This window comes from Enterobacter sp. D2 (genome assembly GCF_034427575.1).
Taxonomy (GTDB): Bacteria; Pseudomonadota; Gammaproteobacteria; order Enterobacterales; family Enterobacteriaceae; genus Enterobacter; species Enterobacter cloacae_M.
Genome location: NZ_JAXQPP010000002.1, coordinates 1 through 57,671, shown reverse-complemented (window position 1 = coordinate 57,671; position 57,671 = coordinate 1). Strand labels below are relative to the sequence as shown.

The window sequence follows — 57,671 nt, the reverse complement described above, 5'->3', positions numbered from 1 at the left end:
TGGCATCCCACCCTTTCTCGGTGCCTTCTTTGGTTTTATGCCAGGCTTTCTGGGAATCTTCGCTGACCTTGCTGCCCAGGCTCTCGCTTTTGCCTTCCGCAGCATGCTTCTGTTTCAGCTTCAGCTCTTCACCTTTGTTCTGCTCTTCGTGCAGTTTTTGCTTAGCCTCGTTGGCGTTTGCGTTCGCCGCCGCGACGGTATCGTCAGTTGCATGTGTGGTCGCAGCAAATACTGGGGAAGCCAGCAGAACGGCAGATAATGCGATAATTGTTTTTTTCATAATATCCTCATTTAACGTTATCGGTTATGAGCGTGATTCAGCATGGCACAGGCGAAACGGGATGGCTTTAGGAAAAAACTGTAATGAGATCAATGTGCCCTGATGAGGGATATTTCGCCTGAGGATTATCCAAAGGATAAAAAGCTTATTTCAGCAAGGGCGGCGAGGGTCAGGAGAATGAAGATAATAACGGTTATGGGTCTGTACATGGTGGGGTTCCTTCCGGGTTGGGCGGCTATTCCGTAGCGCTGGGTGGTGTGGGTAATTTTGCACAGGAGAAGGGGGAAGGGGGTTGATGTTTGTCAAAGGGATGGATGGAACTGTAGGAATGGGGCACAAAAAAGCCCGCAGGGCTTGCGCCGTGCGGGCTCTTAGGACTTCATCGGATGACTCTGGTAATCACCGATGGAGAATTTTGGTGGGCTGGCGGAGTCTGAATTGGTTTTATAACTATTTGTTTTATATGTGCTAATAATCAATTCAATTTTTATTTTGGTCCCATTGTTGGTCCTAAAAGAAAATGTCAGGTTTTTTGCAGGGGAGGGGAGGTTACAGCAGGAGTCTCTTCGTCTGTGAGATTAGCATTTTGCTTTCCTTTAGTCTGCTCTGTATTTAAGCGTTTATTTCACGTTAGTTTTTAGCAAGCCGGTAGAGCGCCTTGCTCGCAGAATATCCACTACGGAAATATACGGGGTTTGTTCTTGCCACGAAAATCCCTTCCGGTCGATACGGACAAGCCCGTATCTTTCTACCAGAAAGTTCACCGCATCGCTGAGCGATACTCCAGCATCAATATGTTCTCGTATGGTGGTTTCATTACTGAACGGTGTGTCATTCAGCGTCAGGCCATAGTGCTGCGACAACAGATGAGTTAGCAGGCACTGCCAGATTTCAATGGGTGACAGGCAGGGCTGAGCCGCCTGCGTCGGGTGTGATGATAAGGTTTGCATGATGTTTACTCTATGATGTTTAGGGAATAAGTGGTGAGTTAATGCGGCTCAGTCTGCTCAGGATAGATAGCAATGTAGACATAGCCACAGGAGCCGAGTGTGTCGGCTTCGCAGGTGAGTCCGTTGTGGTAAAGCGTGACGCAGTGCTGGTAGCGGGGATTGAGCTCGCTGCTAATCAGCATCAACTCCAGTTGTTTGAGCATCAACGGAAAGGCCTGGTCGAGGCGCAATGCATCGTTGTCACTGAAAGCACCGTTAAACCCGGCGCGGTCAGCGAGAAAATGCACCCGATTGCCTTCCTGTACCAGACGAGCCCCAAAACAGGGGGTAATAGCACGTTTAAGTCCCCACAGCTGGCAGGCGGGACTCTCCGGCTTAGTACCGGATTCGGAGTGATTGTTCATTATTGTTCCTGATAAAAGGGAAGGATTAATTGAGAGTGACGCTACGAAGAATCACATAGGGACCATTGCGGTCCTGACGACGTTCAGCAAACACGGCCAGAACGCCACGTATGTCCTGAACTTCCCGGCCAGCATAATGGCAGATACTGCCAGACCATTTATATTTGCCGGTACAGAAGCGAAACAGCCGGGAGCCTGGATGCTGTCGGTACAAGGCCATTGCCTGGCGTTTACTGATGATTTTCATATCCACCCTCGCTCCGCAAACGACACAATACCATCCTGGCCGACAATCAGATGATCGAGCGTTTTCACATCAACGAGCGCCAATACTTCTTTTAGCCTGCCCGTAATATTGCGGTCGCATTGGCTGGGCTCCGGATCACCGGATGGATGGTTATGCGCCAGCACGGCAGCTGCAGCATTTAAGCGAAGTGCTGACTTCACTACTTCGCGGGGATGGACCTGGACATGGTTAACTGAACCGGCAAACAGCGTTTCGCTCTCCAGTAAACGATGCTGATTATCAAGATAGAGCACCATAAACACTTCCCGTTCTTGTCCTGCCAGCTGTAACCGAAGCCAGTCACGGGCAGCAGCACTTGAGGTAAAAGATATACCGGGCTGACGCAGATATTTATCCAGCAGATTGATAGCCCGGCGAATGGTCTGTTGGGCATAGGGTGTCAATCCGGAAGTCGCGGGAAGTAGGCAACCATGTTGAGCCATAACCGACAGCGGAAAGAGTTCAGGCTGTGATGACAATGGGGATAACGCGGTACTCATGCTTGGCTCTCCTCAGTCGATGAGATGCATAATGGAGTTGCACTCTGGATGGTTCAGCGCGAAGTCGCGTAAGCGATAATAGTGCTCAGTCATCGCATCACACTCGGTGCGACAGGCGTGGTGACTGTATGTCATCAGACAGGCGACTATTCCTGCTGCTTCACTGGTGAGTTCTGCTCCATTGCCGTTCATGCTGTTAAACAATGCCCACTTTTCATCATCCTCCGACTCAGGAGACATAAAAACGCCACCGTTGCTGAGCGTCGAAAAGTTCCAGATACCGCCGTGATAGTCAGTGCACAGGCGGTCCATCCAGGCAAAGATTCGGGGTTCAAGGGTTATCCATTGCGGGATGGAGCCAAAATGTTTCGGCCAGAAGCCAATGCGTAACTCATCAGGGACCACTGAGGCGGTAATTGCTGTCAGCTCAGCGAACTGATGATTTTGTGTATCCATTAAATTATCTCCCTTATGCCGGAACTGTTGTTTAACGCCCGAAAAATTCGAGCATGTTTTCTGCCATAACCCACAGGGCGCGATTGAGCTTCACATCGCCATCAATACCGGTAACTGCACGTGTGCGGCTGCTTTTCCCCTGAGCGGTTCGCCCTGACAATCCACCTTTCATCAGGTTCTCCTGCACGCGCTGGTATACGGTCCACAGGTCATCGCTGTAGTCCTCCCGGCGACGTGGGGTCAGCAACTGCGATACCGTGACTGGCTGGTGGTCCTCACCGAATCGATACTTCAGTGCGGCATTCGCCAGTGCATGACGAGCCGGGGCTGGCAGCGCCAGCGACTGCATCGCTTCGCGTTTCTCCTCCACCCGGTCAAAGACCCCGAGCACTTCGTAAGCCCCTTCAATCACCTTCTCGACGACATTGCCTTTATGCGGTACCCGAACTTCGCCGAATGACTGACCACAGACCAGTCCGTTGGTACAGACTCCACGAAACAGCCCCGGCAGCATCTGGTAGCTTGATGAGCCGTCATGGCTGTTAAGCAAAATGATTTCCGGCACCTGATGGCCGGTCAGTTGTCCGGCGCGACGCAGGCGAAGCATATGCTTGGTGTGCTCCCGCTTGCTCTGGTCGCGAACTTTTGTCTGGCAGGCAAAGAACGGCTCAAAGCCGTCACGCTGCAGGCTTTCGAGGATGGTGATGGTCGGGATGTAGGTGTACCTGTCTGAACGAGATTCATGCTTGTCAGTCCCGAACACGCTGGGCACATGACTCATCAGTTCTTCGTGGGTCAGAGGCCGGTCACGGCGTATCTGGTTTATACGGCCAAAGCGGCTGGCTAAACGGGTCATAACTAGTTCCTTAAATAGACAGAAAAAGCCACTCCGGAGAGTGGCGTGGTCGAAAGATAAAATGTCCAGGGTGAAGCTGGTGGCTATGTCTCATTGTCTTGAGACGGGAGTAAAGTGGGGGACGTGTAATCCCAGATTTGACGTAAACGTACAAGGATAATAGGCAGATGCTGCCTCAAAAAACGGAGGTACTGTTCCTGGGGATACCTTCGTCGGATGAATGAGGGAAAATGCCGGTATGCTTTACTGCATACAGAAAAAGCAAATGCGTCATCCCTGAGCCTTGCCTCTGCCAGCACCGCCAGATCATGGATAACAATACGCCTGACTAATTGTTTGTATGTTTTGCCAGGGTTTTTTATCAGGGGAGGAGTGTCTTCTGGTCCCGTCTCAGGTGCACATTTGGCTTTGCCAGGTAGCGAACCCCTCAGACCAGAGTGGCGAGTTTTTTTATCAGCGTTACCAGGCACAGTGTAGTCAGGCTGGCCCCTATCGTCTGACACACGACAGACTTGCTTCGCAGAAGCGTTATTCCGGCGACGCAGAAGACTACAGGCCAGGTAAGACCGGGTGATGTGGTCAGGGGAGTTTTATCATCTTGAAGGTGATTAGCTTTCATGGGAATTCCATAATGACCGGTATAGAAGAATGTCTATACCGGGTCAGGTGAGTGATTAAGGGAGATCGGCAGTCGCTATTTCTTCAGAGGTATTGGTGGTACCGCTGTAAACGCTCACGTATTCATTGACCGGATAGATAACCACAGCGTTCTTTTTCGGATTAAATGTGCACCCGTTGACACCTGTGATCGCAGCAGTTTTCCCTGTGCTGATATTTTTAACGGTGAGTCTGCTGTCAGAACAGTTGTTGCTTCGGGAAAAGTGAACCGCATATCCATCCTGCTCAGCGACAATTTCGTCAGCGGGTACTTTATTCTGAGTTTTATTGGGCACCGTCTCAGAACGGTGAGCGCTGCTGTATGGCACATACTGTGCGGAGTCGTTGCGCAGGGTGGGTGGATCATTTTTCAGGCTCAGATAGACCGGGCAGTCAGATGCACCCACCCCACAGCTTTTGTCGAATATTGTGCGTGACGGCCAGCCTTGGGTGCCAATGTAAGCTGCACCGGTTTCATCCAGACAGTAGGTTTCCTCCCATGAATAATTCTTGTTGGTGCCCGGCATATTACGGGAAGTGATAAGGCAGGTCAGGGCCTTAACGGGTTTACTGTCGTAGCGGATAAAGTTTTCTTCAAGCGGCGATGCGGCATAAAGCAAAGGCGAAATATTCGCTGCAGCGGCCATTCTTTGCGCCTCAACAGCGAAGCCTGCTTTATTGTTGAGCTTGACGCTCACTGCAGCATCGTTCATATCGCGCAGCATTTCGCCGCCTTCCTCTGTCAGAAAGAACGTGTAACGTCCGTGGTGTATATTTCCGGGGATAACCACTGCAGAGCTTAAAGCGGGAAATAGCAGAGCTGAAATGACGGTGAGTCGTGAAATTAGTGCCTTCATTTTTACATCCTGAATCGTGAGTTGTGAAGTTTTCGCAATCATCGATAACCCAGTGAGTCTTTATGACCAGGGCCTCTCATGAGCCTTAATGGCTGATACAGTCCTGCCAGCTCAGGTCATTCAACGCTTCGCGCAACCCCGCGGTTTTAAAGGTTCCCGGAAGGGACTTATCTTTCATCGTGATCTCTATCTTCTGCTGATCATTGGTATTTTTGAGCGCAATAAAGGCCGTTTCGCCCGTAGCGTATGAGGTTGCGTTAATGCTTATACCGGTGGCTGAGGCCCGATAGTCCTTTGCAGGCACACTGTAGTAGAGGGTCATATGCTCGTCTGAGCAGGTCAGCGTCAGGCGCTCTCCGGTGGCATTGTCGGTGCTAATTTCAAACTCCATGGCATTGATGTAGCCATACCAGTCACCCCACTGTTGTTCGGGAGTGACGGCCTGTGCAGCAGTCGCTGTCAGCGATGAGCAGAGAAAAAGAACTGTGCGAATGTTCAATTAAATCTTTCCTTTAATGTGTGATTTATATGGTGAAAGGCCACTTCCCGGCATGCAGGAAGCAGCCTGATCGTATGCATTCGTGGTCTGTTGGGATAATCGTTAATACAGATCGGTTATCAGAAATTGATCGTTATTATCTATTGTAAAAAACGATCGATTCATCATCAATTGATAGTTGTTGGCTATCATTGTGTAAGCATCGATCGGCATGACAGATCAATAAGCCATAGAGAGGGAATCTGAGTCTTTTGCCATTCGCTTAAGTGATATAGGTACGAAAATATCTGCAATATAAATTTAAGTAAATTTGGATTCAAACATCCGTAATAATAAGAACTTTCACCTTCCCACATGCACCTAACTTCAGAGTGATTATTGACTATATTATGTAAGTTAATTGTCTGAAGTTAATGATTCTTTCTTCTATAGCAAAAATATCTATTAGTTAATGTTGCATGTCTGATTGGTATTAAAATAATAAAGATGGGCTAATACTGCCACAGCAATAGTATTGATTATTGTTCTGTATATGAACTTAAATGTATTAATTAACTCTCTATCCTAATTATATTGAGATGAATAACACAAGGATTAAAGTATGAGCAACGATATGGGTTATAATCAGCATCACATTAAACGCATTCATGAAACGCTGCAGAATTCCTTACGTGAATACCCAAGGACGTTTATCCTGAATATTATCCTGAGGTTTCCTGATGCCAATTACGAAAGTTATAAAACAGATCATCAATTGATAACCCGCTTTATTGAGTCGTTAAAATCACAGATTAAATTCACGCAGAAGAGAAAGATAAAACAGGGAAAGCGAGTTCATCTCAGTAGAGTTCGCTATGTATGGGCCAGAGAGTTTGGTGAAAAAAAGGGGAAGAAACATTATCATGTGGCATTGATACTGAATAACGATGCCTGGTACGCAGCTGGTACCTATTATCCGAAGCAGGGACAATACGTTCACTGCCTGGGATTGATGATTATGGATGCATGGATCAGAGCTTTAAAACTGCACGCGCAGCAGGATTATCAAAATAAATATTATCCCCTGATAGAGTTTGTACATGAAGGTGATTTTAATCTTAATTCCAATGGCGAACATTTCACCTGGCATTACGATACTATCATGAGAAGACTGTCTTATCTGGCTAAGCGCTTTAGCAAAGATAATTCAGACGAACACAGAAATTTTGGTTGCAGCCAGTACTGAATTATTAAGAGGCCCAATCAAAACCACAATCAGAAACGACTGTAGCAGCGTTGTAGCGACACAGGCGATAACACGAGGCAACATTTCTGAGCTGTAGTGCTACATCGCCAGGGTGTAGTGAAGTGAATCCGCCTGTTCCGAGTTGAACGATTTGTGAGCAAAAGAGCATGTTTCATTTGTGGGTGCTTTCCAGAATGCCGCTACAGTTCGCTACAGTAGCGGTTGTAGCAGAGGAGCAATGTATCACTGTGTATTTTTCAGATGGATAAGGCTCGCGATCTCCTCCGGACCACGAGCCTGTGTATTGTTGTGTTATCCAAAATAGTGCTCAGGTATGAGGTAGCTATTCTGGCTAAGCAGGGTTCTGAGGTGAAGGCGGCTGTTTATCATCATAAAATGGCATATAGCGACCATCGTTCATGAGCCAGGTAATATAAATAGCCGGATTCTCAGGAGATTTAACCATGTATGCGAAAGTACCTGTAGTCATGATGGCATTCAGCAACGGTTCCAGTTTTTCGCTGCGGCGAAATTTGTTCGGCCCATATTTAATGACATCGTTCTTTTTAAACGGAAAGCCGTTAGTGGACCTGAATTTATGATGGATCCACTGGGTTAGTATTTGCACGTCTTGCTGGAATTTATACTCATCCGTGAATTGATAAAACCAGACTGCGGTATGGTTGAGATACCAGTTCACTATCGCTGATGCTCGCGAAATAACATCAGTAGTAATAATATCATCCTCCTGGTTGGTTAAGTAATTCAGCAGCGCAGCGATACGCAACACATTCGTACTGGCTTTCAGTACCATGGGTTTGATATATGACCAGGCACCACCCGGGAATGTGTATCTCAGCCAGTTCTCACGCATCGTCTCCCAGTGGACTTCTGCTTCAGGTGAAAGCTTGAGAACCTTTTTCTTACCTTCACCAGAATAAATTTGTTTTAGCTGCTGCCCGAGTAATTTTCCAATCAGGTCGTGAAAGCAGGTTAAAGCATTTTCATCACGGTATGCGGTATCCGGACGATAATGGTGGCTCATCACACAGGAACTCAGCATGGTGTTCGGGGTGATATTTGAAAAGAGGAAGCGGGATAAAAAACCGCTCTCTAATGCTTTATCACCATCCTTTTTCATGTAATCGAAAAAAAGCGAAGGCTGTAACATTAAGGACACCGTCAGCGTCGGTTTAAAGCTCTGGGTGGCACGCTGATGACGATTATGCTCATACATATCGCCATCCCAGGCTTTGTTGAAGAACGCCAGATTATCTTTAAGACGAGCGTCAAAGAAGTTGCTGGCTTCATCAGAAATCAGACCTGCGCACGGATACTCATTCAGGCCAGCGATGAGCGCGGCAAGCGAGGTGTCATTGTAGACCAGCGTGGGTAGCACTGGTCTGACGGGTTCAACCGATGCGTGAGATTTCAGGGCTGCCTGGGCCTCGTCTGTACACTGGTCTTTTTTAACTGCATCGCGCAGCTTACTTTCCAGCGCCTTTAAACTGGTTTTCCATACGACATAATCTTCGCGCCAGACAGCCTGGTTAACCCGATGTGATTCGGCCAATTCAGCCCTGAAAGCATCAAAGGGCTTCATTACCTGTTTGCTGACGGACGATTTGCCCGTCCCTGAATCAGCGAGCGTCAGGATGTTGAGTGAACAATGCTCCTCTATGTCCGTGTAAGGATTGAGTACATTGATATGCGAATGGCAGGCTAATGATACTGCCGCTAAAACAGCGTTCACGACCAGTACAGTCGGTACTTTTCCACCATCCTGAAGGTAGTTGATGGTATTTTGCATTATCAATGGCAATGCATCAACGGGGAAGGGATTGGCAGAATTAACCAGTGGAAGTGCAGGGGGTAAATATGACATTTCAATTTCCTTTTTTCAATCCAAATAACGCAGGGATGACATCACCGATGCGACTAACCCTGCCGGGTAAGTGCATGCGGTGGCTTTATTAAGTGGTGTGTTATTTAAGTCGGTTATTCAGCCGTTAGCTGAGAAAAGACGGGATGCGTCAGGGCATAACGGGCCTGCGCTGCAAAACCCACTCGTCCAGTTCGGATTCTATCCAGCCAACCGACTGTTTACCGAGAGGATAGGGCTTCGGGAACGCCGGGTCATGACGTGGCGATTTGGCATTGAGCCAGTCATAGATGGTCGATCTGGCGATCCCGAGCTTGTTAACCACTGCAGCGATACGCAGCACTTTCACGTTTGAAGTGGACATCTTTGTTTGCTCCTTCTTAGCTTCTTTAAGACGACGTCAATCTAACTTTCGAAGCCTGACGTAAAAATGCTGCTACTGGATTTGGTCGTGCTATATGGAGTTGGTTTTGAATTTATATATTTAATTGATTGATATTATTATTATTTTTTTAATAAGCTATTTTTTGGTGAATTAGTGTTCATGCGTTAAAGTAATAGACAGTTATAACCCATTTTTAATGGCTTCTGGGCAGGGAAAATCATGAGTGGAAAACGGTACTCTGAAGAATTCAGGGCAGAGGTGGTCAGGCTGGTGACTGAGGATAAACAGGCTGTTCCGGCCATAGCGGCAAAGCTTGGCATTACGACCCACAGCCTGTATGCCTGGTTAAAAAAATCAGGACATCACACTTCTTCCCAGCCTGACGCAGAAATCCGCAGGCTTAAAAGAGCACTCAAACGTGTGACTGAAGAACGCGATGTTTTAAAAAAAGCCCAGGCGTACTTAACTGTCCGGTCAGAGTAAAGTACGCCTTTATTTGTGAGCATGCTGAAGTCTGGCCCGTTCGCCTTCTGGTCCGGCTACTGGATGTTCATCCCAGTGGCTATTATGCATGGCTGAAGCAACCTAAAACTCTTCACGACGCTGAAGAGCACCGGCTGCGCGATCTAGTCCGCGACCTGTGGCAGAAATCCGGAGGTGAATATGGTTATCGGCAAATTTTTGAGATTCTTCGCGACACCGGGGAGGTATGCAGTCTGGGCAGCGCCCGGGCTCTGTTGAAGTCTGTCAAAGCCGAAGCGCAATCCGGCATCATTGAACCTTTGTCTCCGGCAGGGTCCTCGGTTATCCCAATCACAAATAATATTCAACCTCCTTTGCCAAATCTGCGCTGGGTAGTTGGCGTCTCTGCTATCCCGACGGAGGAGGGCAGTGTCAATCTTGGAATTATCATTGATGCTTTCTCTGGCAAAATTATCCGGTGGGGTTTGCATGACAGTGATGTCAGGGAACTTCAATTAGTTTTGCTACAGGGATTATTAATCGGTCGTCAGGTTCAGCAGAAATTACTTATTCATTTCGACAGTGCCACCCGTTATACACACAAGGAATGGCGTCATGCATTGAGGCTCATTGACCCGGAAAGGAAGATAAGCAGGCGGGGACCCTGTAGTAGTCATCAGCATATCGCGTCTTTTTTTCATTGGCTGCAGACTGAGAAAATTGGTGAACCAACACCCGAAACGGCTAAAGAACTTCAGAATCAGCTGTTTAACTTCATTAATGAATTTAACAGCCTGCAAAGATCAGAAAGTACGCTTAATCCGCTACTGTATCGAATATCGGATCTAACTTATGGCGGCTTTGATGGCGTACTATGACGTAATGAGAGTGAGCGGATAACGTCACAATCAAAGGTGACATAGTAAGGCTAACTCATTGATAATTTGTGGAGAATAAGCCAAGTGGAAAAAGATGTCGGGATCAACTACGAAGAAGATTATCAGGCGTTATGCAAGAAGTATGAGCTTAAGTTCAACCAAATGAACGATAGGGATAATCTGTCGCAGGATGAAGTTGATTCCGTAAATGCATCCGGACGTCATTGGGCTTCAGATTTTCTTCGACGATACGGAGAGAATGACATTGCAAGCTATTATGAAGGGGCACTTGCTAATGAGTTTGAACAAATTTGTCGGCAGGCCGATCGCGATAAAACTATGTTCGGTGATATGGATATCGCAGTCGCTCTGTATACGCTTGGTCAAATCTTCAGGGCGCAGGGCAGAGTCAGAGAGGCCTGCCGGTACCTGACAATAGCGTGCGGTTATCTCGAATTGAACAGAGATTTATCTATGTTGTTTAACATGGCGATGAGTGATGAAGTAAACAGAGAGAAAGAGCAAAAGAAAAAAGAGGCAAGTAAAGCTGAGCCTGGAAGAAGACGAAATTTTGAACTGGTTCGTCAAAAGGTCATTCAGCTTTTGGAAACAACGGAACGACCCGAGCAAGGATGGCAAAGGAATACGTTAGCCTTCAAGGCCATCGACGAAGCCTTATGGCAGTTTATAGAAGAAGAAGGCATTGGCCTAGATTATGGTGAACTTCGTTCACGAGTTTTGCGTTGGTCACGAGAGAGGGACAATGTTCGTGAGGCATTTGCGAGAGTCGTTGCTCAGAAGAAAAAATGAAATTTTTCTTTCTCCTAGATCCCATTGGCAGACTCATACCCAATGGGGTAAGGGAGGATGCAGCCGTTTGCTAACATGCCTGATGTACTTTTATACGCAGTCATCCGTTAACCACATCTTGGGTATCTTACGGGTAAAATATTTAACTAACTGTTTTAAAAATTAAAACAGCTGGCAAGCTTTGGTTATGTTTGGGTTTTAGGACTCGCAATATAGTTGTATTATTTTCAGACTAATCCCCTTCACTGTTCCATTGCCATCCTTTGGTGTATGCGAAAAGTCATGTTTAAGGTTACTACCCATGGAGATATGGATATTTTTAGCGGTGATTTATGTTGTTTATCTATTGTTTTTCAAAAAGAAAAAACATAGATCTTCAGTAATTTATTCACCAAAACCAGCTAAAGCTCCCCCCAAAGAATGGCTTGCTGACATCAGAAAACAAGAGGCTATTGTGCAAGATGATGAACGTGAAGATGACAATCTGGCCACATTTAAACTCAGCAGTGGCCAGGGGATCGAGGTCCACATAACGCCTGTTGTAAATCCGCAAACTTCAAAAAAGAACGGAACCGCAGCGCGATGGGTACAGATGGGGGAGAAGATTGCTGTAGGAGGTGTAGATATTTTCGGTGGTCATTTCTACTTTGGTCAGCGGATGAAGCCCGCAGGTAATAATTTAAATGGCTATTATGACGATGGAAGTGAGGCATCATTAATTGATGACACATGTCAGATAAAACCTACTTCTTATCTTTACGAGGACAGTTCATTAGGATACTGGCCCAGTTTTTCCTCTCTTTCCCCAGAAGCACGCGGTGCGTATGTCAGTTGGCTTGCCAGCGATAGGTCTGATCCATCGTGTCCTATCGGCTATGTTTTTATCTACCTCTACGGCCTGGAAAGAAAAGCGCTCGTAGATTCCACTGACCCAAAATTCCCTGATGCTGAGTTCCGTAATCTGTTCAATGAAGTCGCTCGGTTAAGATCGGTATTCATTGAGAACCGCTCCTTCCGTGGATATTCGACCCAATTACTCGAAGCCATGTCTATTCTGCGCCCGAACATGGGCTTAGCCACTGAGCTCGATAGCAATTCAGGTTTCAGCAACAGCATGCAATTTAAGCTGGCTCTGGCAAAAACTGTACATGAAGGAGTTCCTGTATCAGCTGAACTGGCTTTGAACTGGGTAATAAACCACACCGAGTATTCGCTGCGTACCCCGGCTCGCCGCTGTGCTAAAGAGTTTGCTGCGCTTTTCAAACGGCGTTACACCCTCAAATATGGTGAAGGGATGGTCGTTAAGGCGAATAAAACGCGCCTAAGGTTAGATTACACACCAGCAAGTCCTAGTTTGCGAGGTGTTCGACTTCCTGTTCCCGACCTGCCTGATCCAAGTGCGTTGAAGAGCCCTGTCCAGAAAATTATGGCTCTTGCCGACATATGTACGGATGAACTTGATGCTTATAGTCGCTACCTTGGTAGGAAAGGTACGTCAGTTAATGATACGGCTGCAATTATGTTGCTCCCTTCAGAGATCGTTAATGAAAGCGCAGAAAAAATATTAAGCTCATTCAAACGCTGGGCTGATGAGGCGATCCTCGTCAAGGAGGGGTTAGTCTCAGTTGCTGACTTTTGGGCACATATGAATGCCAGTTGCCCCAATAAGATCAATAAAAAAGAGGCCGATTTGATGCAGGCCTTTGCTCTGAAGATGGGTTACGGTCTGGCACCTGACCCGTATTATCACCATGTGAAGGCGGATGTTGATGGGACACTTGTTCTATTCCCTGCCGCCGAAGGTGGACGCTTCTCACCTTCTCCTGAATTTATCTCAGCCGTAATGATGCTCAGATTAGGGGCGATGGTCGCCTTGATTGACGATTCTCTTGATCAAGCTGAACAGAAAGTGCTTGAGAATGCCATCAACAACAATCCTGGCGTCACCGATGATGAAAAACGCTCTCTACATGCGTATTTAACGTGGCAACTTCATACCCCAGCCAATATGACAGGAATGAAAAGCAGGATTGAGTTGATGGGGGCCGCGGAAAAAGCTGCTGTGGGTAAGGTTATCGTTAGTGTTGCCTGTTCGGATGGGAAAATAGCGCCTGCCGAAATCAAACAGCTTGAGAAGATTTATTCAAGTTTGGGGCTGGATCCCTCATCTGTCTCGAGCAATATCCATCAGCATTCCGCAACTGAACATGATCTCGTCTCGTCAGTACCAACTGATCAGCCAGCAGCAGGGTTCACACTGGATGCTAATGTACTTGCCCGCCACGAATCTGCCACGGATGATGTTCGTAAATTGCTGAACACAATTTTCACCGAAGAAGAACCGGAAGAGCTAGAAAGCGCTCCAGCCTCATTAACGGAAACGGGGGGGCTTGACTCCGCACATAGCCAGCTTTATCGCAGTTTGCTGGAGAAAGAACAGTGGTCCCGAAAAGAGGCGACAGAATTGTGCGGAAATTTGAATTTGATGCTCGGCGGTGCGCTTGAGGTGATCAATGACTGGTCCTATGCGGTGGTTGATGCTCCGGTGCTGGACGATGCCGATGATGATATCTGGGTTGACCTGGAAATTGCCAAAGAATTAGAGGGATAGTGAATGTCTGTAACACGTATAAGAGTGAAAGAACGTGACGCTATTATTCAGTCACTTAAGTCAGGTGTAACGCCAAGGATAGGCATTCAGCATATCCAGGTTGGCCGCGTGAATGAAATCACTGCTCTCCACCAGGATATTGAGAGGATTGCTGACGGTGGTGCAAGCTTCAGACTTATCATCGGTGAATATGGTTCTGGTAAAACGTTCTTTCTGAGTGTTGTGCGCTCTATTGCGCTAGAGAAGAAGCTGGTGTCAGTCAGTGCAGACCTTTCTCCTGACAGACGCATTCACTCATCGGGAGGTCAGGCTCGTAATCTCTACTCAGAGCTTATGAAAAACATGTCCACCAGAAACAAGCCTGATGGTAATGCGTTACTTAGCGTTGTTGAAAGGTTCGTTACGGAGGCAAGAAAGGAAGCTGACACGGACGGCTCCGAGGTTTCATCAGTTATTCATAAGCGCCTGGCTGCCCTGTCAGATATGGTGGGCGGATATGACTTTGCGAAGGTCATTGATGCATTCTGGCGGGGGCACGAACAGGATAATGAAACGCTAAAATCCAATGCCATTCGCTGGTTGCGGGGAGAGTACACCACCAAAACTGATGCCCGTAACGATCTAGACGTTCGGACTATTATCTCAGACGCTTCATTCTATGATTCTTTAAAGTTGATGAGCCTTTTTGTCCGCCAGGCAGGCTATGCCGGTCTTTTGGTCAGCCTCGACGAAATGGTGAACCTCTTTAAGCTGAATAATACGCAAGCAAGAACAGCGAACTACGAACAGATTTTGCGGATTCTGAATGACTGCCTGCAAGGCTCAGCCGAGAACATTGGTTTTATCCTCGGGGGGACGCCAGAGTTTCTTTTCGATCCGCGTAAAGGTCTTTACAGCTATGAGGCTCTCCAGTCGCGTCTGGCGGAAAACCGGTTCGCGCAAAAAGCAGGAGTGATTGACTACTCATCCCCCACTTTGCATCTTGCCAGCCTGACCCCTGAGGAACTGTATATTTTGCTGAGAAATCTTCGCCATGTTTATGCAGGCGGAGATCCAGAGAATTATCTGGTACCAGATGAGGCACTGACTGGATTTCTGCATCACTGTAGTAAAACCATTGGAGACGCTTACTTCCGTACCCCCCGTAATACCATAAAAGGTTTCCTGGACATGCTGGCCGTGCTGGAACAAAACAGAACGATGAACTGGCAAACTCTAATCGAGGGTGTGGCGATTGAAGAGGACAGGCCCAGCGATATGGATGACGCCACTACGGAGGAAAGCGATGACGACGACGGACTGGCGAACTTCAAACTATGAGCAGTGCCTACGATAGCCTCGATCCCCGCGTCCGTAAGTGGGTTTACAAGCAGGGGTGGTCTACATTAAGGCCCTTGCAGGAGAGTTCTATCCCGGCAATTTTAGCCCGTGATCGAGACGTGCTAATCAGTGCAGGTACAGCAGCGGGTAAAACAGAGGCTTTCTTTCTTCCTGCCTGTTCGGCAGTTGCAGATCTCACGAATGGATTTGGCATCGTCTATATCAGTCCGTTGAAGGCATTGATTAACGATCAGTACCGTCGTCTTGAGAGCCTTGGAGATGCATTGGAAATGCCAGTGACTCCCTGGCACGGGGATGTACCACAAAGCAAAAAGAAGAAGGCTCGGACTAACCCTGCGGGCATTTTACTGATTACACCTGAGTCACTTGAGTCTTTGCTCATAAATTCAATGGGCTGGCTCAAACAGGCGTTTTCTTCAGTCGCATACATCGTTATTGATGAGTTTCATGCTTTTATTGGCTCAGAGCGTGGTGTACAGCTGCTTTCTCTGCTCAATAGAATTGACCATGTGCTAGGTCGCCAGGTAAATCCAATTCCCCGCGTTGCGTTGAGTGCCACGCTGGGGGAACTGGAGAAAGTGCCCGAAATGTTGCGCCCGGACAAACGACTCCCCTGCGTAACTGTTACAGATAGTAATAGCACGGCCACTCTTCAGGTACAGGTCAAAGGATACCTGGAGAGAGTGATCCAAAAAGAGGAAGAACTTCAGAGTTCAGCTGAACATGACGTTTGCGCTGACATTTTTAGACTTTGCCGTGGCGACTCTCATTTGGTCTTTGCAAACAGCCGAAAGCGCACTGAAAGCATTGCGGCAACGCTGAGCGACATGTGTGAGGAACATATTGTTCCCAATGAATTCTTTCCCCACCATGGTTCCCTTGCCAAGGAATTGCGGGAGGCGCTTGAAACTCGTCTTCAGAAAGGAAATTTGCCCACAACAGCTGTTTGTACAATGACGCTTGAGTTGGGAATTGATATCGGTAAGGTTAAGTCGGTTATTCAAGTTACGCCTCCGCATTCTGTTTCCAGTCTGCGTCAGCGTATGGGACGTTCTGGGCGACGCGACTCCCCATCAGTTCTAAGAATGCTAATTACAGAAAATGAGCTTACTGTGACTAGCAGTATCATTGACCACCTACGGCTGCAGTTGGTCCAGTCGATGGCAATGATTAGATTGATGATCTCTAAACAATGGTTTGAGCCTGCCGATTCCCAGCAGATGCATTACTCCACGCTGCTACACCAGATTCTTGCAATTACCGCGCAATGGGGCGGAGTTCGTGCCGATCAACTCTGGTCACAGCTATGTCAAACAGGCCCGTTCCGTAATGTGGATATAGGCGATTTCAAAAGCATGCTTAAACATATGGGGGCATGTGGCCTGCTCACTCAACTCGCTAGTGGAGAAATGGTTGTTGGGGCAGAGGGGGAGAAACTGACTAACCATTACACGTTTTATGCCGTGTTCAACACCCCAGAAGAGTTCCGCATTGTCACCGGAAACAGAACCCTTGGAACAGTGCCTGTGGACTCCCCACTGCTACCAGATCAGCACATCATCTTCGGTGGGCGGCGCTGGAAAGTGACAGAGATCGAGACAGAGAAAAAAGTTATCTATGTAGAGGCGACCAAAGGCGGTCAGCCACCACAATTTAGTGGGGGGGGAATGTCTGTTCATGATGCTGTTCGTCAGGAAATGCTAGCTATCTATAGGGAAGGTGATTACCGCATAGCAATAGGAAGCAAGAGAGTAGATTATGCCGATTCTGCCGCCAGAAGCCTATTTGCGGAAGGCAGTCGTAACTTCCAGAGTTATAACCTGCAAAATGAGTATTTTCTTACGAGCGGCCAATACTGTTACATCCTCCCCTGGATGGGAGATAAGGTTGTCAATACGATTACAGCCTTGCTCATACGTTGTGGCTTTAAAGCTAATTCATTGGCTGGAGTTATAGAAATTGACGGCTCAAGTATCACTTCTGTTCAACAGGCCCTTAAAGGCCTGCTGCTATCAGGCTTGCCCTCAGCGTTTGATCTTGCTGTAAATGTTCCAGAAAAGTACTTAGATAAATATGATGAATATTTACCAGAGTTTCTGCTTGCGAAAGGATTTGGGGAAAAAGCGTATGACATTGAAGGCGCGTGTACCTGGCTGAAAGAACATCTTCAGTAAACTGGTTACGTAATAAGAGGGAGATGTACCCCCTAAGATTGAGGCCGATTGATAATATCAATTTTTGCTCTTGGCTCGGATCTGCCAGAAATCGAGATCATAAGGTCTGCTTTGAGCGAAGAACGGACGTTAAAGTCATATAGGTAGGCGAGAATTTCCATTGATTCCATTCTAGGGTACTGGCTGAATTCAAACAGCCCGTTACTGGGGCTGTTTTGGCTCGTTTACATTGCCTACATCGGTTACACCCGGTATCGGCGATGAGGGAATTAATGTGTCCACACCATTTTTAAGTGCATCACGGGCTGTATCGCGAATACCAGGTTTTACGAGAGAAATGATACCCACCAAAATAATGGTTGTAACCACCGTAGCCAATAGTCCGGAAACACCACCACTTATCCAACCTAAGAACCAGGAACCAAACCGCTTCGCAAAATGCGGCTTTGTTAAGTTGGCGCTATAGACAGCAGCGTTCTCACCCCATTCAACCCATTTTTTCTTTAATTCTTCATCATGAGCCGCTTTCATATCTGTTATTCGCTGTTCATAAGCACTTTCAACGCCCTGACTAACCGTCAAAATCAGTTGGTCTACGGCTCTCCGCGCTTTGGCGCGGTAATCATCCAACTGACGCTCGGAATAAGCGATACCATCATGAAAGCTTTCAAGCTCAGTATTAACCCGAACATCAGTCATTCTACGCAAGCGGCATTGGTTGGCGCGGTCATCTTTGTCGGCTTTATACATTGCATAGGCTATCAACTGTTCTGGATCGTCGGAATCTTTAACGAGTTCAGTGAACACCCATTTCTTTGGCTGCGTCGTCATTTCTCACCACAAAAATAAAACGCCCCAATATAGGGGCGTCAAAAGATATTTTTTTAGCCTTTGCGTGCTTTGTTAAAGGCCTCTTTGAAGAAGTTTCGCCCTTCTGACTGCGATAAGACTGAACCAGCGAGTGATTTTTGCACTCCAGAAGCACGCGTGTTTCGCCCTTCTGACTGCGATAAGGCTGAACCAGCGAGTGATTTTTGCACTCTAGAAGCACCTGGGCTCACCAGTCCGTTAGTTACCTTGTGATGAACCGCTTTTCTACCTTTAGCATGGCGGTTCTCTTGCGACTTAAGTGCGCCAGAAGTTTCTACTTTTGTCGTAGTAATCTTCTGACGAGCTACATCCGCAACGGCTTTTTCACCGATGCTGCGAATCTCTTCGGCAGTAAGCGCAGGCATGCGATATGTGGTCATAATTTATACCTCCGTATATGCAATGAGTCTATACCGACCGACAATTGTTTGCATTAAATTAGACAACTTAATTTACACCTATGCAAACGGCAAAGATCAAAGCCTATGCGCAGTAGGCGGTTGATTGCGTTTTAAAATATTCAGTCTTGGTTAACCCGGTTCGCTCTAAGCCGCCGCAGGAAGAGCTTAGGGCTGCTATGAGCGAAAAGCGGACAGTGATGACAGCATTCTTTTGAATCAACTGCGGGGCAGATGGTAATGACACAGGCTTTATGGTCTGATAATGGTCGCTCTGAAAGCGATCATTCCTGCAATCCCGCGTCTTCTTGTTCCGGAAAGCGGTTTTATAAACGTGTGTGTTTGTGTCAAGCATCTCAACGGAAATAGTTCATGGGACCGATGATTAAGTGATGCCCCACACAATGAACGCTTCGGTTCGCTGGCCAGCCTGAGTATCTGTCGACTGCGCGAACCGGCAGAGCGCGACTCCGCCGGGCCGCAAAAAAAGTGGTGTTTCAGGCCTGAAGACCATGATCTGATGGAAAACGAAGGGGACGGATATTAAAGCAGCACCTCTCGCAGTCTGATGGGGACGTCTCCCCTTGGGAATACACTGGCGCTCAGACTGTATGAGCCTGCCGGCTCCCCTCCAAGTATAATCATTACAGGCTCCAGGCACTGGTAGTCAGAGTTCGCTGCAATGCTTGTCATGGACCTGAAATCATCCCCACTTGGCTCGGGTGAGCCTCTTGGATGAAAATGCCACTCACCAACATAATACAATCCCGTTTTCCATCGGGCATGAAGTAAAGGCCTCAGCCCTCTGACGCCCCGTTGAAATGTCGTCCGGCCAGCGAGTGAATCCGCTGGCCGGGTCGTGGCTTCCACGATCATTGCCGTAGAACTGTCTTCGCTGTATGAGCCAATCAGAATGCCACCTGTTTCATTTACTCCAGCTTTAAGACATTCGGAAACCATCTGCTCAATGGTTGAGGAGCTAATGACGACCGTATAAAGAGCACCCTCACTCGAAAAAGTCACATCTTTAATACTCATGCGGCTCTCTCTCGACAGTGCCATCAGGCATCTGCTTAAAATATTCATAGATTCTCCCTGGCGCACTGACCACCCGGCAAATGAATTTTGTACCGACGGCCGCCCATAACTGTACGTCATCGGCACGGGCCGGAAATACAGGATGCCAGCACCCGATGCCTTCTATTCTCGCCTCATCCATGTCGATCTCAGGTGACGCCGAGGCGTCGAAGCGGCTGGAAGCATCCGTTACCGGAAAAGTTGTTTCACTGGCAGCAAATGCAAATAAACCTTCAGCCCGCCATGTCATAGCCAGGCTGATAAATATTTTTTCACTTTGCCAGTCAAATGCCGCCAATGACTTAAGAACACCATCATCACCGGTACAATCAATGATCACGTCATACTGACGCAGTGAGTTTTTTGCGACCTCACTCTCAGGGGGAAACGCGCAGCTGAATGAACGTGCACTTGCGTCAGGCAGAATTCGATTCAGATGTTCAACCAGCGCGGCCGCTTTGTTATGGCCAACTGACGTCATTGTCAGGGCGTGACGGCTCAGATTTCCTGTCTGTAGGAGGTCTGCGTCCAGAATGCCTTGGCTGACAACACCTATGCGCATCAGGTTTTCTGCAATCATGCTGCCCAGTGAGCCAGCACCGATTATCAACACCTTTTTGCTGCGAATGTCGTTGGCTGCTTCGCCACGTGTTCTGAGCTGGTCGGCAGCCCAGTTCTGCGTCCTCACCCACCTGATGGGCTCCTGTGAAAGTGGCTGTTCGCGATCCCAGGTTCTACGATTCCGTTCCGTTGGGCGGAATCCGGGGCGTTTTGTCATTGTATTACTGAGGCCGGCCAGACGCAGCGCCAGCCAGTGAATGCGCGCTGGCTCATCTCCGATTTTGTTTTCCAGCGGAAAACCCAGCAAGAGTAATCCGGGCGCGCGTTGCTTGCGCAGGGCTCTGACAGAACGGCCAATATCTGAAAAGAGGTCCGGCAGTGATAACCCGCATTGTGCGAAGCAATTGCTGAGCTCCAGCCAGGTCCTGGGTGCCTGCCAAGGAGCCAGAACGGGGAGGGTAGGCAAAACAGACCACACTGCGTTCGTAGTTCTCACGCCTTTGCGCATGAACGGGGACCATTTGGTTGTCCGGATTAGCTTTCCTTTGTTATCAAAAAACTCACGCAAAAAAAGGGTGCCGTGCGCGCCGGGCAATCCAGTGCTGCTTGCAAACCCCCATTCTCCTGTTTTCGATGCCCAGAAGGGGAGATCATCAATCTGTTCGCTAAAACCGATCACGGTAAAGGGTGACTGATCGGGGAAGGCGGGGAGTTCAACAGCATCCCCGATTGTGGCCAGTTTTTCCTGTGCAGCGGCGTCAATCCAGAGCAGCAGCCTGCTGAGTCGCCAGCTGATTCTGTCGAGTAATGCTTCGGGTTCCAGCCCCCATAAGTTACGACCAAATACGGTGGGCGTATTCTCAAGGCACGGATTTCCTGAGGTCCATTTACGGGTAGACGCATCTGAAAAGTTGTAGTTTTGGTGCTGAAACGTGGCTGAAATACCTTCCGATTTATCGGGATAAACCTCTATGCGTATCAGGGTTTCTTCCTGCCAGAGGACCAGATGCCAGACGCTGTTGTCTGGCATGAAGCTAGAACAGGGTACGGAAAGCTCTGCGGTGAATTTTAGCGACCATCTTTTGTCAGCAGAGAGCGCCCAGGCATTGTTCGTCCGCATCCTGGGATCATTATTGATCAGGGTGAGCGCTGCCCGCAGCTCTGCTGGCACTTGCTGAACGACTGTACTCAAGCGAAGCGTCCGGTTTTCTGTGGTTCTGCTGGTTTACTTGGCGTTGTAAATCCACCGTTGCGATCGCCGCCCTGAGGGCCGGGTAAAGGAAACTTGGATCCGAACAGTTGGCGCCAGAGTTGTGCGCTTTCCTGAGGCTCCTCAGACGCCAGCGCGTTACGGGCAATTTCCGCCGCACCCGCAATACCCTCATAAAATGAACAGAAATCTTCGGCTGTTAAGCGCGCCATCACGTCATGCTCTGCAACCCCGTGATCTGACAACCACGGCTTACTTTTCTGATTGTAAATGGCTGCCCAGCGCGATAAAAAAGTGTCCATCAGTTGAACAAGCCCCTGGGCCATTGATGTGGTGCCATTATCCAGCGCATTTCCAATCAGATGTTCCAGCGGATAGCCTTTAGGATATTTCGGCAGGTCTTCGCTGTTCTGCTGTCGCCACCATTTCACCGCCCTGACAAGGTTGATGTAGTGACCGTTGCAAAGACGGTTTTTCTCGGCGGTCCATCTGATCTGCGCGAGTGGATGTGTCCGGCCCCACTCATTCTTTTCTCTGTCAGGAAGCACTAACGGGTGCGCTTTCCATTCTGAAGCGGGGGCGTCCTCTACCTGCGCACTGTTGCTCTCAGACAACCATCCCGTATTGGGGGTCCAGCTTTTATTCAGGCGCCAATCAGTTTGCTCTTCCAGAGAATTAACAGTCAGAACTGACTCTGACTTATAGAGCTGCTCAAGATGGCTTTTTTCTGCCCCTGACTCTGGGATGGCGGTGATCACCAGGTCCAGTTCGACATAGGAGAGGGTAATACCAAAAGAGCGCCCCTGAGTTTCCCATTTACCTGGGTAATACTTTTCGAGGAATGGGATGAACAGGTCCATTGCATCAGTGGGAGACATCCGGGTATGATCAAGATTGGTCACCACGACAATATCAACATCAGGGCGCTTATCGCCGAGCGGACGGATTGCCGTTGAACGACGAATGCTGCCCTGCAGGAACGTTGATACGACAATTTCCTTGAGTGGTTCGAAATTCTTCAGGCGCTCGCGCAATGTCCTAGCACCACTTTTCCAGTCCTCCTTCTGTGTATCAGTCGGCCTGATATTTGCTAAAAATTCGTTGAACTGAGGTTGAAGTTCCATGGTGATTAAACCTTAAATGAAGGAAGGTAGGAGCCATCTCGTTGGCGTTGAAAGTCAAACTCGTAAAAGACGCATGTCCCCAGAAAATCCGTGTGCTGGCCAAGATAAAAATTAACGGCATTTGGCGCAGCGCTGAAAATATGCAGGCTTGCCTCAACCGGTAAATCTGCATCCATGACTACATCGGATACCTGTTCGGCAAGCGCTACGGCATGTGAACCGTTTTTCACAGATCGTTGCCCGTGCCCGTTTGCGGGGGTAACGTGAATGATACGTCCTATTTCAGGCTGATTTTCGAGTATGTATGCGCGTGCTTTTGGCAGCGCATTTCTCGCGATGCTGAGCACTACAGCGACATCGCTTCCGGTTCCGACAGTCTCGGTTTCGATAACCGCATCAGGTTCATCCTGCGATTCGTTCTCAGACCAGATGGAGTCGCCCATTCTCCCTTTCTGGACCAGTTCGATTTCTACGCCCGACTTGTGACCAAGACATTTGCCGGCAAGCATTGCAATGGAGCTGTGGGTATTTAGATACAGCCGAACTTTACGCTCCGTCTGCCTTATACCTGTGAGGAAGGTTTCTACTTGGGGCTTAATAACATCATTCCACTCAATGCCCGGGGAGGGAAATCGACCTTCGAAGAGAGAAAGCAGGGAGAGTGTGTGTTCCGGAAGCGCATCCATGATGTCCAGTGGCCCATCGCTGAAAGAGCGTAGCGCAACATTTCTGAAGCTTTCAGGTGCTTCCGATCTGATCCAGTTCTCTTCCTCGCAAAGGGCTGTGAATTGCTCTCGGGTAAAGCGATAACGTTCCTGACTGCGTAAGGCACGCGCAGCGCCATCGAAACGGAAGTCCGAACTTGTTTCGCAGGTTATCAAGCCAATGATCTGGAAGCAGGTATTAACTTTTTCACGCATCGCTTCAAGCGTGGGCTGTGACTGCTGAATATGAAAACCAGAAAGCACCTGCTCCAGCTCCTGGTCTGTGGAAAGCTTAAGATGTTGGCGCCAAAGCTTGCGAACCTTTCCCTTACGGCTCCTGTCGGTCGTGCCATCAAACAACTTATCGAGTCGTATTGAGCCATCCACATTGCTGATTATTTCACCAAGCAGGTCCTCATCGATAATTCGATCTGTCGTGACAAGGTGAAAAGCGGAGTTGGCAGGCTCAGTTGCTTTTGCCTGTTTTAGTCTTTCAAGGATCGAGAAGGTTTCAGCACCAATGAATGCAGGGTCAATTAGGTCCTCGAATCCGAAGCTAGCGGCTTGTGTAACGTGAAACTTAATTTGATAGTAATCGGCCTGAATCCGATCGGGTCCGGTGCTGCGGCGGGGGGGGTTATAACGCGTAATCACGTCATCAAAGGCTTTAGGGCCATCGGCTTCATAGGAAACTTCTATGACGAAATCTTGTTGGGGATTTTTAAGCCGGGATGCCTCAATCCAGAAATACCGAGCCTGATAATCATGACCGTGCCAGTTAGCCAATACAGAAGTCGCCATGAGATTCCTCCCAAATAACAGTAATGTTTTGAAGCTATCACGTCAGAGGATACTGTTCAAGAAGACAGTGTTTATTGCAGATTATGGAATTCATTAACGACTTATTCTATTTAACTAATTGATATTAATATTAAATAAAAGATTGTAAAATAATATCAATCAGACTTCAGTTAAACTGAAGAACCAAATTTTTTTAATTCCCAGACGATCTCTGAAAAAGAGCATTTAACTGCAGGCTTCTGAAGGGTGATCAACTATTGAACAAAATGACATTGATTAAAGGTGTGATTATTGACTATGTATTCAAGACATAAGAGTCATCACAGTCATCATACCTAGTGCCCCCTTCAGCTCCCCGGCGTTGCCGGGGTGTCAGCCCGACTGCAGTAACCGACAGGCCGGTAAGCTTCGCCGACTCACCAGACGCGGCATTTCTGGTGGCTGATGTAAAAAATTAAACACTAAGGATCAAGGATGGTTCGCTCTGAGCGAGGAATGGATGACATGCTTCCGGCAAACTAACATAGCACGATGTAAGCAAGTTCCGCTTCTGGCACTAAACGGGCTAAAGCAGACAGATTAGATGAGATAAGGGTATAGATTAATTATCCATACCCTTGAAGAATTACTTCCCAGTTGATTTGCTTGGTTTCAGTCCTGGGGTATTGCCGGGTGTATCCTTATTATCACGCCTGCGTTGATCGGGTTTTCCTGTTGATTTTGCAATTGGTTTTGGACCAGGTTTAAGCCCCATAATCGTGCTCCTTAGCATTGTCAGAGGTTATTCCTCAGTGTGGATATAAGGGGAGCTGTAAGAATTATCAAGCTAGGATGGGCGGTGGATAATGACTGCTAGACTATTATGTGAGCAATGTCAGTTTTTGACATATAGTAACCGGTTTGATACTGAAGTAGGTTGCAGATTGTTCGCGATGCGCCCTCATCAATGAGGGCCACCTCTGAGATTGTCAGCCTGATTACGCCAATTGCCGATGTAGGACCTGCAGACTAGTTCCCGCCCCTGCCCATGCAGCAACCGAGCCGACCACATACAGGTTTTGCTTGGCGCGTGAGACGGCTACATTGATTATGTTTGGCGGGCTTGCCGCCCACTGACGCGCCCTTTGCTGACTCGCTTTTGGCGCACCCAGCAACAGGATGACCGTGTCCGCCTCTCGGCCCTGGAACGTGTGGATCGTGCCTACACGATCACGGCACCACTCATCCAACTTTACGCCGAACGTTCGCAGCAGGTCGGTTTCTCTGTCGAGACGCCGACGCATGTTCTGCTCTACGATTTTGAATGGTGTAATGATAAATACGTCTGGATTTGTAATGCCTGATGCTGCCAGCTCTTTTAGCATTCGTACAACCGCTTCGCCCTCATCGGGACACCACTTCGTCTCAGCATCGCCATTGATATCCACCCAGCGAGATATCCCCAATGCCGAGCCGATAGATCCAGGTCTTTTAGGCCCGACAGCATGGACCATCTGCCCGGCATAGGCGATGGAGTTAGAAACATCGAACATTGGGTTCTGACAACGCCTGTGAACGAGGAGTGGCAGCCCGACTTCTCGATCACCTACGTCCATGACGAAGGTGGATTTGAAGCGTGATGCCTGATCAGCAAGGGTCTGCGTAGATGCTGCGGGGGCAGACCATTCGACTTGGTCAATGTCAAAGAACTTGCAGATTTCGGCGTTCAGCTTTTCAGGAAGTGAAACTACAGGTGGGATTTGCAACGGGTCACCTACCACGATGGAGCGCTTTGCCCGCATGATAGCTCCAACTGCTGCCTGAGGAACGGCCTGGCCCGCTTCATCTACAAGAAGCCAGCCAATGCTCTCTGGTGGCAGATCCCCGAACATCGTCCGAACAGAGGCGAATGTCGTGGACACGGTAGGCACAACCATGAAAAGGCTCGACCAAAGGTCGGGGAGAAGTTCACGGTGAGCGGAAGACTGGAAGGCACCAGCCACCATGCCTGACATCAATAGCCCAAGATTGTGTTGCAAGCGGCTGGCCGAAGCATCAATGAACGTTTTATGCACAGTCAGGGCAGCGGCGAAAAGATCCTCTCGCAGGTGATGAACCTCATCGGGAAGCCATGGCGCAGTCAGGTGGATAGCCTCGTGCTCGCGCTCGAAGAATCTCTCATCAACGACCCTGTCTCCCATGCGGTTGCGTGCCTCTGCCTCGGTTGCCTTCAATTTCGAGACAGCCTGACATTTGCTGGAAATTTCCTGGTCGAGTTGCTGTAACTGGGACTTAATATTGCTCCACTTAGTCCTTGCAAGCTCCAGGGCACCGTCTGTCTCCTGCGCCCGTAAGACTGATTGCTGCAAGGTCGCCGAGAGCTTCTGCAGTGTCGATTTCCACGACTTCCAGGCCGCAGTTGCGAACAAACGGGAGAAGAAACCTGGACGGCAAGCAAGATGGCTGTTGAGCATGATCTTGTCCTGCTCGATCTGCGATTTTGCCTTCTCATGCTCCCATTGGTAGGATTCAGCAGTCTGATGTGCCTCTTCGACAGCTTCAATCAGACTCGGACGACGCTGTTCCACCCTTTGTAGTTCAGTAGTCGCTCCCTTGAGTGCCTGGATATCCCGTCGCATCTCTTCGATGCTGGCGATTTCGGCGTCTACCGTCTCCTTGAGTTTAAGGAAAACGGTTCGTGCTTTCCGCCAGGCCGCTAAAGCGTCCGCTTCGTTGGTGCTGGGCCGCTCATTGACGACCACGCTGGGCATCACGCGATCGATGATTTCGCCAGTTTGTTCATCTTTGATCTCACGCAAGACGTTTAAGCCGCGAGCTGCTTTCAGGTAGGTAAGGAAACCACCGTCTTCATTCCACCAGAAACCTTGCTGGAACGCGCCTCGGTTGCTGCTTTTGCCGAGAGCCGCGGCGATCAATCCCCAGGTTTCGACAGGGTCGGAGGGGATGTCGGCCTCGGCTTCGGCTTCGAAATAGCCGGCGCGTTTGGGGTTCGCTATCAGGTCGCTGATGGACCGAAAATAGGCGATCTGTTCATGGCGACCATTGGCTTCCTTGAGAGGAAGTTCTTTACTGACGTTCTCGACCGCTTTGTTATTGGAGGAAGCTACGACGATCTCATGGCCCTTTAAGGATGCATGTAACTTGTAGAAGTGTAGGAAGGCATTGGAGCCGAATGCCAGCTTCTCGCCTGTGGTGGAAAAGGCATCCTGCGGTTTGTTGAAGCCGGACATCGCCGTGGCCCGATCGAGAATGCACCCAACGACGATATCCCGGAGAAGAGTGGTCTTTCCGGTTCCAGGAGGCCCATTGACGCCGATGATACCTGGTGCATCATTCAGCTCAGCACGCGCCGCATTCACGGCAGCCTGTTGAAGCAGTACCAATGGATGGCCGCCTTTCGAAGGCCAACGAGCCTGCGGCATGAGCGACGGTGCGACGAATGGCTCAACTGCGGAAATGGGCGATAGCACGTCGATTTTCCGTTCAGGCCTGCCAATTCCCATGTAGCGGCGCAAACCGGTTCCGGCTTTGCCCGTCTCGAGCAATTTTGTTGCTTCACCGAGATCTTCAAGATAGAAGGAATTCAGTAACGAAGGTTCAGGCGGCGCCTTGGCCTTGAAATGCTGAAACACCTTAATCGCGAATGTGGGTGGCTCAACCAAATGCTCGGGTACATCGAACTGAGACACAAGCCATTTATAAGTGTTAAGAACGACATCCAAATCGATCGGTATGGGTTCTCCATCCTCGTTGTGGCGGCGAACCATGCGATCCAGATGCTCGATAATGCGCGGCTCAACATTCGGCCAATTCCCTAAGCTCCCAAGCTTCAGATCGAGAGCCGGTTTGAGTGCCCAGGCAAAACTGGAAACGGCGACGCCTTTGTCCTCAAGCACATAACCTTCCTTGTCGATCAGGATCGAGCCGATGGCTGCTTTCTTACCGTCCGGGCGTGAACTCTCCTCATCCTCGCCAAAAACCTTGACCAGCTCGTCCGTCGCCTTGTCGAGAGCGATGGAGCCGAGGACGACCTCGAAATAAAGCTTATAACTGGGCTTGCTGCGGGCATTTGGTCCCCATGGAACACCTCGCTCCAATAGAGCAACCCTGGAGCGGTTGCCCGTTGCCATATCCTCTGGGCGTTTATAACCTTGAGGCGACAGTGCTTCGAGGGCTGTCCATGCTGCCAGTATTGCTCGCGCATCATTCGTCTTATTTGGTGGAGAAAAAGACGGGAGCGGGCCTAGATCGATTTGGTCTTTGTCGAATTGCTCTCGCATGGCAGAGTCTGGGATGCTCTTCGGTTGCAGTTGCTCTTTCGCTACAGGCGAATTGTGGGGCACAACTCGTGAAGATTGTATGGACACCGAATCGGGATGGCGTATTGATGTGCTGGAAGCCGAGATGGCGACTACACTGTGGCCGCTAAGTGCCAATAGCGATTGCTCGATTTTAGCCGTCAGCGTCCGCGCCCTGGCAGTGTTGCGAAAGGTCAGCTCGCTCAACAACACTTCAAGTTCACTAACATTGTTGCTGGACTGCTCGAAGATTGCTTCCAGATCGAAGATTGATTTTTGCGCATACTGCCGTGTGTTCATTTATTTCTGCAGTTCCATATCCCTTCAATTAAGAGATATTATGCTAATTAGCTTGATTTCTAAAACTATTAACTTCCGCTTGAAATATAAAGTCTCATTCGGCCCACTACTAAAGTGGGAACCGTCATTAATTATCCGTTAACCCGCTAAACGCATTCCTCTCATACCTCCCTCAATCATACTTCGGCGATCAGCAGCCATAACAAAATCAGCCCACCATTGCATCATCGGTCGCCGTTGCTCAAGGTAATCACTGCGGTTATAAGCGCGACGTACCTCATTTTTGTCTACATGAGCCAGTGCTGCTTCAATGACATCAGAAGGAAATCCTTCCTCATTGAGTGCCGTACTAGCGATAGAACGTAAACCGTGTGATACCAGAACGCCTCCTAAGCCAGCACGCTTAAGGGCTGCATTCACTGTCTGGCTGTTCATCGGCTGGGTAGGCTTAATGCGACTGGGAAAAATAAATTCTCGGCCACCACTGAGTGACTTCATCATTTCCAGAATAGAGAGAGCCTCCTCGGATAGTGGAACTGTATGGTCCCGGTTCATCTTCATTCGAGCTGCAGGAATTTTCCATTCGCTAGCATTGAAATCGATCTCATCCCATCGAGCCTCAGCAGCTTCGGCAGGGCGGGTTATGGTGAGAAGCTGCCACATGAACAAGCACCGCGTTGACACACTGATACTTGCTGTACGCATTGTTTGCATTAACTGTGGAAGCTGATCCGGACGGATACTCAGCATGTTTTTCTTTTGCGGTTTCTCGAACGCTTTTCCGATATTTACACTGGGAACTGCATCAATCAGGCCTGTGTTCTGCGCATAAATCATGACTTCGTTAATACGCTGACAAAGGCGTCGGACTGTCTCTAATGCGCCTCTGGCCTGAACCGGCTGCACTGCTTTAACCAAAGTATGAGCCTTAATCTCAGTGACACTGATATCACCGATTGCTGGAAAAATATCTCTCTCAAGTGAGCGCCAGATATCGTCGGCATAGTCTTCTGTTACGCTGGCTTTCTTCACATTCCACCAACGCTGGGCAACTAGCAAGAAAGTGTTGGTTTTAGCCTCTTGAGAATTTCTTACCTGTTCTTTCTGATGTTCCTGAGGATCAATGTCTTTCGCCAACAAAACTCGAGATTCAGCTCTGAGTTTACGCGCATCAGAAAGGGATATAGCAGGGTAGGCACCGAAGCTCTGTTTGGTTCGCTGTTTTGTCAGCGGTCGATAGTAACGGAACTGCCAGAGCTTACTACCACTGGGCTTGATTAATAGAGTAAGCCCGTCACCATCATACAGCTGGTAATCGGCATCTTTAGGTTTGGCGGCTTTGATTTCCGTATCGGTTAACGGTTTGGTTTTTCTTGCCATGGTGAGTCTCCATGCGTTTAGGCCCAACGAAAACAATAGAGCTTTTCGTTGGGCCTATCAATGGGCCTAAAAGGTTCGGATTTAATTAGTTGGCATCAGACTTCGCGGGACAAATTGCAGGCACAAAAAAGCCCGCAGGGCTTGCGCCATGCGGGCTCTTAGGACTTCATCGGATGACTCTGGTAATCACCGATGGAGAATTTTGGTGGAGCTGGCGGGAGTTGAACCCGCGTCCGAAATTTCTACATCCTCGGTACTACATGCTTAGTTTGTCTTTACATTCGCACGCCAGCTGCGGACAGACACGCCACTAACGAACTAGCCTGATTAGTTTTAACGCTTCAACCCCAGGCAGGGCTTCCACGCGATCTCTTTTGGGTTTGACCTCTCTTTGATCCCCGTCTTAAGAGCGGAAGCTAGGGAGAGAGGGCTCAGAGCAGGTTATTAAGCTGCTAAAGCGTAGTTTTCGTCGTTTGCGACTATTTTTTTGCGGCTTTTAACGAGGCAAACCGCCCCTCGGCATGCACCTTGGGTTTCGCAAATCCCGTCGAATCCAGAATCAGCCCCAATAGTGTTGAACTAAGTATACCAGATTTCACTTCCTGGATACCAGCCCGGAACGCTAACTTATTGAATAGTACAATAAGTGTGCAGAATCAACGTCCTGCGTTTTTCATAATGCGCGCTTTATCAAGCTGCCACTCGCGCTCTTTCAGGTCAGTACGTTTGTCGTGCTGTTTTTTACCTTTCGCGACGCCAACTTTCACTTTGCACCATGCGTTTTTCCAGTACAGCGACAGGGCTACCACGGTGAAACCTTCACGGTTGATGCGTCCGTAGAGGGATTCCAGCTCACGCTTGTTCAGCAGCAGCTTGCGGGTGCGCGTTGGGTCACACACGTAGTGTGAGGAGGCGACGGTAAGCGGCGTAAAGTTCGCGCCGAACAGGAAGGCTTCGCCATCTTTCAGGATCACGTAGCTATCGCCGATGTTGGCTTTCCCGGCGCGCAGCGATTTTACTTCCCAGCCCTGCAACGCAAGGCCAGCTTCGAATTCTTCTTCAATGAAATACTCGTGGCGAGCACGCTTGTTGAGCGCAATGGTCGCCGAGCCTGGTTTATGTGCTTTTTTCTTCGTCATAAGTGTCGTAAAGCCGTCGGTAATCTGATTTCAAAAAGTCACCTCATTGCGTCCTGTGAGGTCTAACGCGCTATCTTAGCACGAGATGAGGCTTAGCGTTTTTTTAACAGGTGATAAATGTTATTATTTGTCCGTTGTGTGACCATGGGAAATGCTATGCCTCAGATTAGCCGTACTGCGCTCGTGCCTTACAGCGCGGAACAAATGTATCAGTTAGTGAACGATGTTCAGTCTTATCCAGAATTTATTCCGGGATGCACCGGGAGCCGCATTCTGGAGTCCGGCCCGACGCAGATGACCGCGGCGGTGGATGTCTCCAAAGCGGGGATCAGCAAGACGTTCACCACCCGCAATACGCTGACCAGCAATCAGAGTATTTTGATGCATCTGGTGGATGGTCCGTTTAAAACCCTGATGGGGGGCTGGAAGTTTACGCCGCTGAGTGCTGACGCCTGTCGCATCGAGTTCCAGCTGGACTTTGAATTTACCAATAAGCTGATTGAGCTGGCGTTTGGCCGCATCTTTAAAGAGCTGGCTTCGAATATGGTTCAGGCGTTCACCACCCGCGCCAAAGAGGTTTACAGTGTCGCATAAGATTGCTGTAGAAGTGGTCTACGCGCTGCCGGAGAAGCAGTATCTGCAGCGCGTGACGCTGGAAGAGGGGGCAACCGTTGAGGCGGCTATCCGCGCGTCCGGCATCCTCGAACTTCGCAGCGATATTGACCTGGCGAAAAATAAGGTCGGGATTTATAGCCGTCCGGTGAAGCTGGGTGATGTGCTGAAAGAGGGCGACCGAGTGGAGATTTATCGTCCGCTGATTGCCGACCCGAAAGAGCTGCGTCGTCAGCGTGCGGAGAAAGCGGGTAAGTAGCGTGTTTTCCCCTCACCCTGACCCTCTCCCCACAGGGGCGAGGGGATAAAAGAAAAACAAAAAGGTGCTCAATGAGCACCTTTTTGCATTTCTGATTACTTGGTCAGGGCAGGCTTGTTGTCGATGTTGGTCAACACACCGGCGCTGCTGAAGGTCAGCGTCAGGGTCTGCTGGGTCGCATCTTCGTGGCCCGGCTTCTGACGGAATACATAGAACCAGGTGTTAGTGCCGAACGGATCGGACATCATCGGGGTTCCCAGTGCATAAGCGACCTGCTGTTGTGTCATCCCCACACGGATTTTGGACACATCGTTAGGGGTAAGGTAGTTCCCCTGATTGATGTCAGGACGGTAAACCACTTTCTCCAGAGTGGAACAGCCTGCGGTCAACATCAGAAGAACCGCTGCGGCAGCGGTCAGCATTTTACAACGCATAGTGATTTGATTCCTTTTCGGGCCCGAGCAGAACGCGGCTCATATGTAATATGCCGATGATAATAGACCTTGCCCCACTTTGAAACCGGTCTGGCGGCGTTTTTGTTGTTCTGTATGACCCTGAGATCCCGAAAAAGTTTATGCCGCCAGCAGTTCTTTCGCGTTCGCGAGCGTATTACGGGTGACTTCGCTGCCGCCGAGCAGGCGAGCCAGCTCCTGCAGACGCGCACGTTTATCCAGCGGCTTCATATGCGTTTCGGTCATTTCACCGTCGGTTTCTTTGCTGACGATAAAGTGATGATGACCACAGCCCGCGACCTGCGGCAGGTGAGTCACACACATCACCTGCGTTGATTCGCCTAGCTGGCGCAGCAGTTTACCCACCACCGCCGCCGTTGGGCCGCTGATACCGACATCCACTTCATCGAAAATCAGCGCCGGGGTTTCCATTTTACGCGCGGTAATCACCTGAATCGCCAGTGCAATACGCGACAGTTCACCGCCGGATGCCACTTTGGAGATAGCCTGCAACGGCTGCCCCGGGTTGGTAGTGACGCGGAACTCGATGCGGTCCGCACCTTCTGCCGTCAGGTGGTTCTCTTCAAAGCGAACATCGATGGTGAAGATACCGTGCGGCATCGCCAGCGTGTGCATGCTGTCGGTGATGTGCTGGCTTAGCTCCTGAGCGTAATGCTGACGGATTTCATGCAGCTTTTGCGCTGTCGCCAGCGCCTGTTCATGGTGCAGGTTCACCGCGAGAGAGAGGGTCTCCTGCGAGTCAGCCTGATCGTCAAGCTGCTGCTGTTCTTCCAGCAGAGACTGATAGAATTCTGGCAGCTCTTCCGGCGTGACGTGGTGCTTGCGCGCCAGTGAAATTTGACGGGAAATGCGCTGCTCCAGCTCAAACAGACGGTTCGGATCGAGATCCAGACGTTCACAGTAGTGGCGCAGTTCGTCACTGGCTTCGGAGATCTGAATCGCCGCTTCTTCCAGCATATCCAGGACGCCTGAAAGCTTGCTGTCCATGCCGACCAGTTCGGTAATGAGCTGGCGGACGTTATACAGCTGCCCTTGTAGGTTCACGTCTTCACCATCCGCCAGCAGGTTGAGCGCATTCTGGCTGGTTGAGAGCAGGTGACCGCTGTTCGCCAGGCGCTTGTACTCTTCGTCGATTTGCTCAAACTCACCCGGCTGCGGGTTGAATTCGTTCAGCTCTTTAAGCTGGTACGCAAGCAGCTCCGCACGTGCGGCGCGCTCCTGGCTTTGCTGCTGGTGCTGGGCAAGTTCACGGCAGCTCTGATGCCACTGGCGATAGTGTTCCGCCATAAGCTGAGTAAGCGCGTACTCACCCGCGTAGCCATCGAGCAGCGCTTTCTGCTGTTCAGGTTTGACGAGTTGCTGATGCGCGTGCTGACCGTGGATCTGGATAAGCAGCTGGCCGAGTTCGCGAAGCTGGGAGAGCGGGACCGCCGTGCCGTTGATAAAGCCACGTGAACGACCGTCGCTGCTGATCACGCGGCGAAGTAAACACTCACGTCCATCTTCAAGCTGGTTTTGCTCCAGCCAGCGCTGGGCTGCAGGGGTGTCTTTCAGGGAGAAGCGGGCGCACAGATCGGCACGGTTTGCGCCCATGCGCACCATGTCGCCCTCTGCGCGGCCGCCAAGGCACAAGCCGAGGGCATCAATGGCAATGGATTTACCTGCACCGGTTTCCCCGGTGATCGCCGTCATGCCGCTGTGGAAATCGATCTCAAGCTCACGAACAATGGCAAAGTTGCTGATGGTCAGTTGTGCCAGCATAATTGTTTTCCTGTATGAAAAACCATAACTGTGTTTTCATACAGTATAAACTGGTTTTTTATACAGTAAAGTACTGGATGCAAAATCAGAACAATTTTTTTGACCAGCCAAGCTTCGAGCTTAATGTGTTGAAATAGCTGTAATCTTTCGGGTGAATCAGATTAAGGTGGTAATCACACCGACGAATGAGAACATCTTCACCTTCCTGGATCGGTAGCGCTATCTGGCTGTCGCAGCTGATCTCCAGGTCGTTACGGCGGTGCGAGAAGCGCAGACGTATCGTGCTGTCGCCGTTGATGACCAGCGGACGGGCGGAGAGCGTGTGCGGGAACATCGGCACCAGGGTAATGGCATCCAGCGAGGGCGTCAGGATCGGGCCACCGGCAGAAAGCGAGTAGGCGGTTGAGCCTGTCGGAGTGGAGATAATCAGCCCGTCGGAACGCTGGGAGAAAGCAAAGATTTCGTCGATATAAACTTCGAACTCGATCATGTGCGCCACTTTTCCGGGGTGAAGAACCACCTCGTTAATCGCGGTGCTGATGCGCTTCTGGCAGTCCTGCTGGCACACCTGCGCTTCCAGTAAAAAGCGTTTTTCGCTGATATAGTGCCCTTCCAGCACGTCAGCCAGCTGCTGCTGCGCATTGTCCGGGTCGAGATCGGTTAAAAAGCCGAGATTGCCACGGTTGATGCCGATGACCTTAATGTCATAACGCGCCAGCGTGCGGGCCGCGCCGAGCATGTTGCCGTCGCCGCCCACCACCACGGCGAGATCGGCCTGTTGGCCAATTTCCGCCAGCGTGCCGGTTTTGACGCTCTTCAGCTGCAGCTCCTGCGCAATCTGCTGCTCGACCATCACTTCATAGCCTTTGCTACACAACCAGCGATACAACATTTCATGTGTCGTTAGTGCGGTAGGGTGACGCGGATGCCCGACGATCCCAATACACCTGAAATGATTATTCATTTTCTGGAGGTCCTTGTGCCTGATGAATGATGACAATCTGTCTTGTTCCCTTGAATCCCGGAAACTGATCCCCATAATAAGCGAAGTTAGCGAGATGAATGCAGAAAAACGCGGAGAAATTCATGAGTAGTAAAGAACAGAAAACGCCTGAGGGGCAAGCCCCTGAAGAAATTATCACGGAACAGCATGATGAAGTTGAGGCTGTAGAGCCAGACGCATCTGCTGAGCAGGTGGACCCGCGCGATGAAAAAATTGCGAATCTGGAAGCCCAACTGGTAGAAGCGCAGAATCGCGAACGCGATGGTGTTCTGCGCATCAAGGCGGAAATGGAAAACCTGCGTCGCCGTACCGAGCAGGACGTTGAGAAGGCGCATAAATTTGCGCTGGAGAAATTCGTCAACGAACTGCTGCCGGTAATTGATAGCCTCGATCGCGCGCTGGAAGTGGCTGACAAAGCGAATCCGGACAACGCGGCGATGATCGAAGGTATCGAGCTGACGCTGAAATCCATGCTCGACGTGGTGCGTAAGTTTGGCGTGGAAGTGATTGCCGACACCGACGTACCGCTGGATCCAAACGTTCACCAGGCGATTGCGATGGTGGAGTCCGAAGAGGTGGAAGCCGGTAAGGTGCTGGGCGTGATGCAGAAAGGTTACACCCTGAACGGGCGTACCATTCGCGCGGCGATGGTGACCGTGGCGAAAGCGAAAGCATAATTCGCTATCCGTAGTGCCGGGTGGCGGCGTTCGCCTCACCCGGCCTACAGCCTTACTCCGCGATGCTTTCGCGCAGGGGTTTAACGGGCAGGACTTTCACCTGCTTAATCATATTGTCCTGCACGTCCAGGATATCAATATCGTACTGCTCAATGCGCACCCGCGTGCCCGCCGCCGGGATCTCTTCCAGCGCTTCCAGAATCATCCCGTTAATCGTGCGAGCCTCATCTTCCGGCAAATGCCAGTTAAAGGCTTTGTTGAGTTCACGAATGTTCGCGCTACCGTCAATCAGCACCGAGCCGTCGTTTTGCGGGGTGACCTCTTCCGCGAGGGAAGGCGACATTGACGTGGTAAAGTCTCCGACAATCTCTTCCAGAATATCTTCGACCGTCACCAGCCCCTGAATGTCGCCGTACTCATTGACTACCAGGCCGACCTTCTTCTTGTTGCGCTGGAATTTCACCAGCTGCGTGCTGAGCGGGGTTCCTTCCGGCACGTAGTAAATCTCGTCGGCGGCGCGCAGCATCACTTCTTTGGTGAACTCTTTTTTCTCGGTCATCAGACGGTAGGCTTCGCGCACGCGCAGCATGCTGATGGCGTCATCCAGCGAGTCGCGGTAAAGCACAATACGCCCGTGCGGGGAGTGCGTCAGCTGGCGGACGATGGCTTTCCAGTCGTCATTGATGTCGATACCGACGATTTCATTACGCGGCACCATGATGTCGTTCACGCTCACCTTTTCCAGATCCAGCACCGACAGGAGCATGTCCTGATTGCGCCGGGAGATCTGCGAGCGGGATTCATTCACGATGGTGCGCAGCTCCTCTTTGCTGAGCGCGCTGCTGATGGTGACATCGGCTTTGATTCCCACCATCCGCATCAGTACGCGCGTCACCATGTTCAGCAGCCAGACCAGGGGCATCATCAGGATCTGCAGCGGTGCCAGCAGGAAGCTGCTCGGGTAAGCGACTTTCTCCGGGTAAAGCGCGGCGATGGTTTTCGGCAGCACTTCGGCAAACACCAGCACCACGAACGTCAGCACGCCGGTGGCAATCGCCACCCCGGCGTTGCCGTACAGGCGCATCCCGACGATAGTGCCGAGGGCTGAGGCAAGAATGTTGACAAGGTTGTTGCCGATGAGCACCAGGCTTATCAGGCGATCCGGCTTGCGGAGCAGTTTTTCAACGCGGCGCGCGGCACGATTACCCTGTTTAGCACGATGACGTAACCGGTAGCGGTTTAGGGTCATCATGCCGGTTTCCGAGCCGGAGAAATAGGCGGAGATGACCACCATGACGATCAGGATAACGATCAGCGTGGTGGTAGAGATGTGTTCCAGGGGGAACTCCTTTTGTTACTTAGCCAGCAAATTGCTGTATGAAGCGGCTGCCAAAATAGGCAAGGGTGAGAATGCCCGCACCCGCGACGTTGAACCAGACCACGCGACGACCGCGCCAGCCTTCATGATAATGGCCCCATAACAGGACAATATAGACAAACCACGCGATGATAGAGAGCACCGCTTTATCGATATTCTCCACGCTGAACAGGTTCTTCATGTAAAACAGGCCCGTGCAGAGCGTGAGCGTCAGCAGCACCACACCCACCTGGGTGATGTGAAACATCTTTCGCTCAATGACCATCAGCGGCGGCATTTCATGGTTAAACGCCAGCTTTTTGTTTTTCAGCTGGTAGTCAATCCAGGCGAGCTGCATGGCGTAAAGCGCGGCGATAATCAGCGTCGCGTAGGCAAAGAGCGACAGGCCGATATGCACCAGCATCCCCGGCGTCGCCTCCAGATGCGTAATGAACTCATTAGGCATAAAGGTGGCGAGGGCCAGATTGATCAGCGCGAAGGTATAGACAATCGGCAGCAGCAGCCAGCCGCGATTTTTAGACGCGACGATGGTCATTACCGTACAGATCATCAGGCTGACCAGCGAGCCGACGTTGAGGACGCTCAGGTTTTGCACGCTGCCGTCGCCGGGGATAATGCGTGATTCCAGCGCAAAGGCGTGGCTAATCAGTGCGATCACCGCCGAAAGAATAGCCATGCGCCGCCAGCCGCTGTTTTTTTGCAGCAGTCCGGGAATAATCAGCGCGAGGCTGACAGAGTAGGCAACAAGGGCGATCAGTGCGAAAACAGGCATATAGGCATCGACAGTTGTCTTAATAAGAAAGAGAAGCAGTATAACGTTACGTGACGCCTGCTCCAACCGTTGCATAACAACAAAGGCGCCTTCATGTTATACTCCGGCAAAATTCTGTGTATGTGTCGCTCAATGCGGCCCAACGTTTCTACTCAGGCGAGAGACAATGTTTGATAATTTAACCGATCGTTTGTCGCGCACGCTGCGCAACATCAGCGGCCGCGGACGCCTTACTGAAGAGAACATCAAGGAAACGCTGCGTGAAGTGCGCATGGCGCTGCTGGAAGCAGACGTGGCGTTGCCGGTTGTTCGTGATTTTATCAACCGCGTAAAAGAGAAGGCGGTTGGTCATGAAGTTAACAAGAGCCTGACCCCGGGTCAGGAGTTCGTCAAAATCGTTCGTAATGAACTGGTTTCGGCGATGGGCGAAGAGAACCAGGTGCTTAACCTGGCGGCTCAGCCGCCGGCCGTGGTGCTGATGGCGGGCCTGCAGGGTGCAGGTAAAACGACCAGCGTCGGTAAGCTGGGTAAATTCCTGCGTGAAAAGCACAAGAAGAAAGTGCTGGTGGTCTCTGCGGACGTCTATCGCCCGGCGGCGATCAAACAGCTGGAAACCCTGGCTGAGCAGGTCGGCGTAGATTTCTTCCCGTCCGACGTGGCGCAGAAGCCTGTCGACATCGTTAACGCGGCGCTGAAAGAAGCGAAGCTGAAATTCTACGACGTGCTGCTGGTGGATACCGCCGGTCGTCTGCACGTTGACGAAGCGATGATGGACGAGATCAAGCAGGTGCATGCCTCTATCAACCCGGTAGAGACCCTGTTCGTTGTCGATGCCATGACCGGTCAGGATGCGGCGAATACCGCAAAAGCGTTTAACGAAGCGCTGCCGTTAACCGGCGTGGTGCTGACCAAAGTGGACGGTGACGCCCGCGGCGGTGCGGCGCTCTCCATTCGTCACATCACCGGTAAGCCGATTAAATTCCTCGGGGTGGGCGAGAAAACTGAAGCGCTCGAGCCGTTCCACCCGGATCGTATTGCCTCCCGTATCCTCGGCATGGGCGACGTGCTGTCGCTGATCGAAGATATCGAGAGCAAGGTTGACCGCGCGCAGGCCGAGAAGCTGGCCAGCAAGCTGAAAAAAGGTGACGGTTTCGATCTCACCGATTTCCTTGAGCAGCTGCGTCAGATGAAAAATATGGGCGGCATGGCCAGCCTGATGGGCAAACTGCCGGGCATGGGCCAGATCCCTGACAACGTGAAAGCGCAGATGGATGACAAGGTGCTGGTGCGTATGGAGGCGATCATCAACTCGATGACCCTCAAGGAGCGCGCTAACCCGGATATCATCAAAGGTTCCCGTAAACGCCGTATCGCAGCCGGTTGCGGCATGCAGGTGCAGGACGTTAACCGCCTTCTGAAACAGTTCGACGACATGCAGCGCATGATGAAGAAAATGAAGAAAGGCGGCATGGCGAAGATGATGCGCGGCATGAAAGGCATGATGCCCCCCGGTTTTCCAGGGCGTTAATCGCTTTTGAGATTGCTTTTTGCCCGAAAATGAGTAAAATTTTCGGGCTTTTAATATGACACCCGGGCTCCGTTCCTCGATGGGGCCCGGTTGTTTTATTCACACAAGAGGATGTTATGGTAACTATTCGTTTAGCTCGTCACGGCGCTAAAAAGCGTCCGTTCTACCAGGTTGTTGTGACTGACAGCCGTAATGCACGCAACGGTCGCTTCATCGAGCGCGTTGGTTTCTTCAACCCACTGGCCGCTGGCGCAGAAGAAGAAACTCGTCTGGATCTGGATCGTATCGCTCACTGGGTTGGCCAGGGCGCTACTGTTTCCGATCGCGTTGCTACGCTGATCAAAGCAGCAAACAAAGCAGCTTAATCTGTCACGGTGGTCATGATGAGCAATAAAGCACCTGTTGAACCGATCGTATTGGGAAAAATGGGTTCTTGCTACGGTATCCGTGGTTGGCTCAGAGTGTTTTCCTCCACTGAAGACGCTGATAGCATTTTTGATTACCAGCCCTGGTTTATCCAGAAAGGCGGTAAGTGGGAAGAGGTCGAGCTGGAAAGCTGGCGTCACCACAATCAGGACATCATCATCAAGCTGAAAGGCGTTGACGATCGTGATGCTGCGAATGCGCTGACTAATTGTGAAATTGTCGTGGATTCGTCGCAGTTGCCACAGCTGGAAGAGGGCGACTACTACTGGAAAGACCTTATGGGTTGCCAGGTAGTCACTACCGAAGGCTACAGCCTGGGGAAAGTCATCGATATGATGGAAACCGGGTCAAATGACGTTCTCGTCATTAAGGCAAACCTGAAAGATGCATTTGGCATCAAGGAGCGGTTGGTTCCGTTCCTCGATGGACAGGTTATCAAGAAAGTCGATCTCACTACTCAAACCATTGAAGTAGATTGGGATCCTGGTTTTTAAATTCTCCGGATAAACGGTAAAAGACGGCGCTATGTGGATTGGCATAATTAGCCTGTTTCCTGAAATGTTCCGCGCGATTACCGATTACGGGGTAACTGGCCGGGCAGTAAAGAATGGCCTGCTGAGCATCCAGAGCTGGAGTCCTCGTGACTTTACTCATGACCGGCACCGTACCGTGGACGATCGTCCTTACGGCGGCGGACCGGGGATGCTAATGATGGTGCAACCCTTACGGGACGCCATTCACACAGCAAAAGCCGCGGCAGGTGAAGGCGCAAAGGTGATTTATCTTTCACCTCAGGGACGCAAGCTTGATCAAGCGGGCGTGAGCGAACTGGCGACGAATCAAAAGCTGATTCTGGTCTGTGGGCGCTACGAAGGGATAGATGAGCGCGTAATTCAAACCGAGATTGACGAAGAATGGTCTATCGGGGATTACGTTCTCAGCGGTGGTGAGTTACCCGCAATGACGCTGATTGACTCCGTCGCCCGGTTCATTCCGGGGGTTCTGGGCCATGAAGCTTCGGCAACGGAAGATTCCTTTGCCGATGGGTTGCTGGACTGTCCACACTATACTCGTCCTGAAGTGTTAGAAGGGATGGAAGTACCGGCAGTGTTACTGTCTGGAAACCATGCCGAGATACGTCGCTGGCGTTTGAAGCAGTCGCTGGGCCGAACCTGGCTTAGAAGACCTGAACTTCTGGAAAACCTGGCTCTGACTGAAGAGCAAGCAAAGTTGCTGGCCGAGTTCAAAACAGAACACGCGCACCAGCAGCATGAACATGATGGGAATGCGTAATACGCTCCCGAATATCAGTTTACCCAGGATAAGAGATTAAATTATGAGCAACATTATTAAGCAACTTGAACAAGAGCAGATGAAGCAGGACGTACCTTCCTTCCGTCCAGGTGACACCGTGGAAGTGAAAGTATGGGTTGTTGAAGGTTCCAAAAAACGTCTGCAGGCATTCGAGGGCGTGGTTATCGCTATTCGTAACCGCGGTCTGCACTCTGCATTCACTGTTCGTAAAATTTCCAACGGCGAAGGCGTTGAGCGTGTCTTCCAGACTCACTCTCCGGTAGTTGACAGCATTGCTGTTAAACGTCGTGGTGCTGTACGTAAAGCTAAACTGTACTACCTGCGTGAGCGTACTGGTAAGTCTGCTCGTATTAAAGAGCGTCTGAACTAAGATTCGCTTAAGCGACATCCTGTTAGAAAGGGCTGGCCGAAAGGCTGGCCCTTTTTTTATCCCTGCGCATTTCTTACGTTAACCCTTTTGTCATAAATCATTTACAATGCTTGCCTCTTGAATGGAGGGGAAGTGGATAACGTACTGCATCAGACTAACCGGAAACGCGCAGCGGCCTTGACCGCGCTGTTTGCGATCCTGCTGATCGTGGTAGCGCCGCTTATCTCCGTCTCCTTGCAGAAAGATCCCATGAGCGCCATGCCGGGCATGCATCATGACATGAGCATGATGTCGATGGACGAGCATCACGGCGATATGCCGCACACGATGCCTGTCGACCATGCTGAAGCGTGCGGCTACTGCGTACTGTTAGCGCATGTTCCTGGCGTGATGCTGGCGCTGATCGTCCTGCTCAGCGCGGTGCTGCAGAGGCTTCGCGTTAAGCCGCCGCGCCAGGCGGTCAGTCACTGGCACTTTTTCCCCTGGCTTTACCCTGATACCCGCGCGCCGCCGCGGCAGCCTGCTTTTTCCCTTTAAAAAATAAATCAATAACTTACTGCCTTAAAAAGGAAAAGTATGACAACCTGCACTCCGCGCGCGGCATGGGGAAACCTGCTGCGTCGCCTCCATTTCTACGTCGGGCTTTTTGTTGGTCCGTTTATCTTCTTTGCCGCGCTGACCGGTACGCTATATGTGGCGACTCCACAGCTGGAGAATGCGCTCTACCGGCACGCGCTCCACATGGATTCCGTAGGCGAGCTGCAGCCGCTGGCGGAGCAAATCGCCGTGGCGGAAAAAACCGTTGGCTCAGATTTGCAATTGCACGCCGTGCGTCCGGGGCTGGCTGAAGGCGAAACTACCCGCGTAATGTTTGCTGACCCGACGCTTGGGCCATCGGAGAACCGGGCTATTTTTATTGATCCGGTAAGCCTGGCGGTGCTGGGAGATATGACGGTATACGGCACCAGCGGGATTTTACCGCTGCGTCAGACCATTGATTATCTGCATACCTCTCTGATGCTGGGCGACGTGGGCCGGCTCTACAGCGAGCTTGCCGCCTCCTGGATGTGGGTTGCCGCGCTGGGCGGTATTGCCCTGTGGTTTTACACCCGACCCAAACGGCGGATCAACAATCGCTTCCAGAATCGTCGTCGCCTGCACGTGACGCTGGGCTGGAGTCTGCTGGGTGGAATGTTGCTGTTCTCTGCAACCGGCCTGACATGGTCTCAATGGGCAGGCGGGAACGTCGATAAGCTGCGGGCAGAGATGAACTGGCTCACCCCGCAGGTGAACACGACGCTTTCCGGCCAACAGGAGATCGTGGATGAGCATGCCGAACACCGGGGCCATCACGGCGGAATGATGATGCCGGAAATGGCGATGGATCTGACGCAGTTTGACGGAGTATTAAGCGCGGCCCGTAACGCAGGAATTGATGCCAAGAGGCTGGAGATCCGCCCGGCAAAAACGGCGGATAGCGCCTGGACCGTGACGGAAATCGATCGCAGCTGGCCGACTCAGGTGGACGCCGTTGCGGTTGATCCTTCGACGATGCAGGTCCTGGACAGAACCCGTTTCGAGGGTTTCCCGTTAATGGCAAAACTGACCCGCTGGGGCGTGGATTTCCATATGGGGATCTTATTCGGGCTGGTGAATCAGCTGCTGCTGGTGGCGTTCGGCCTCGCCCTGTGCGTGCTCATTATTTGGGGTTACCGGATGTGGTGGATGCGTCGTCCGGCACGGTCGGCAGTGAGTCCGGTACAGACGCTTTGTCAGAGCTGGCTGGCGCTGTCAGGATGGGGAAGAGGGGTTACGGTGGTAATCAGCATACTGCTGGGGCTGGCCTTGCCGGTCATGGGCATGAGTCTGGCGCTGTTTGTTCTGGTGGACTGGCTGCGCTGGCGAGCGGCAACCAGGGTGACGCTCGCCGAATCCTCCGCTAAATAACCCTATGGCGTGCTGATCACCACTGCGACGCGGCGGTTTTCAGCGCGCCCTTGCGGGGTACTGTTGCTCGCAACCGGGTATTTTTGACCTAACCCCCGCGTGGTGAGATTGCTGCGCGGGATATTTGCGCCCTTCGCCCAGGCATCGGCCACGGCATTGGCGCGTTTTAACGACAGCGCTTCGTTGTAGCTTTCTTCCCCGTAATTATCCGTGTGACCGTCCATTCGCGCGTGGTTCAGGCCGGTTTCCGCCAGGCGAGAGGCCATGGACTGGATCTGCGTTTCACTTTCCGGGCGCAGTCTGGCGTCATTTTTATCAAACAGGATGGTGTCCGACATGCCAAGCGACCAGTCACCGTTCAGTTCGTTAAAACCGTAAGACTTCATCGCCGAAATTTGCTCAGGAGTAAATTTACCTTCCGGCGGCGACTGACAGCCTGCCAGAACCAGTGAGGCCAGAACTATCGGCGCGAAGTAACGTTTTAACATAGTGTATCCCTTCTAACTTGTTGTTTTCGTACGCTGGTTTTTCACCTGGTACATGTTGCGGTCAGCCCTCTCCAGTAATGCTTCCACGGAAGCATTTTCCCACGCCAGAGCAAAGCCAATGCTGAGTGACATCGATGCTTTTTGTCCGTTATGAAGATCAAACGGACGGATAAACTGCTGCGATAGCGCAGCACAAATATGTTGAACCTCAAGTTCAGAGTGCACGCCGTACAGCACCATGGCAAATTCGTCCCCGCCAAGACGGTAAGACTGATGACGTTTGTCGCCAAACTCCATCATCCTACTGGCGACTTCGATCAGCACGCAGTCTCCTGCCGCGTGGCCCCAGGTGTCGTTAATAAACTTAAAGTTATCACCGTCGAGGAAGAGCAGGGCCGAGTTTGTTCTGGCTGAAGGGTCGTTCATTAAGGCCGCAATGCTGTTACGAAACGCCGCGCGGTTGGCAAGACCGGTGAGCGGGTCGTGCATGGCGGTACGCAGCAGCTGGGCGTTTTTCGCCTGGAGCTTGAGTTGCCACTCCTCCATCTCATCCAGAAGGCTGTTGAAGTCCTCACCAAACTGGTGAAACTCTTCGATACGCCCATCTTTCACCCGGCGGGAGAAGTTGCGGTTTGTGCGTACATCATGCACGACGTCGGTAATGTTCTGCAGGGCCATAACCATCCCACGATGCAAAGACTGGGTAATGATAAGCGCGACGACGGCGGCAAAGAGAATGCAGCCGGTCAGAACGGCAAACGACATCCAGATGAAATGGCCGATCAGACTGTCACGCGCGGTAAGGCGAATTTCGCCGATCGTTGCGCCGTTATGCATGATGGGCTGCGCAACCGGTACGGGGAAAAGCCAGCGGCTGACCAGTGCGCCCAGCGTATCGTTGTTGTCCTCCGGGTTCCACGACCAGTAGGCAAACCGCTTTTTATGCGCGTTAATAACCTCGGCCACGGCAAACTGGCCCTGTTTGCCCAGGGCGGCCAGCGTTTCGTTGGCCGCCAGCGAGTCGTTGAACACCAGCGACGCTTCCAGGCTGTGGCTCATTGTTGCGCCGGTTAATTCGAGATTCTTTTGCGCGTATTGTTTTAACGTCACGACGGAAGCAAAACAGAGCAGCAGCCATATTAACGTCATCGTGATGATGACGCTTATCATGCTGTTTCGCCTCAACGTTCTTTTAAACGTCGGACGTGGCGTTGAAGTGAAATCTTTATCCATGCTGCTTATTCCGTGCAAGCATTAATACATCCGGATTGACTCTTACGCCACTGCGCGTCAATGCATCCAGGTTGACGGCGAACCGTACCTGGCCGCGATCGATTATCAGGCAAAAGGCACTGCCAATTACACATTCCGGATTTTGCTCTGAGATTAATAGCAACGCTCTGCCCTGATATTGACTTATTAATTCAAGTTGTTTTGCCGGTGATTCAGACCCGAAATAGATCGCATCGCACGTCGCGGCCAGGGCTTCCTGATCGTTACGTACAATAACGGGAGTATAAGGTAACTCGCTATGCCCCTCATCGCCGCTGAGGGCGTGCGTATAGTGAGAAGTGGCGTAGACGCAGAGTTTAGGCTGCCCGGAAAGTGACGGCCATCGCGTATAGCTCACAATGCCTGAGACAATCGAGCGTACCGATTTATCCGTTTCCGTAAGCGTGCCTGCCGCCACAGGGCCCACCATAAGGAACAGCGTTAGCACCAGAGTGAGTCGGAAAAAAGAGATCAAGAATAAATTTCTCACCAGAATCCGCCACATCGCTCTGGAAATAGATGTCCTTAAGAGTTGCGGGCAGAATACCATTGTTTATCAGGGCCGTCATTATGTCAGAAATAGCATGAGGCCGACCTAAGCTAAATCCTACTGTTGTTTATTTTCCGGTGGATGAAATTAGATTAATTCAGTCTGCTGGAGCGCATACTTTCATCCATCCCTTGCTGCCATGACGCACGCAGTTTGGCCGCGTTTTCGGCTGTATCGCAACTGGCAGGGAAAGATTTGCCGGCTAATCCCCAGGCGTGAATAAACCCTTCTTCGCAGACTTTCTTCTGACCGTCAGCATAGCCGCGAAGATATTCGCTACGATCAACCTGTGTGTCGTTAAAACTATCGGCCAGGGCCTGGTTATCTTTAACCGGCAGGCCATTCATGGCGTCTTCTTTACCTGCATCAAACCAGGATGGGCTGGTCCAGTCGGGCTGGAAGGTGTAAGGATTGATCTGACAGCCGGTTAAAAACAGCGACAACAGCGCGAGAGCAATTGAACGCATAGCCATTCTCCTTTTTTCTTCAGCATAGCCTGGCTAAAGAAAACCTGTCTGTAATTTAAAGTTTACGTTTTTATCGGCTTATTTTTGCAATAAATTGGTGTGTGTAAAGTAAAGTGTACGTATTTTGGATTGAAATGTTTACTTTTTATGGTATCGTGGTTTCACCTCATTGAGGAAAACAACTATCGCAAACGAGCTTTACAGGATCGCCATCATGCAAAAAGACGCGCTGAACAACGTACATATCACTGACGAACAGGTGTTAATCACTCCGGATCAACTGAAAGCGGAATTTCCGCTGAGCGTTGCGCAGGAGGCTCAGATCGAGCACTCTCGCCAGACCATTTCTGACATTATCGCCGGCCGCGATCCGCGCCTGCTGGTGGTATGCGGTCCTTGCTCCATTCACGATCCTGAAACCGCCATAGAATATGCTCGTCGATTTAAAGCGTTAGCGGAGGAGGTCAGCGATAGCCTCTATCTGGTGATGCGCGTCTATTTTGAGAAGCCACGTACGACCGTCGGCTGGAAAGGGTTGATTAACGATCCGCACATGGATGGCTCGTTTGATGTGGAAGCAGGCCTGAAGATTGCGCGTCGCCTTCTGGTGGAGCTGGTCAGCATGGGGCTGCCGCTGGCAACCGAAGCGCTGGACCCGAACAGCCCGCAGTACCTGGGCGATCTGTTCAGCTGGTCGGCGATTGGTGCGCGTACCACAGAATCGCAAACCCACCGCGAGATGGCGTCTGGCCTGTCGATGCCGGTTGGCTTTAAAAACGGTACCGATGGCAGCCTGGCGACGGCAATCAACGCCATGCGCGCTGCTGCGATGCCGCACCGTTTTGTCGGTATCAACCAGGCGGGCCAGGTATGCCTCCTGCAAACGCAGGGCAACCCGGACGGTCATGTGATCCTGCGCGGCGGGAAAGCACCTAACTACAGCCCGGCGGACGTGGCGCAGTGTGAAAAAGAGATGGAGCAGGCGGGACTGCGCCCGGCACTGATGGTAGATTGCAGCCATGGTAATTCAAATAAAGATTACCGTCGCCAGCCTGCGGTTGCGGAATCCGTGATCGCACAGATCAAAGATGGCAACCGTTCGATTATTGGTCTGATGATTGAGAGCAACATTCATGAAGGCAATCAGTCATCGGAACAACCGCGTAGCGCAATGAAGCACGGCGTCTCCGTGACGGATGCCTGCATCAGCTGGGAAACCACCGATGCGCTGCTGCGTGAGATCCACAAAGATTTGAGCGGCCAGCTGGCGACGCGTCTGGCTTAAGAGGTTAGTTATGGTTGCTGAATTGACCGCACTGCGCGATCAAATTGATGAAGTGGATAAGGCGCTGCTGGACCTGCTGGCGCGCCGCATGGCGCTGGTTGCCGAAGTCGGTGAGGTGAAAAGCAAATACGGCCTGCCGATTTACGTCCCGGAGCGCGAAGCCTCAATGCTGGCCTCCCGTCGTAAAGAGGCGCAGGCGCTGGGCGTTTCTCCGGACTTGATTGAAGATGTTCTGCGTCGCGTGATGCGGGAATCCTATTCCAGCGAAAACGACAAAGGCTTTAAAACCCTCTGCCCGTCCCTGCGGCCGGTGGTGATTGTCGGCGGTGCGGGACAGATGGGGCGTCTGTTCGAAAAAATGCTGACGCTTTCTGGGTATCAGGTGCGCATTCTGGAAAAAGAGGACTGGGCGCAGGCACCGGAACTCATGAAGGATGCCGGGATGGTTATCGTCAGCGTGCCGATCCACGTGACGGAGCAGATCGTCGGAAAGCTTCCTCCTTTACCGAAAGACTGTATCCTGGTGGATCTGGCCTCCGTCAAAAATGGTCCTCTGCAGGCGATGCTGGCTGCGCATACGGGCCCGGTGCTGGGTCTGCACCCAATGTTTGGCCCTGACAGCGGCAGCCTGGCTAAGCAGGTGGTGGTTTACTGCGACGGCCGTCAGCCGGAAGCCTATCAGTGGTTCCTGGAACAGATTCAGGTATGGGGTGCGCGACTGCACCGCATCAGCGCGGTCGAGCACGATCAGAACATGGCGTTCATTCAGGCGCTGCGCCACTTTGCGACATTTGCCTACGGTCTGCATCTGGCGGAAGAGAACGTGCAGCTTGAACAGCTGCTGGCGCTCTCTTCACCTATCTATCGTCTTGAGCTGGCGATGGTTGGGCGCCTGTTTGCTCAGGACCCGCAGCTTTACGCGGACATTATTATGTCCTCCGAGAACAACCTGGCGCTCATCAAGCGCTACTATCAGCGCTTTGGTGAAGCCATTACGCTGCTGGAGCACGGAGACAAGCAGGCGTTTATCGACAGTTTCCGCAAGGTCGAGCACTGGTTTGGCGATTACGCGCAGCGTTTCCAGAGTGAAAGCCGGACGTTGTTGCGCCAGGCAAATGACAGTCGCCAGTAATGCGATGATGTATATACTGAAAGCCAGCATTGCTGGCTTTTTTTATTTTGGGGGATTGTCATGGCCGAACCGCAGCTGCTGTTGAATTACACCGGGCATCTGCCTGAATGCCCGACGTGGAGCGCAGAAGAGCACGCGCTCTACTGGGCTGATATTCTGGAAGGGGAGATCCACCGTTACCATCTGCCAACGGCGGAACACACCGTGCTTTCTTTTCACGAGGAGGTGGGCTGTTTCGCGCTGCGAGAGCAGGGTGGTTTTATCGTTGCGATGCGAACGGGTATCTGGCTGACCGATAAACACGGCCTGCTGCGCCGCAAGGTGTGCGATAACCCCTCTAACCCGCAGCTCGCACGTTTTAACGACGGCGGCACCGATTCTCTGGGGCGATTCTATGCGGGCACGTTTTGGGGGCCGGGAGATTACAACGGTGCCCTGCTGATGCGCATCGACAACGACCTGACGCCGAAAGTGATCCAGTGCGATATTCACGGCCACAACGGCTTAGCGTTTAGCCCGGATAATCAATGGATGTTTACTTCTGATACGCCAAATGGCGTTATTTACCGAACGCCGCTTGATGAGCAGGGCGAACCCGGCAGGCGCGAGGTGTTTCGTCAGTTTAAAGAGGGCGAAGGGATACCGGACGGCGCGGCCATGGATGTGGAAGGCTGCTACTGGAGCGCGCTGTTTGACGGCTGGCGTATTGCGCGTTTTTCTCCGCAAGGGGAGCAGCTGGAAGAATACCGCATGCCGGTGCGTTGCCCGACGATGGTCTGCTTTGGCGGCGATGACATGAAAACGCTGTTTATTACCACCACGCGGGAAAATATGGATGCGGACGAGGTGGCGAAGTATCCGCTCTCCGGAGCCATCTTCACCCTGCCGGTGAGCGTGGCAGGGAAGAAGAAAAGCCGGTTTATCGAACGTTAAGCCGGGTCAACCGGGACCACGTTCTCGCTCGGATAGCAGCCCAGCACTTTCATGGAGCGCGTGATCTCGCCCAGTTCGCGCAGGGCCTTCTGCATGGAAGCAGATTCCAGGTTGGCCTGGATATCAAGATAAAACATCTCTTCCCACGGGTTACCGTGGATTGGGCGTGATTCCAGCCTGGTCATGATCAGGTTGTGATTACGCAGCACCAGCAGGGCTTCAACCAGCGCACCGGCCTGTTGGCCGGTCGCCATCAGCAGCGTGGTTTTGGCCGGCACCTGGTCAGACACATTGATTGCCTTGCGTGCCAGCACCACGAAACGGGTGATATTTTGCGTCTGGTTCGCCAGGTTGCGTTCCAGCACCTGTAAACCATACAGCGCCCCGCCTGCTTCGCTGCCGAGCGCGGCGACGGTTGGGGAGTTAGCCTGCGCCACTTTTTCCATCGCCGCCGAGGTGCTTTCGGTGTACTCAATTTTCCAGTTCGGATAGCGGTTCAGGAACTGGCTGCACTGCTGGAACGGCTGTGGATGACTGTAGACCGTTTCGATCTTGCTCAGGTCGGTTGATCCGGCGACCAGCACGCAGTGATCGATAGGGATCGTCAGCTCGCCAACCAGCGACAGGCTGGTGTGCTGCAGCAAATCGTAAACGTCGTTGATAGCGCCGGAGCTGGTGTTTTCAATCGGTACGACGGCGTAATCCGCCTGGCCGGTCTCAACCTGATTAAATATGTCGGCAAACTTCGCGCAGCCGCTCTCAATAAATTCTTCGAAATGGCGTGCGGCATACTGACGGGCGGCCAGGTGAGAATAAGAGCCTTTCGGACCGAGGAAGGCGATACGCGCAGAGTGCGGATTGGTTTTGTTCAGATGCTGCTGGAGTAACGCTTGCTGAGTGAGAACGGAGTCTTCGATGATGAGCTGGAACAACCGGGTGATGTAGTGGGCATCGAGGTGATGCGCTTTGCCGAGCTGAATAAGACGTTCCAGCAGATCGCGCTCGCGGTCGATATCTCGTACCGGGCGATGGGAGTCCAGCTTGGCTTTGCCCACTTCAACGGCAAGCGCGCGGCGTTCGGCCAGCAGCGCCAGCAGTTTCTCATCCAGCGCGCTGATTTTTACTCGCAGATCCAGTAACGGGTTTTCCGGTGTCATAGTGTTGCCTGTCTCATTTTATCGTTATCAATAAAAAAGGCCCCCCTGGTGTGGGAGGCCTTGTTGTTCGTCTTCGCATTCTTTATCACACGACGAAACGCCTCCCGTTCAGGGGAAGGTAAAAAAGAATGCGAAGAAGAACGGCGTAAGTTTCATAAAGTCATCCTGTGATTGATACCGTTAAAGTACCCGTACTGTTTTCACCCTGTCAATAAAAAACAAAAAACGCGCCCGAAGGCGCGTTGGCAGTACACTCAATTTAAAGGATTACTCTTCTTCAACTTGTTCCGCGAAGCTGGCGTCTTTCACCGATGTTGCGGCGCGACGGGCTTCACCTTTGTGTTGCACTTTATTGAGCTGCCGTTCCAGCTTGTTGATCAAATCGTTAATTGCGGTGTACATATCCTCGTGTTTTGCGCTGGCGACCAGATGGCCGTTTGGAGTATTGATAGTTGCGTCAGCGATGAAACCCTGCGGCTCCTTGGACAGGATGATATGTGGATTAATCAAATGAGTTTGCCATTTATCCAGTTTGGCGAGACGGTCTGCGACGTGCTGGCGGATTGCCGGAGTAATTTCCATTTGTTTACTGGTAATGTTCATTGTCATAAATTTTACCTCTTGTCTTTCCGTCTTGGTGATTCCAGCATACCCGACCTAATGTCAAAATGTGTGATTTAGATCACGTTATTTTGTCGGTTTTTGTCAGGGAATCTTTTTTGTGAGGCAGGGCAGGAAGGGGTGAGATTTACCTTGTCGAAGGAAAAAATTGGGGCCATAGTTGACTGGATGTGTTGGGGCTTAAGCGCTTCAGCGACGCGCTAAAATGAATAAAAAAACGGCAGCCTTCGGGCTGCCGTTTTGCATTGAGGCAAGATCAGGTGTTGCTGCTGTTCGCGGCGATGATTTTCGCCACTTTTTCAGCCTGAGCGGTCATCTGCATCTGACGGTAAGCATTTTCCATCAGCTTCAGGCCATCGCGCGTTGCCTGGGTATCCGGATAATCACGCAGCATACCTTCTACGCGGTTAACCACGGCAACCCATGCGCCACGGCGGGTATAGTATTCCGCTACGGAGTATTCATATTTTGCCAGACGATCTTTCAGGAACACCAGACGTTTGGTCGCGTCGGTCACGTACTGACTGTTCGGATAGCCGCGCACCAGCTTGGAGAAGTCATTGAAGGCATCACGCGCATGCTGCGGGTCACGGTCGGAACGATCCACGCCGAAGAAGCCCTGCAGCGCACTGTCGTCCAGCGCCATGTTGGTGAGGCCGCGCATGTACATCACGTAGTCGATGTTAGGATGAGTCGGGTTCAGACGCATGAAACGATCGATAGTTGCCTGAGCCAGCGGCAGATCGGCATTTTTATAGTATGCGTAGATGAGATCTAACTGTACCTGCTGCGAATATGGACCAAATGGATAGCGATTATCCAACGCTTCCAGTTGCGTTATCGCCTGTTTCCAGTTACCGTCCTGCAACTTTTGTTGTGCAGTCGCATAGATTTCATTCGGCGGATTGTCAGGGACCTGTTCATTTGAACCGGAGCAGCCCACCAAAGCCAGGCTCAACGTGGCCGCTGCCACCAGATATTTCATGCGCGTCATGACGTTTTGACTTTCCTCAAATGTTTGTCCGGGAGAAACTCTGTTCCTGCTCCCGATTAAGACCAGCTACAATAGCACACTATATTAAACGGCAAAGCCGTAAAACCCAACGTTAAACGAAGAAGCAGTTTATGGCACAACGAGTAGAACTCACCGCAACAGTCTCCGAAAATCAGCTCGGTCAACGCTTAGATCAGGCTTTGGCCGAATTGTTCCCTGATTATTCGCGTTCACGCATAAAAGAATGGATCCTTGACCAGCGCGTGCTGGTAAACGGCAAGATCTGGGACAAACCAAAAGAGAAAGTGTTAGGTGGGGAAGCTGTCGCCATCAATGCTGAAATCGAAGAGGAAATCCGCTTCGAGCCGCAGGATATCCCACTGGACATCGTCTATGAAGATGATGACATTCTGGTGATCAACAAGCCGCGCGACTTGGTTGTTCATCCGGGTGCGGGGAACCCTGACGGTACGGTACTTAACGCACTTCTCCATTATTATCCGCCGATCGCGGATGTTCCGCGCGCGGGCATCGTGCACCGTCTGGATAAAGACACCACCGGTTTGATGGTGGTGGCGAAGACCGTTCCTGCTCAGACCCGTCTGGTGGAGTCGCTGCAGCTGCGCGAAATCACCCGCGAGTATGAAGCGGTAGCCATTGGGCATATGACCTCTGGCGGAACGGTGGAAGAGCCAATCAGCCGTCACCCAACTAAACGTACCCATATGTCGGTGCATCCGATGGGTAAACCGGCGGTGACGCACTATCGCATTATGGAGCACTTCCGTATTCATACGCGCCTGCGTCTGCGTCTGGAAACCGGACGTACTCACCAGATCCGCGTGCATATGGCCCACATTACCCATCCGCTGGTAGGGGATCAGGTCTACGGTGGCCGCCCGCGTCCACCTAAAGGCGCATCGGATGAGTTCATCAGCGTATTGCGTAAATTCGATCGTCAGGCGCTGCACGCGACCATGCTGCGTCTTTACCACCCTATCACCGGTATTCAGATGGAGTGGCATGCGCCTATCCCGCAGGATATGGTGGATCTTATCGACGCTATGCGTGCTGATTTCGAAGAACATAAGGATCAAGTGGACTGGTTATGACCAAACTGATTGTCCCGGAGTGGCCATTGCCTGCTGGCGTGGCCGCCTTTAGTTCAACCCGTATTGGCGGTGTTAGCCAGGGCGCGTGGGAGTCTTTGAACCTCGGTGCGCACTGTGGCGACAACCTGGAACATGTTGAAGAGAACCGCAGACGTTTGTTTGCTGCGGGGAACTTGCCGTCAAAACCGGTCTGGCTGGAACAGGTTCATGGTAACGCGGTGCTGAAGTTGACGGGAGAACCCTATGCTTCTAAACGCGCTGATGCCTCTTACAGTAATACTCCGGGAACCGTTTGTGCCGTGATGACCGCCGATTGTCTGCCGGTTCTGTTCTGTAACCGTGCAGGTTCCGAGGTGGCAGCAGCACACGCGGGCTGGCGTGGTCTATGTGAAGGCGTGCTCGAAGAAACAGTCGCCTGCTTTAACGATGAGCCCGCCAATATTATGGCCTGGCTTGGCCCGGCCATTGGTCCTCGCGCTTTCGAAGTGGGGCCAGAGGTTCGCGAAGCCTTTATGGAAAAAGATCCGCAATCGGTTGAAGCCTTCCTGCCTTCGGGAGATAAATATCTGGCCGATATTTACCAGCTCGCCCGTCAGCGTCTGAATAACGTTGGCGTGACGCAGATCTTCGGCGGCGATCGCTGCACATTCACCGAAAAGGGTGATTTTTTCTCCTATCGTCGCGACAAGACCACGGGGCGTATGGCAAGTTTCATTTGGCTGATATAACCTAAAGAATCAAGACGATCCGGTACGTGCCGTTTTCTTTTCACATAATTCAGGTCATTAACCTTGAATAATTGAGGGATGACCTCATTTAATCTCCAGTAGCAAATTTGACCTGTTATGGGAGGAGTTATGCGTCTGGATCGTCTTACTAATAAATTCCAGCTTGCTCTCGCCGATGCCCAGTCCCTCGCACTGGGGCACGACAACCAGTTTATCGAACCTCTTCATTTAATGAGCGCCTTGCTGAATCAGGAAGGGGGATCGGTACGTCCTTTATTAACGTCCGCTGGCATTAATGCTGGCCAGTTACGCACCGCTATCGATCAGGCGCTGAGCCGTTTACCGCAGGTAGAAGGTACCGGCGGCGACGTTCAGCCGTCTCAGGATCTGGTGCGCGTGCTGAACCTTTGCGACAAGCTGGCGCAAAAACGTGGGGACAACTTTATTTCGTCAGAGCTGTTTGTTCTGGCGGTGCTTGAATCACGCGGTACCTTGACCGACCTGCTGAAATCTGCCGGTGCGACCACCGCCAATGTGACTCAGGCGATTGAGAAAATGCGCGGAGGTGAAAGCGTGAACGATCAGGGAGCCGAAGACCAACGTCAGGCTTTGAAGAAATTTACGGTCGATCTGACCGAGCGTGCTGAACAGGGCAAACTTGACCCGGTTATCGGCCGTGATGAAGAAATTCGCCGTACGATTCAGGTACTGCAACGTCGTACCAAGAACAACCCGGTGCTGATTGGTGAACCGGGTGTCGGTAAAACCGCCATCGTTGAAGGGCTGGCGCAGCGTATCGTCAACGGCGAAGTGCCGGAAGGCCTGAAAGGCCGCCGCGTACTGGCGCTGGATATGGGCGCGCTGGTGGCCGGTGCGAAGTATCGCGGCGAGTTCGAAGAACGTCTGAAAGGCGTGCTTAACGACCTGGCGAAGCAGGAAGGCAACGTTATCCTATTTATCGACGAACTGCACACTATGGTCGGGGCGGGTAAAGCGGACGGCGCGATGGATGCCGGGAACATGCTGAAACCTGCGCTGGCGCGTGGTGAACTTCACTGCGTTGGTGCCACCACGCTTGACGAGTATCGTCAGTACATTGAGAAAGATGCTGCGCTGGAACGTCGCTTCCAGAAAGTGTTTGTTGCTGAGCCAAGCGTTGAAGATACCATCGCGATCCTGCGTGGTCTGAAAGAGCGCTATGAACTGCACCACCACGTGCAGATCACTGACCCGGCTATCGTTGCGGCGGCGACGCTTTCACATCGTTATATCGCCGATCGCCAGCTGCCGGATAAAGCGATCGACCTTATTGATGAAGCGGCTTCGAGCATTCGTATGCAGATTGACTCGAAACCGGAAGAGCTGGACCGACTCGACCGACGCATCATTCAGCTCAAGCTGGAACAGCAGGCGCTGAAGAAAGAGTCTGATGAAGCCAGTAAGAAACGCCTGGATATGCTCAATGAAGAACTGGACGATAAAGAGCGCCAGTACTCTGAGCTGGAAGAAGAGTGGAAAGCCGAGAAAGCGTCCCTTTCCGGCACTCAGACCATTAAAGCTGAACTTGAACAGGCAAAAATTGCCATTGAGCAGGCTCGCCGTGTCGGCGATCTGGCTCGTATGTCTGAACTTCAGTACGGCAAAATTCCTGAGCTGGAAAAACAGCTTGAGATAGCGACGCAGTCAGAAGGGAAAACGATGCGTCTGTTACGTAATAAAGTGACGGATGCAGAAATCGCGGAAGTGCTTGCTCGCTGGACCGGTATCCCGGTGGCACGCATGCTGGAAGGCGAGCGTGAAAAACTGCTGCGCATGGAGCAAGATCTCCATAATCGGGTGATTGGCCAGAACGAAGCGGTTGAAGCGGTTTCGAACGCTATTCGCCGTAGCCGAGCGGGGCTGTCCGATCCAAACCGTCCGATCGGTTCGTTCCTGTTCCTGGGGCCGACGGGAGTCGGTAAAACCGAGCTGTGTAAAGCGCTGGCTAACTTTATGTTCGACAGCGACGATGCGATGGTGCGTATCGACATGTCTGAGTTTATGGAGAAACACTCCGTCTCACGTCTGGTCGGTGCGCCTCCGGGATACGTAGGTTATGAAGAAGGTGGTTATCTGACGGAAGCGGTTCGCCGTCGCCCTTATTCCGTCATCCTGCTGGATGAAGTGGAAAAAGCGCACCCGGATGTGTTCAACATTCTGCTTCAGGTCCTGGACGATGGTCGTCTGACCGACGGGCAGGGGAGAACGGTCGACTTCCGTAATACGGTTGTCATCATGACCTCGAACCTGGGTTCCGATTTGATTCAGGAACGTTTCGGTGAACTGGACTATAGCCATATGAAGGATCTGGTGCTCGGTGTCGTCAGCCATAACTTCCGTCCTGAGTTCATCAACCGTATTGATGAAGTTGTGGTATTCCATCCTCTGGGTGAGAAACATATTGCGTCGATTGCACAGATCCAGCTGCAGCGTCTGTACAAACGTCTGGAAGAGCGTGGGTATGAAATTCACATCTCCGACGAGGCCCTGAAGCTGCTGAGTGAGAATGGTTACGATCCGGTGTACGGTGCGCGTCCATTAAAACGTGCTATCCAGCAGCAGATCGAAAACCCGTTGGCGCAGCAGATCCTCTCCGGAGAGTTGATTCCGGGCAAAGTTATCCGTCTGGAAGCCAACGACGATCGCATTGTGGCAGTGCAGTAAGTCACAAAACGCAAAAACGAGCCGCTTGCGGCTCGTTTTTGTTTAAAAACCAGGCGAAAATTGAGGTCTGGAGTAAATATTGCCTGGAAAGTGAGCGGTCAGTAAATAATTTTCACTTTACCCTTGCGGCTTCGGAATAACTCCCTATAATGCGCCTCCACTGACACGGAACAACGGCACACACGCCGCCGGGTCAGCAGAGAAAAGCGAAAATAAACGCTTGACTCTGAAGCGGGAAAGCGTAATATGCACACCCCGCGCCGCAGCGAAAAGCGAAGCGGCACTGCTCTTTAACAATTTATCAGACAATCTGTGTGGGCACTCAAAGTGACAT

General features: G+C 51.3%; 56 protein-coding genes, 1 other RNA gene and 1 other annotated feature (1 of these 58 running past the window's edge). Of the genes, 23 read left to right on the top strand and 34 right to left on the bottom strand.

All coding sequences use genetic code 11. The annotated features are described in order from the left end of the window. The 9 genes from SPG90_RS12475 to SPG90_RS12435 all read right to left on the bottom strand — a co-directional run. Window positions 1-280, bottom strand: partial view of a hypothetical protein gene (locus tag SPG90_RS12475; RefSeq protein ID WP_023333137.1) — the 5' portion only. It extends 77 nt beyond the left edge of the window; 280 of the gene's 357 nt are visible here — the first part of the coding sequence; the start codon lies at window positions 278-280; its stop codon lies beyond the left edge, outside the window. Between the two features lie 620 nt (window positions 281-900). After that, window positions 901-1,230, bottom strand: coding sequence for a TA system toxin CbtA family protein (locus SPG90_RS12470; RefSeq protein WP_023480671.1), 330 nt, complete (start codon window positions 1,228-1,230; stop codon window positions 901-903). A gap of 38 nt (window positions 1,231-1,268) precedes the next feature. After that, window positions 1,269-1,634 carry a type IV toxin-antitoxin system YeeU family antitoxin gene (locus tag SPG90_RS12465; protein WP_181627784.1) on the bottom strand — a complete coding sequence of 122 codons (366 nt, stop codon included), beginning with the start codon at window positions 1,632-1,634 and terminating at the stop codon, window positions 1,269-1,271. A 25-nt stretch (window positions 1,635-1,659) separates the two neighbouring features. Further along, entirely contained in the window at window positions 1,660-1,881 is a 222-nt protein-coding gene (locus SPG90_RS12460; protein WP_032680445.1) for a DUF987 domain-containing protein, read from the bottom strand. Next, window positions 1,878-2,420, bottom strand: coding sequence for a RadC family protein (gene radC, locus SPG90_RS12455; RefSeq protein ID WP_205924646.1), 543 nt, complete (start codon window positions 2,418-2,420; stop codon window positions 1,878-1,880). Before radC ends, SPG90_RS12460 begins: the two co-directional genes overlap by 4 nt. Window positions 2,421-2,432: 12 nt before the next feature. Further along, window positions 2,433-2,876 (bottom strand): antirestriction protein, encoded by a 444-nt coding sequence (locus SPG90_RS12450; protein ID WP_155024346.1) that lies wholly within the window; start codon window positions 2,874-2,876, stop codon window positions 2,433-2,435. 31 nt (window positions 2,877-2,907) lie between these two features. Next, window positions 2,908-3,732, bottom strand: a complete 825-nt coding sequence (locus SPG90_RS12445; RefSeq protein ID WP_063963755.1) for a DUF932 domain-containing protein — start codon at window positions 3,730-3,732, stop codon at window positions 2,908-2,910. A 674-nt stretch (window positions 3,733-4,406) separates the two neighbouring features. Beyond that, window positions 4,407-5,288 (bottom strand): hypothetical protein, encoded by an 882-nt coding sequence (locus SPG90_RS12440; RefSeq protein WP_155024344.1) that lies wholly within the window; start codon window positions 5,286-5,288, stop codon window positions 4,407-4,409. A gap of 43 nt (window positions 5,289-5,331) precedes the next feature. Then, window positions 5,332-5,745, bottom strand: coding sequence for a hypothetical protein (locus SPG90_RS12435; protein WP_322408173.1), 414 nt, complete (start codon window positions 5,743-5,745; stop codon window positions 5,332-5,334). A 601-nt stretch (window positions 5,746-6,346) separates the two neighbouring features. On the opposite strand from SPG90_RS12435, the gene SPG90_RS12430 reads away from it, so the two are divergent. Beyond that, entirely contained in the window at window positions 6,347-6,970 is a 624-nt protein-coding gene (locus tag SPG90_RS12430; RefSeq protein ID WP_063963752.1) for an inovirus Gp2 family protein, read from the top strand. 352 nt (window positions 6,971-7,322) lie between these two features. Here the strand turns inward: SPG90_RS12430 and SPG90_RS12425 are convergent, their stop codons facing one another. Beyond that, the gene (locus tag SPG90_RS12425; RefSeq protein ID WP_322408172.1) at window positions 7,323-8,855 is read right to left on the bottom strand and encodes a YfjI family protein; all 1,533 of its coding nucleotides are present in this window, start codon (window positions 8,853-8,855) and stop codon (window positions 7,323-7,325) included. 148 nt (window positions 8,856-9,003) lie between these two features. Beyond that, window positions 9,004-9,216: a helix-turn-helix transcriptional regulator gene (locus SPG90_RS12420; protein WP_063963750.1), complete on the bottom strand. Its 213-nt coding sequence runs from the start codon at window positions 9,214-9,216 to the stop codon at window positions 9,004-9,006. A 240-nt stretch (window positions 9,217-9,456) separates the two neighbouring features. Between SPG90_RS12420 and SPG90_RS12415 the strand changes: the two genes are divergently transcribed. The 6 genes from SPG90_RS12415 to SPG90_RS12390 all read left to right on the top strand — a co-directional run bounded on the left by SPG90_RS12415 (window position 9,457) and on the right by SPG90_RS12390 (window position 17,513). Next, the gene (locus SPG90_RS12415; protein WP_063963749.1) at window positions 9,457-9,720 is read left to right on the top strand and encodes an IS3 family transposase; all 264 of its coding nucleotides are present in this window, start codon (window positions 9,457-9,459) and stop codon (window positions 9,718-9,720) included. A 254-nt stretch (window positions 9,721-9,974) separates the two neighbouring features. Beyond that, window positions 9,975-10,577 (top strand): hypothetical protein, encoded by a 603-nt coding sequence (locus SPG90_RS12410; protein ID WP_205924651.1) that lies wholly within the window; start codon window positions 9,975-9,977, stop codon window positions 10,575-10,577. An 84-nt stretch (window positions 10,578-10,661) separates the two neighbouring features. Next, complete coding sequence (locus tag SPG90_RS12405) at window positions 10,662-11,387, top strand: hypothetical protein (RefSeq protein WP_322408171.1); 726 nt, start codon at window positions 10,662-10,664, stop codon at window positions 11,385-11,387. Window positions 11,388-11,688: 301 nt separating this feature from the next. Then, window positions 11,689-13,998: a TerB N-terminal domain-containing protein gene (locus SPG90_RS12400; RefSeq protein ID WP_322408170.1), complete on the top strand. Its 2,310-nt coding sequence runs from the start codon at window positions 11,689-11,691 to the stop codon at window positions 13,996-13,998. A 3-nt stretch (window positions 13,999-14,001) separates the two neighbouring features. Then, window positions 14,002-15,318, top strand: coding sequence for an ATP-binding protein (locus SPG90_RS12395; protein ID WP_063963745.1), 1,317 nt, complete (start codon window positions 14,002-14,004; stop codon window positions 15,316-15,318). Then, complete coding sequence (locus SPG90_RS12390; protein ID WP_221925425.1) at window positions 15,315-17,513, top strand: DEAD/DEAH box helicase; 2,199 nt, start codon at window positions 15,315-15,317, stop codon at window positions 17,511-17,513. The genes SPG90_RS12395 and SPG90_RS12390 overlap by 4 nt, the downstream gene beginning before the upstream one ends. Window positions 17,514-17,714: 201 nt before the next feature. Here the strand turns inward: SPG90_RS12390 and SPG90_RS12385 are convergent, their stop codons facing one another. From SPG90_RS12385 to smpB, 10 genes are all read right to left on the bottom strand, one after another. Then, window positions 17,715-18,344: a hypothetical protein gene (locus SPG90_RS12385; RefSeq protein WP_322408169.1), complete on the bottom strand. Its 630-nt coding sequence runs from the start codon at window positions 18,342-18,344 to the stop codon at window positions 17,715-17,717. Window positions 18,345-18,397: 53 nt separating this feature from the next. Continuing rightward, a complete protein-coding gene (locus tag SPG90_RS12380; protein WP_241017426.1) occupies window positions 18,398-18,763 on the bottom strand; it encodes a hypothetical protein in 366 nt (121 codons plus the stop codon). A gap of 561 nt (window positions 18,764-19,324) precedes the next feature. Further along, entirely contained in the window at window positions 19,325-19,819 is a 495-nt protein-coding gene (locus tag SPG90_RS22385) for a Mov34/MPN/PAD-1 family protein (protein ID WP_063963737.1), read from the bottom strand. After that, on the bottom strand, window positions 19,809-21,611 hold the full coding sequence (locus SPG90_RS12375) for a ThiF family adenylyltransferase (RefSeq protein ID WP_322408168.1): 1,803 nt from the start codon (window positions 21,609-21,611) through the stop codon (window positions 19,809-19,811). The genes SPG90_RS22385 and SPG90_RS12375 overlap by 11 nt, the downstream gene beginning before the upstream one ends. After that, the gene (locus SPG90_RS12370; protein WP_063963736.1) at window positions 21,608-22,753 is read right to left on the bottom strand and encodes an SMODS domain-containing nucleotidyltransferase; all 1,146 of its coding nucleotides are present in this window, start codon (window positions 22,751-22,753) and stop codon (window positions 21,608-21,610) included. The genes SPG90_RS12375 and SPG90_RS12370 overlap by 4 nt, the downstream gene beginning before the upstream one ends. Before the next feature lie 5 nt (window positions 22,754-22,758). Continuing rightward, entirely contained in the window at window positions 22,759-24,258 is a 1,500-nt protein-coding gene (locus tag SPG90_RS12365) for an SAVED domain-containing protein (RefSeq protein WP_063963735.1), read from the bottom strand. 977 nt (window positions 24,259-25,235) lie between these two features. Next, a complete protein-coding gene (locus SPG90_RS12360; protein ID WP_322408167.1) occupies window positions 25,236-28,856 on the bottom strand; it encodes a DEAD/DEAH box helicase in 3,621 nt (1,206 codons plus the stop codon). Between the two features lie 138 nt (window positions 28,857-28,994). Continuing rightward, a complete protein-coding gene (locus SPG90_RS12355) occupies window positions 28,995-30,236 on the bottom strand; it encodes an integrase (RefSeq protein ID WP_322408166.1) in 1,242 nt (413 codons plus the stop codon). Between the two features lie 203 nt (window positions 30,237-30,439). Further along, window positions 30,440-30,803, bottom strand: a transfer-messenger RNA (tmRNA) gene (gene ssrA / locus SPG90_RS12350). Window positions 30,804-30,892: 89 nt separating this feature from the next. Next, entirely contained in the window at window positions 30,893-31,375 is a 483-nt protein-coding gene (gene smpB / locus SPG90_RS12345; RefSeq protein WP_008502505.1) for an SsrA-binding protein SmpB, read from the bottom strand. 156 nt (window positions 31,376-31,531) lie between these two features. Here smpB and SPG90_RS12340 point away from each other — a divergent pair, with 156 nt between their 5' ends. Continuing rightward, entirely contained in the window at window positions 31,532-31,969 is a 438-nt protein-coding gene (locus SPG90_RS12340) for a type II toxin-antitoxin system RatA family toxin (protein ID WP_197671921.1), read from the top strand. Beyond that, complete coding sequence (locus SPG90_RS12335) at window positions 31,959-32,246, top strand: RnfH family protein (protein ID WP_023308884.1); 288 nt, start codon at window positions 31,959-31,961, stop codon at window positions 32,244-32,246. The genes SPG90_RS12340 and SPG90_RS12335 overlap by 11 nt, the downstream gene beginning before the upstream one ends. 95 nt (window positions 32,247-32,341) lie before the next feature. On the opposite strand, the gene bamE is transcribed toward SPG90_RS12335, so the two are convergent. The 3 genes from bamE to nadK form a co-directional block, all read right to left on the bottom strand. Next, entirely contained in the window at window positions 32,342-32,680 is a 339-nt protein-coding gene (bamE, locus tag SPG90_RS12330) for an outer membrane protein assembly factor BamE (RefSeq protein WP_008502502.1), read from the bottom strand. A gap of 138 nt (window positions 32,681-32,818) precedes the next feature. After that, window positions 32,819-34,480 carry a DNA repair protein RecN gene (gene recN, locus SPG90_RS12325; RefSeq protein WP_126302998.1) on the bottom strand — a complete coding sequence of 554 codons (1,662 nt, stop codon included), beginning with the start codon at window positions 34,478-34,480 and terminating at the stop codon, window positions 32,819-32,821. Between the two features lie 85 nt (window positions 34,481-34,565). Continuing rightward, a complete protein-coding gene (gene nadK, locus SPG90_RS12320) occupies window positions 34,566-35,444 on the bottom strand; it encodes an NAD(+) kinase (protein ID WP_008502500.1) in 879 nt (292 codons plus the stop codon). A 122-nt stretch (window positions 35,445-35,566) separates the two neighbouring features. Here nadK and grpE point away from each other — a divergent pair, with 122 nt between their 5' ends. Next, the gene (gene grpE, locus SPG90_RS12315; RefSeq protein WP_023308880.1) at window positions 35,567-36,160 is read left to right on the top strand and encodes a nucleotide exchange factor GrpE; all 594 of its coding nucleotides are present in this window, start codon (window positions 35,567-35,569) and stop codon (window positions 36,158-36,160) included. A gap of 52 nt (window positions 36,161-36,212) precedes the next feature. Here grpE and SPG90_RS12310 read toward each other — a convergent pair whose 3' ends face one another. Both SPG90_RS12310 and SPG90_RS12305 read right to left on the bottom strand, forming a co-directional pair. Beyond that, window positions 36,213-37,499, bottom strand: coding sequence for an HlyC/CorC family transporter (locus SPG90_RS12310; protein WP_025759264.1), 1,287 nt, complete (start codon window positions 37,497-37,499; stop codon window positions 36,213-36,215). A 19-nt stretch (window positions 37,500-37,518) separates the two neighbouring features. Then, entirely contained in the window at window positions 37,519-38,310 is a 792-nt protein-coding gene (locus SPG90_RS12305; RefSeq protein ID WP_032623031.1) for a cytochrome C assembly family protein, read from the bottom strand. A gap of 166 nt (window positions 38,311-38,476) precedes the next feature. Here SPG90_RS12305 and ffh point away from each other — a divergent pair, with 166 nt between their 5' ends. The 7 genes from ffh (at window position 38,477) to SPG90_RS12270 (ending at window position 43,895) form a co-directional block, all read left to right on the top strand. Then, window positions 38,477-39,838, top strand: a complete 1,362-nt coding sequence (gene ffh / locus SPG90_RS12300; protein ID WP_014884878.1) for a signal recognition particle protein — start codon at window positions 38,477-38,479, stop codon at window positions 39,836-39,838. Between the two features lie 116 nt (window positions 39,839-39,954). Next, window positions 39,955-40,203, top strand: a complete 249-nt coding sequence (rpsP, locus tag SPG90_RS12295) for a 30S ribosomal protein S16 (RefSeq protein ID WP_003863133.1) — start codon at window positions 39,955-39,957, stop codon at window positions 40,201-40,203. A 15-nt stretch (window positions 40,204-40,218) separates the two neighbouring features. Then, a complete protein-coding gene (rimM, locus tag SPG90_RS12290) occupies window positions 40,219-40,758 on the top strand; it encodes a ribosome maturation factor RimM (RefSeq protein ID WP_029741020.1) in 540 nt (179 codons plus the stop codon). Window positions 40,759-40,789: 31 nt separating this feature from the next. Continuing rightward, on the top strand, window positions 40,790-41,557 hold the full coding sequence (gene trmD / locus SPG90_RS12285; RefSeq protein ID WP_014832949.1) for a tRNA (guanosine(37)-N1)-methyltransferase TrmD: 768 nt from the start codon (window positions 40,790-40,792) through the stop codon (window positions 41,555-41,557). 43 nt (window positions 41,558-41,600) lie between these two features. Next, on the top strand, window positions 41,601-41,948 hold the full coding sequence (gene rplS, locus SPG90_RS12280; RefSeq protein ID WP_002914145.1) for a 50S ribosomal protein L19: 348 nt from the start codon (window positions 41,601-41,603) through the stop codon (window positions 41,946-41,948). Window positions 41,949-42,080: 132 nt separating this feature from the next. Continuing rightward, entirely contained in the window at window positions 42,081-42,485 is a 405-nt protein-coding gene (locus SPG90_RS12275; RefSeq protein ID WP_322408165.1) for a DUF2946 domain-containing protein, read from the top strand. 39 nt (window positions 42,486-42,524) lie between these two features. Further along, window positions 42,525-43,895, top strand: coding sequence for a PepSY-associated TM helix domain-containing protein (locus SPG90_RS12270; RefSeq protein ID WP_126302997.1), 1,371 nt, complete (start codon window positions 42,525-42,527; stop codon window positions 43,893-43,895). 2 nt (window positions 43,896-43,897) lie between these two features. On the opposite strand, the gene SPG90_RS12265 is transcribed toward SPG90_RS12270, so the two are convergent. The 4 genes from SPG90_RS12265 to SPG90_RS12250 form a co-directional block, all read right to left on the bottom strand. Further along, on the bottom strand, window positions 43,898-44,383 hold the full coding sequence (locus SPG90_RS12265; protein ID WP_029741023.1) for an OmpA family protein: 486 nt from the start codon (window positions 44,381-44,383) through the stop codon (window positions 43,898-43,900). A gap of 12 nt (window positions 44,384-44,395) precedes the next feature. Then, on the bottom strand, window positions 44,396-45,616 hold the full coding sequence (dgcN, locus tag SPG90_RS12260; RefSeq protein WP_047174749.1) for a diguanylate cyclase DgcN: 1,221 nt from the start codon (window positions 45,614-45,616) through the stop codon (window positions 44,396-44,398). Continuing rightward, window positions 45,609-46,145, bottom strand: coding sequence for a YfiR family protein (locus SPG90_RS12255; RefSeq protein WP_196351460.1), 537 nt, complete (start codon window positions 46,143-46,145; stop codon window positions 45,609-45,611). Before SPG90_RS12255 ends, dgcN begins: the two co-directional genes overlap by 8 nt. A 152-nt stretch (window positions 46,146-46,297) precedes the next feature. Beyond that, window positions 46,298-46,672 carry a DUF2799 domain-containing protein gene (locus SPG90_RS12250; RefSeq protein ID WP_047174748.1) on the bottom strand — a complete coding sequence of 125 codons (375 nt, stop codon included), beginning with the start codon at window positions 46,670-46,672 and terminating at the stop codon, window positions 46,298-46,300. A gap of 214 nt (window positions 46,673-46,886) precedes the next feature. Between SPG90_RS12250 and aroF the strand changes: the two genes are divergently transcribed. Genes aroF through SPG90_RS12235 form a run of 3 tightly spaced genes read left to right on the top strand, consistent with a single transcriptional unit; the run spans window position 46,887 to window position 50,022 of the window. Further along, complete coding sequence (gene aroF / locus SPG90_RS12245) at window positions 46,887-47,957, top strand: 3-deoxy-7-phosphoheptulonate synthase AroF (protein WP_047174747.1); 1,071 nt, start codon at window positions 46,887-46,889, stop codon at window positions 47,955-47,957. 10 nt (window positions 47,958-47,967) lie between these two features. Further along, on the top strand, window positions 47,968-49,089 hold the full coding sequence (gene tyrA, locus SPG90_RS12240) for a bifunctional chorismate mutase/prephenate dehydrogenase (RefSeq protein WP_023308870.1): 1,122 nt from the start codon (window positions 47,968-47,970) through the stop codon (window positions 49,087-49,089). Window positions 49,090-49,149: 60 nt separating this feature from the next. Then, the gene (locus SPG90_RS12235) at window positions 49,150-50,022 is read left to right on the top strand and encodes an SMP-30/gluconolactonase/LRE family protein (RefSeq protein WP_047174746.1); all 873 of its coding nucleotides are present in this window, start codon (window positions 49,150-49,152) and stop codon (window positions 50,020-50,022) included. Here the strand turns inward: SPG90_RS12235 and pheA are convergent. From pheA to bamD, 4 genes are all read right to left on the bottom strand, one after another. Further along, window positions 50,019-51,179 (bottom strand): bifunctional chorismate mutase/prephenate dehydratase, encoded by a 1,161-nt coding sequence (pheA, locus tag SPG90_RS12230; RefSeq protein WP_023308868.1) that lies wholly within the window; start codon window positions 51,177-51,179, stop codon window positions 50,019-50,021. The two genes, SPG90_RS12235 and pheA, sit on opposite strands and share 4 nt — an antisense overlap. A 30-nt stretch (window positions 51,180-51,209) precedes the next feature. Next, window positions 51,210-51,336 (bottom strand) — a sequence feature (Phe leader region). Beyond that, window positions 51,288-51,335 carry a pheA operon leader peptide PheL gene (gene pheL / locus SPG90_RS12225; RefSeq protein WP_100249759.1) on the bottom strand — a complete coding sequence of 16 codons (48 nt, stop codon included), beginning with the start codon at window positions 51,333-51,335 and terminating at the stop codon, window positions 51,288-51,290. Its footprint overlaps the feature before it by 48 nt. Window positions 51,337-51,446: 110 nt before the next feature. Next, complete coding sequence (gene raiA, locus SPG90_RS12220; protein ID WP_045405277.1) at window positions 51,447-51,788, bottom strand: ribosome-associated translation inhibitor RaiA; 342 nt, start codon at window positions 51,786-51,788, stop codon at window positions 51,447-51,449. Window positions 51,789-52,056: 268 nt separating this feature from the next. After that, window positions 52,057-52,794 carry an outer membrane protein assembly factor BamD gene (gene bamD, locus SPG90_RS12215; protein WP_023308867.1) on the bottom strand — a complete coding sequence of 246 codons (738 nt, stop codon included), beginning with the start codon at window positions 52,792-52,794 and terminating at the stop codon, window positions 52,057-52,059. Between the two features lie 131 nt (window positions 52,795-52,925). On the opposite strand from bamD, the gene rluD reads away from it, so the two are divergent. The 3 genes from rluD to clpB all read left to right on the top strand — a co-directional run bounded on the left by rluD (window position 52,926) and on the right by clpB (window position 57,337). Further along, window positions 52,926-53,906 (top strand): 23S rRNA pseudouridine(1911/1915/1917) synthase RluD, encoded by a 981-nt coding sequence (gene rluD, locus SPG90_RS12210; protein WP_023308866.1) that lies wholly within the window; start codon window positions 52,926-52,928, stop codon window positions 53,904-53,906. After that, complete coding sequence (gene yfiH, locus SPG90_RS12205; RefSeq protein WP_248201975.1) at window positions 53,903-54,634, top strand: purine nucleoside phosphorylase YfiH; 732 nt, start codon at window positions 53,903-53,905, stop codon at window positions 54,632-54,634. Before rluD ends, yfiH begins: the two co-directional genes overlap by 4 nt. 129 nt (window positions 54,635-54,763) lie before the next feature. After that, on the top strand, window positions 54,764-57,337 hold the full coding sequence (gene clpB, locus SPG90_RS12200) for an ATP-dependent chaperone ClpB (RefSeq protein ID WP_045405272.1): 2,574 nt from the start codon (window positions 54,764-54,766) through the stop codon (window positions 57,335-57,337). Window positions 57,338-57,671: the final 334 nt, after the last annotated feature.

Bases quoted from the DNA above. Each gene is read 5' to 3' on its own strand.
- SPG90_RS12470 (WP_023480671.1), bottom strand. From the start codon at position 1,230: ATGCAAACCTTATCATCACACCCGACGCAGGCGGCTCAGCCCTGCCTG.
- SPG90_RS12465 (WP_181627784.1), bottom strand. From the start codon at position 1,634: ATGAACAATCACTCCGAATCCGGTACTAAGCCGGAGAGTCCCGCCTGC.
- SPG90_RS12460 (WP_032680445.1), bottom strand. From the start codon at position 1,881: ATGAAAATCATCAGTAAACGCCAGGCAATGGCCTTGTACCGACAGCAT.
- radC (WP_205924646.1), bottom strand. From the start codon at position 2,420: ATGAGTACCGCGTTATCCCCATTGTCATCACAGCCTGAACTCTTTCCG.
- SPG90_RS12450 (WP_155024346.1), bottom strand. From the start codon at position 2,876: ATGGATACACAAAATCATCAGTTCGCTGAGCTGACAGCAATTACCGCC.
- SPG90_RS12445 (WP_063963755.1), bottom strand. From the start codon at position 3,732: ATGACCCGTTTAGCCAGCCGCTTTGGCCGTATAAACCAGATACGCCGT.
- SPG90_RS12440 (WP_155024344.1), bottom strand. From the start codon at position 5,288: ATGATTGCGAAAACTTCACAACTCACGATTCAGGATGTAAAAATGAAG.
- SPG90_RS12430 (WP_063963752.1), top strand. From the start codon at position 6,347: ATGAGCAACGATATGGGTTATAATCAGCATCACATTAAACGCATTCAT.
- SPG90_RS12425 (WP_322408172.1), bottom strand. From the start codon at position 8,855: ATGTCATATTTACCCCCTGCACTTCCACTGGTTAATTCTGCCAATCCC.
- SPG90_RS12420 (WP_063963750.1), bottom strand. From the start codon at position 9,216: ATGTCCACTTCAAACGTGAAAGTGCTGCGTATCGCTGCAGTGGTTAAC.
- SPG90_RS12415 (WP_063963749.1), top strand. From the start codon at position 9,457: ATGAGTGGAAAACGGTACTCTGAAGAATTCAGGGCAGAGGTGGTCAGG.
- SPG90_RS12400 (WP_322408170.1), top strand. From the start codon at position 11,689: ATGGAGATATGGATATTTTTAGCGGTGATTTATGTTGTTTATCTATTG.
- SPG90_RS12395 (WP_063963745.1), top strand. From the start codon at position 14,002: ATGTCTGTAACACGTATAAGAGTGAAAGAACGTGACGCTATTATTCAG.
- SPG90_RS12390 (WP_221925425.1), top strand. From the start codon at position 15,315: ATGAGCAGTGCCTACGATAGCCTCGATCCCCGCGTCCGTAAGTGGGTT.
- SPG90_RS12385 (WP_322408169.1), bottom strand. From the start codon at position 18,344: ATGACGACGCAGCCAAAGAAATGGGTGTTCACTGAACTCGTTAAAGAT.
- SPG90_RS12380 (WP_241017426.1), bottom strand. From the start codon at position 18,763: ATGACCACATATCGCATGCCTGCGCTTACTGCCGAAGAGATTCGCAGC.
- SPG90_RS22385 (WP_063963737.1), bottom strand. From the start codon at position 19,819: ATGAGTATTAAAGATGTGACTTTTTCGAGTGAGGGTGCTCTTTATACG.
- SPG90_RS12370 (WP_063963736.1), bottom strand. From the start codon at position 22,753: ATGGAACTTCAACCTCAGTTCAACGAATTTTTAGCAAATATCAGGCCG.
- SPG90_RS12365 (WP_063963735.1), bottom strand. From the start codon at position 24,258: ATGGCGACTTCTGTATTGGCTAACTGGCACGGTCATGATTATCAGGCT.
- SPG90_RS12360 (WP_322408167.1), bottom strand. From the start codon at position 28,856: ATGAACACACGGCAGTATGCGCAAAAATCAATCTTCGATCTGGAAGCA.
- SPG90_RS12355 (WP_322408166.1), bottom strand. From the start codon at position 30,236: ATGGCAAGAAAAACCAAACCGTTAACCGATACGGAAATCAAAGCCGCC.
- smpB (WP_008502505.1), bottom strand. From the start codon at position 31,375: ATGACGAAGAAAAAAGCACATAAACCAGGCTCGGCGACCATTGCGCTC.
- SPG90_RS12340 (WP_197671921.1), top strand. From the start codon at position 31,532: ATGCCTCAGATTAGCCGTACTGCGCTCGTGCCTTACAGCGCGGAACAA.
- bamE (WP_008502502.1), bottom strand. From the start codon at position 32,680: ATGCGTTGTAAAATGCTGACCGCTGCCGCAGCGGTTCTTCTGATGTTG.
- recN (WP_126302998.1), bottom strand. From the start codon at position 34,480: ATGCTGGCACAACTGACCATCAGCAACTTTGCCATTGTTCGTGAGCTT.
- nadK (WP_008502500.1), bottom strand. From the start codon at position 35,444: ATGAATAATCATTTCAGGTGTATTGGGATCGTCGGGCATCCGCGTCAC.
- grpE (WP_023308880.1), top strand. From the start codon at position 35,567: ATGAGTAGTAAAGAACAGAAAACGCCTGAGGGGCAAGCCCCTGAAGAA.
- SPG90_RS12305 (WP_032623031.1), bottom strand. From the start codon at position 38,310: ATGCCTGTTTTCGCACTGATCGCCCTTGTTGCCTACTCTGTCAGCCTC.
- ffh (WP_014884878.1), top strand. From the start codon at position 38,477: ATGTTTGATAATTTAACCGATCGTTTGTCGCGCACGCTGCGCAACATC.
- rpsP (WP_003863133.1), top strand. From the start codon at position 39,955: ATGGTAACTATTCGTTTAGCTCGTCACGGCGCTAAAAAGCGTCCGTTC.
- rimM (WP_029741020.1), top strand. From the start codon at position 40,219: ATGATGAGCAATAAAGCACCTGTTGAACCGATCGTATTGGGAAAAATG.
- trmD (WP_014832949.1), top strand. From the start codon at position 40,790: ATGTGGATTGGCATAATTAGCCTGTTTCCTGAAATGTTCCGCGCGATT.
- rplS (WP_002914145.1), top strand. From the start codon at position 41,601: ATGAGCAACATTATTAAGCAACTTGAACAAGAGCAGATGAAGCAGGAC.
- SPG90_RS12270 (WP_126302997.1), top strand. From the start codon at position 42,525: ATGACAACCTGCACTCCGCGCGCGGCATGGGGAAACCTGCTGCGTCGC.
- SPG90_RS12265 (WP_029741023.1), bottom strand. From the start codon at position 44,383: ATGTTAAAACGTTACTTCGCGCCGATAGTTCTGGCCTCACTGGTTCTG.
- dgcN (WP_047174749.1), bottom strand. From the start codon at position 45,616: ATGGATAAAGATTTCACTTCAACGCCACGTCCGACGTTTAAAAGAACG.
- SPG90_RS12250 (WP_047174748.1), bottom strand. From the start codon at position 46,672: ATGCGTTCAATTGCTCTCGCGCTGTTGTCGCTGTTTTTAACCGGCTGT.
- aroF (WP_047174747.1), top strand. From the start codon at position 46,887: ATGCAAAAAGACGCGCTGAACAACGTACATATCACTGACGAACAGGTG.
- tyrA (WP_023308870.1), top strand. From the start codon at position 47,968: ATGGTTGCTGAATTGACCGCACTGCGCGATCAAATTGATGAAGTGGAT.
- SPG90_RS12235 (WP_047174746.1), top strand. From the start codon at position 49,150: ATGGCCGAACCGCAGCTGCTGTTGAATTACACCGGGCATCTGCCTGAA.
- pheA (WP_023308868.1), bottom strand. From the start codon at position 51,179: ATGACACCGGAAAACCCGTTACTGGATCTGCGAGTAAAAATCAGCGCG.
- raiA (WP_045405277.1), bottom strand. From the start codon at position 51,788: ATGACAATGAACATTACCAGTAAACAAATGGAAATTACTCCGGCAATC.
- bamD (WP_023308867.1), bottom strand. From the start codon at position 52,794: ATGACGCGCATGAAATATCTGGTGGCAGCGGCCACGTTGAGCCTGGCT.
- rluD (WP_023308866.1), top strand. From the start codon at position 52,926: ATGGCACAACGAGTAGAACTCACCGCAACAGTCTCCGAAAATCAGCTC.
- yfiH (WP_248201975.1), top strand. From the start codon at position 53,903: ATGACCAAACTGATTGTCCCGGAGTGGCCATTGCCTGCTGGCGTGGCC.
- clpB (WP_045405272.1), top strand. From the start codon at position 54,764: ATGCGTCTGGATCGTCTTACTAATAAATTCCAGCTTGCTCTCGCCGAT.